Genomic DNA, 56,959 nt, shown 5'->3' with positions numbered 1-56,959 from the left:
CAATGCACTGGTCGGCGCCGGTTTCGGTGCGGCCGGGCAACGCTGCATGGCCACCTCGGTGGTGGTGCTGGTGGGCGCGGCCAAACAATGGCTGCCGGATCTCAAGGCGCTGGCGCAGAAACTCAAGGTCAATGCCGGCAGCGAGCCAGGCACTGATGTGGGTCCGGTGATTTCCAAGCGGGCCAAGGCACGGATTCTCGAGCTGATCGAAAGCGGGATCAAGGAAGGCGCCAAGCTGGAACTGGACGGTCGCGACATCACTGTTCCGGGCTACGAACAGGGCAACTTTGTCGGCCCGACCCTGTTCTCTGGCGTAACCCCTGAGATGCAGATCTACACCCAGGAAATTTTCGGCCCGGTGCTGGTAGTGCTGGAAGTCGACACCCTCGATGAGGCCATCGCTCTGGTCAACGCCAACCCGTTCGGCAACGGCACGGGTCTGTTCACCCAGAGCGGTGCGGCGGCGCGTAAATTCCAGTCGGAAATCGACGTTGGCCAGGTCGGCATCAACATCCCGATCCCGGTGCCGGTACCGTTCTTCAGCTTTACCGGTTCCCGTGGTTCGAAGCTCGGCGACCTCGGTCCGTATGGCAAGCAAGTGGTGCAGTTCTACACTCAAACCAAGACCGTCACTGCACGTTGGTTCGATGACGACAGCATCAACCACGGTGTGAACACCACCATCCACTTGCGCTAAGGAGCCGGACATGAAAATCGCTTTTATCGGTCTCGGCAACATGGGCGCGCCAATGGCGCGCAACCTGATCAAGGCCGGCCATTCGCTGAACCTGTTTGACCTCAATCAAACCGTGCTGGCCGAACTGGCTCAACTCGGCGGCACCATCAGCACTTCACCGAAGGAAGCGTCGAAAGACGCGCAACTGGTGATCACCATGTTGCCGGCAGCGGCCCATGTGCGCAGTGTCTGGCTGGGTGAAGACGGTGTGCTGGCGGGCATCGCCAAAGGCGTGCCAGCGGTGGATTGCAGCACCATCGATCCGCAGACGGCGCGAGATGTTGCCGCGGCGGCCGCAAAGCAGGACGTGGCCATGGCCGATGCCCCGGTTTCCGGCGGCACTGGCGGTGCAGCAGCCGGGACGCTGACCTTCATGGTCGGCGCCACGCCTGAACTGTTCGCCACTCTGCAACCGGTGCTGGCGCAGATGGGCCGCAACATCGTCCATTGCGGCGAAGTCGGCACCGGGCAAATCGCCAAGATCTGCAACAACCTGCTGCTGGGGATTTCCATGGTTGGTGTCAGCGAAGCCATGGCGCTGGGCAGCGCCCTGGGTATCGACACAACCGTGCTGGCGGGCGTCATCAACAGTTCAACCGGGCGTTGCTGGAGTTCGGAGATGTACAACCCGTGGCCGGGAATCGTCGAAACAGCGCCGGCCTCGCGCGGTTATACCGGCGGTTTCGGTGCTGAATTGATGCTCAAGGATCTGGGGCTGGCTACTGAGGCGGCGCGTCAGGCGCACCAACCGGTCGTGCTCGGCGCGGTGGCCCAGCAGTTGTATCAGGCGATGAGCCAGCGTGGGGAAGGAGGCAAGGACTTCTCGGCGATCATCAACAGCTATCGCAAACCCCAATAAGGGGATTGTGGTGAGGGAGCAAGCTCCCTCGCCACAGGATTCATGCATGCCTTTTTACCGAGAGACCACGTCGGGTGGTCTCTCGGTTTTTTGCATCAGGCAAACACGAAATACTTGCGCACGGTTTCAACCACTTCCCATGTGCCTTTCATCCCCGGTTCGATGACGAAGATGTCACCGGCGCGCAGGTGGATCGGCGCCATGCCTTCCGGGGTGATGATGCAGTAGCCTTCCTGGAAGTGGCAGTATTCCCACTTCACGTATTCCACATACCATTTGCCCGGCGTGCAGATCCAGGTGCCCATGATCTTGCTGCCATCTTCGCTGGTGTACGCGTTGAGGTTGACGGTGTGCGGATCGCCTTCGAGCTTTTCCCATTTGCAGGCGTCGAGTACGGGCAACGGGTGAGTGTCGCGAAGAACGGTAATCGGTGCGGTCATGTGGACTCCGGGCCTTGGAATATAGAAAGTGGTACTGAAGAACTGAAGTCGCACCCTATAGCGCCCATGCTCCGCTCAGTTGTCTGTATTCGACATCGAGCTGTCCAGAAACGCGCAAACGCTCAAAGATTTTCCGGCGGGCAAAAACCTGCCCCTCAGGGCAGAGTCAAGGCGCTCAGCAAGGCCTGGGCATAACGGGGCAGTACGGTGAAGTCCCGGGCGCACAGCAACAGTTTGCGGCGAGCCCACGGCTCTTCCAGTGCAACGCTTTTGAACGGCGTTTCAGCCGGCCAGCGTTCGACCGCCGCCAAGGGCACGATCGCCAGCCCCGCTCCCCGGGCGACCATGCGCATCACGCCCTCGAAACCATCGGCGCGGATGCGGACCTGCATCCGCAAGCCGCTGTGCAGGGCCTGTTCTTCCAGGTAAATGGCCAAGGCGCTGTTGGCGTTCAGACCGACGTAATCGTGGTGCAAAGTGGCGCTGAAATTTAGCGGTCCGGTGTCGGCCAAGGGGTGATCACGCGGCAGGATCAGCACCAGCGGATCGTCGCGGAAATAGCGGGTTTGCAGGCCGTCGGTATCCACGGCGTCGGATACGATCCCCAGGTCTGCTGCGCCCTGGCGCAAGGCGTGGGTGATGCGTGTGCTGGGCAGTTCCTGCAGGTCGATGTCGAGGTTCGGATGGTCGCGCAGAAAGTCCGCCAGCAATTCCGGCAGGTACTCGGTGATCGCAGTGGTATTGCACAGCAACCGCACCTGGCCTTTGACGCCTTTGGCGTATTCGACCAGGTCCTGGTGCATGCGCTCGGCCTGTTGCAACAGGACTCGGGCGTGCTGCGCCAGCGCCTTGCCGGCCGGAGTGGGGCTGACACCACGGCGACCTCGCTCCAGAAATTCGATGCCCAGTGAAGCTTCCATCGCGCGGATTCGTGCACTCGCCGCCGCCAGTGATAAATGGCTGCGGGCGGCGCCAGCAGTGATGTTGCCGGTGTCGAGGATGTTCAGGTAGAGGCGCAGGTCGGTGAGGTCGAAGTGCATACAGTGTCCCGGATCATTTGCCTCTTGTAGAGCAAGAGGCAGCCTCAGTATATGGCAGATTTTCAAGGCACCGTTCAGGGCCCACGATAGCCCCATGAATACACTTGCCGCGTTCTATCAACATCTGGGCTTGGCCCTGTCTTTATTGATTGTCGCCACCTTCCTGCTGGCCGGGATGATCAAAGGTGTGATCGGCCTTGGTCTGCCGACCATTGCCATGGGCCTGCTCGGCCTGGCTATGGCACCGTCGCAGGCTGCGGCGTTGTTGATCATTCCCGCGACGCTGACCAACGTCTGGCAACTGGCCTTCGGCGGTCATTTGCGCGGGTTGCTCAACCGGTTATGGCCGATGCTGCTGGCGATTTTCATCGGCACTGGCGCTGGCACAGTGTGGATCGGCATTGCCGGTGGACATTGGGTGGTACGGGGGCTGGGGGCGGCGCTGTTGATCTACGCCTTGAGCGGGTTGTTCCTGCCGACCTTGCGCGTCGGCGGTCGCACCGAGCGTTGGCTCGGTCCGCTCTGCGGTGTGCTGACGGGCGTCATCACCTCGGCCACCGGTGTCTTCGTGATTCCGGCGGTGCCTTATCTGCAGGCGCTGGGCTTGAACAAGGATGAACTGGTGCAGGCGCTAGGCCTGTCGTTCACTGTCTCGACTCTCGCGTTGGCCGCCGGCCTGTTATGGCGCGGCGCCCTCGGCGGTGGCGAGTTGAGCGCGTCGCTGCTGGCGCTGATCCCGGCGGTGCTCGGCATGTTGCTGGGGCAATGGCTGCGCCAGCGGATCAGCGCCGTGTTGTTCAAGCGCGTGTTCTTCATCGGCCTCGGCGTTCTCGGCGGCCACTTGCTGATCAGCGGCTAGCGGACGATGTGCTGAGCATCTCAATCGGGCGGATATCGAAATCCTGCTCCAGATACTCCATGCGCATGTCGAGGAACTGCCTCATGTGGGGCAGGTTCGAGTGCACGTCCAGATGGGCCTGGGATTGCCAGATCTCGTAGAAGATAAACAGCGTCGGGTCCTGTTTGTCTCGCAGCATGTGGTACTCGATGCAACCGGGTTCGGCGCGACTCGGTTCGACATAGGCACGGAAGAACGCTTCGAAGGCCTCGGCTTTATCCGGGCGGGTCTTGGCGTGCAGGATGAAGCCTTGCAGTTCGCTCATCAGAATCTCCTAAACAGTCAGAATCGGCGCAAGTTTATGGCAACAATCGCTTGTGGATTCGTGCGTATAGGTCAAATGAATTTTGCGGATGGAGCGCTTATTCCGCGCGAGGCTGATCGTTAGGCTGCCGCCATCGATTCCAACCTTGCGAGATTTCTCATGAAAAAAGTCCTGTTGCTCAATGGCGGCAAAAAATTTGCCCACTCCGATGGTCGCTACAACACGACGCTGCACGAAGCAGCGTTGAGCGTGCTGGATCGCGGTGGTGTGGATGTGAAAACCACGTTCATCGACGAGGGCTACGACGTCGCCGAGGAAGTCGCCAAATTCCTCTGGGCCGATGTGATCATTTATCAGATGCCCGGCTGGTGGATGGGTGCGCCCTGGACGGTCAAGAAGTACGTCGATGAAGTTTTCACTGCAGGCCACGGCAGCCTCTACGCCAGCGACGGTCGCACACGCTCCGACGCGTCGCAGAAGTACGGCAGCGGCGGCTTGTTGCACGGTAAAAAGTACATGCTGTCGGTGACCTGGAACGCCCCGCAGCAAGCCTTCGACGACTCGACCGACTTCTTCGAAGCCAAGGGCGTGGACGCGGTGTATCTGCCGTTCCACAAGGCCAATACCTTCCTCGGCATGACCGGTCTGCCGACCTTTTTGTGCGTCGATGTGATGAAGCGCCCGAATATCGAAGCGGATGTGGCGCGTTATGAGCAGCACTTGACCGAGGTGTTTGGCCTTAAGGCATGACGCTCGGCTACTATCGATATCTGAAGCAGCGCAGGACTATCGATAAGGGACACACGTGAAAGCCAGATCCGATGAGTTGCAGATTTTCGTCTGCGTGATTGAGTGCGGGTCGATTTCGGCTGCGGCTGAGCAAGTCGGGCAAACGCCGTCGGCGGTCAGCCGCACGCTGTCGCGGCTGGAGGCCAAGCTCGATACCACGTTGATCAATCGCACCACGCGGCGCATGGACCTGACCGAAGAGGGCAAATATTTCTTCGAGCACGCCAAGCTGATTCTCGATCAGATGGACGAGCTCGAAGAGCGCCTGTCCTCACGCCAGCAAACCCCGTCCGGGCGACTGCGGATCAACGCCGCGTCGCCGTTCATGCTGCACGCCATCGTGCCGTACATCGATGAGTTCCGCCGTCTCTACCCGGACATCCAGCTCGAACTCAACAGCAACGACTTGATCATCGACCTGCTCGAACAAAGCACCGACATCGCCATCCGCATCGGCACGCTGGCCGACTCGACCCTGCACGCCCGCTCCCTGGGTTGCAGCCCGCTGCACATCGTCGCAAGCACAGCTTACCTGGAACAACACGGCGTACCGAGCGCTGTCGAGGATTTGAGCGAGCACACGCTGCTGGGTTTTACCCATAACGAAGGTCTCAACCAATGGCCACTGCGCTATGTCCACGGTGACCGTTGGCCGATTCAGGCGTCAATCAGCGCGTCGAGTGGCGAGACGATCAGGCACCTGGCGCTGGCCGGCCAAGGCATTGCCTGCCTGTCGCACTTCATGACCATCGACGACATCCGCGCCGGTCGCTTGCAGGTGCTGCTGGCGGAGTTCAACAGCGGATATCGCCAACCCATCAACGCGGTGTACTACCGCAACTCGCAATTGGCCCTACGGATCCAGTGCTTTCTGGACTTTATCCAGGGCAAATTGGCGGCTTATGCGATTGCCGATTTCAGGGGCTGATTCGCAGGCCGCGTGATCGTTCATTGCGGGCAGGCCACCCATTCACTGGCCCGCCCGCTGTCAATTCCGTAACATCCGCGTCCCTCTTTTCCCGCCTGTATTTTTAGGTAAGCCATGAAACCCAAACGTCTGCGCGCCGATGTCCTGGCCGGACTCACCACCTCTTTCGCCCTGCTCCCCGAATGTATCGCTTTCGCGCTGGTGGCCCACCTCAATCCATTGATGGGGCTTTACGGCGCTTTCATCATCTGCACCCTGACTGCGCTCTTCGGCGGACGGCCGGGGATGGTGTCTGGTGCCGCCGGCTCGATGGCGGTGGTGATCGTTGCGCTGGTGGTGCAGCACGGTGTTCAGTACTTGCTGGCGACGGTGCTGCTGGGCGGACTGATCATGTTGGCGTTTGGTCTGTTGAGGCTGGGCAAGCTGGTGCGCATGGTGCCGCACCCGGTGATGCTCGGCTTCGTCAACGGTCTGGCGATTGTCATTGCGCTGGCCCAGTTGGAGCACTTCAAGAGCGGTGAGGCCTGGTTGAGTGGGGCGCCGCTGTACATGATGATCGGGCTGGTGGCGCTGACGATGGCCATCGTTTACCTGATGCCGCGCCTGACGCGGGCCGTGCCGCCGGCGCTGGTGGCGATTCTGGGCGTTGGGCTGGCGGTTTACCTGCTAGGCCTGCCGACCCGCACCCTGGGCGACATGGCGCACATTGCCGGTGGCTTGCCGGGTTTTGCGCTGCCAGACATCCCCTGGAGCCCGGAAACCCTGCGCATCATCGTCCCTTACGCGATATTGATGGCGGTGGTCGGCTTGCTGGAAACCCTGCTGACCCTGAACCTCACCGACGAGATCACCGAGAGCCGCGGTTATCCGGATCGCGAGTGCGTGGCCTTGGGCGCTGCCAACATGGTTTCTGGTGTGTTCGGCGGCATGGGTGGCTGCGCGATGATCGGGCAAACCGTGATCAACCTCAGCTCCGGCGGTCGCGGTCGGCTGTCCGGTGCGGTGGCCGGGGGGATGATCCTGCTGTTTGTGCTGTTCCTTTCGCCGCTGATCGAGCGCATTCCGCTGGCCGCATTGGTTGGGGTGATGTTCTTGGTGTCGCAGCAGACGTTCGCCTGGGCTTCATTGCGGGTACTGAACAAGGTGCCGCTGAACGATGTCTTGGTGATCATCGCGGTCACGGTGATTACCGTGTTCACCGATCTGGCCATCGCTGTGTTGTGCGGGATCATCATTGCGGCGCTCAACTTTGCCTGGCAACACGCTCGCGAGCTGTATGCCGACAGTCACGTTGAAGCCGACGGCAGCAAGCTCTACCTCCTGCACGGCACGTTGTTCTTCGCCTCGACGACGCCTTTTCTCAACCAGTTCGATCCCGCCAATGATCCATCCGTGGTCACCGTCGACTGTCGCCACTTGAGCTTCGTTGATTACTCGGCCATCGCCGCGCTGAAGACATTGCGCGAGCGCTACACCAAGGCTGGCAAGCAGCTACGCGTACTGCACCTGTCCGAGCGCTGCAAGAAACTGCTCAAGCGCGCCAGCGAACATCACGACTGAAATCGATGAGTGATGATCGTTCCCACGCTCTGCGTGGGAACGATCCGTGTCCGCGATGAAAATTCCGCTATCCGATTTTCATAACCCGCGATTTCCCATACCTCTGCACGACATCCCTTACCCCTCCACGAAAATTACTTTCACTTCGTTTGAAAGTAATCCGTCGAAATGATTTATGAGTTTCACAACCCATTCGACGTGACCCTTTCGAGGAGTACCGCATGACGCTTTCCTTCGGCTATTGGCTGTTGGTTTACGCCGCCATCGCCATCATTGCGCTGATCGTTCTGATCGCCCGTTACCGAATCAATCCCTTCATTGTGATCACCCTGGTGTCTATCGGCCTGGCGCTGTTGGCGGGGATGCCGCCGTCGGGTGTGGTGGGGGCGTATGAGGCCGGGGTTGGCAAGACGCTGGGGCACATTGCGCTGGTGGTGGCGCTGGGCACGATGCTCGGCAAGATGATGGCCGAGTCCGGCGGTGCGGAGCAGGTGGCGCGCACCTTGATCGACCGTTTCGGCGAGAAAAATGCCCACTGGGCGATGGTGTGTATCGCCTTTCTTGTAGGGTTGCCGCTGTTCTTCGAGGTCGGTTTTGTCTTGCTGGTGCCCATCGCATTCACCGTGGCGCGGCGGGTGGGCGTGTCGATTCTGATGGTCGGTTTGCCAATGGTTGCGGGGCTTTCGGTGGTCCACGCGCTGGTACCGCCACACCCGGCGGCGATGCTGGCGGTGCAGGTCTATCAGGCGTCGGTGGGGCAGACCTTGCTCTATGCGATTCTGATCGGTATTCCGACCGCGATTATCGCCGGTCCCCTGTACGCCAAATTCATCGTGCCGCGCATTCAACTGCCGGCCGATAACCCCCTGGAACGCCAGTTCCTGGAGCGTGAGCCGCGCGATAGCCTGCCGGGCTTTGGTATCACCATGGCCACCATTCTGCTGCCGGTGGTGCTGATGTTGATCGGCGGCTGGGCCAACCTGATCTCCACGCCGGGTAGCGGTTTCAATCAGTTCCTGCTGTTCATCGGCAACTCGGTGATCGCCCTGCTGCTGGCGACCTTGCTGAGTTTCTGGACCCTCGGGCTGGCCCAGGGTTTCAATCGCGAGTCGATCCTCAAGTTCACCAATGAATGCCTGGCGCCGACCGCCAGCATCACCTTGCTGGTCGGTGCTGGTGGTGGTTTGAACCGGATTCTGGTGGACGCTGGCGTCACCAATCAGATCGTCAGCCTGGCCGATGAATTCCAGTTGTCGCCGCTGTTGATGGGGTGGCTGTTCGCCGCGTTGATGCGCATCGCCACTGGTTCTGCCACCGTGGCCATGACCACCGCGTCAGGGATTGTCGCGCCGGTGGCCATTGGTCTGGGGTATCCCCACCCGGAGCTGTTGGTGCTGGCGACGGGGGCGGGGTCGGTTATCTTTTCCCACGTCAACGACGGCGGCTTCTGGTTGATCAAGGAATACTTCAACATGACCGTCACCCAGACCTTCAAGACCTGGACAGTGCTCGAGACGCTGATCTCGCTGGTCGCCTTCGGCCTGACCGTTGGCCTTTCTCACCTGCTTTAGTCGGAGCCATCCGCCATGGACATCCTCTATCAGATCCGCGCCCGTCAGGAATCCTTCAGCGCCGGTGAAGGACGCATCGCCCGGCTGATGCTCGACGACGTAGGATTTGCCGCCTCCGCCAGCCTCGATGAACTGGCGCAGCGGGCGGAAGTCAGCACTGCCACGCTGTCGCGATTCGCCCGCACAGTCGGTTGCCGCGACCTGCGGGATTTGCGCCTGCAACTGGCCCAGGCCAGTGGCGTCGGCAGCCGCTTTCTCGACCCGGCGGGCACGCCCGAACAGTCGGCGTTCTACGGGCAGATTGTCGGCGATATCGAGTCGACTTTGCGCCAGCACCTGGCGGCGTTCGATGAGTCGCGCTTCGCCGATGCGGTGAAACTGTTGGGCAAGGCACGGATGATTCACGCCTTCGGCATGGGCGGCTGCTCGACCCTGTGCAGCGATGAACTGCAAGTGCGGCTGGTGCGCCTCGGCTACCCGATTGCGGCGTGTCACGACCCGGTGATGATGCGCGTCACCGCCGCCAGCCTTGGCGCCGAACACGCGGTCATCGCCTGCTCGCTGACCGGCATCACGCCCGAACTGCTCGAAGCGGTGGAGCTGGCGCGCAGCTACGGCGCACGCATTCTCGCCATCACCCGCGCCGACTCGCCGCTGGCGCAATTGGCCGATGTGCTGTTACCGCTGCAAAGCGCCGAGACTTCCTTTATCTACAAACCCACGGCGGCGCGCTACGGCATGTTGTTGGCCATCGATGTGCTCGCCACCGAGCTGGCGTTGGCCAGTCCTGAAGACAATCAAGAACGTCTGCGGCGGATCAAACTGGCCCTGGACGACTACCGCGGCGGCGACGATCACTTGCCGCTGGGAGACTGACATGACGTACGACACGCTGATCCGCAATGCGCTGATTATCGATGGCAGCAACACCCCCGGTTACCCCGCTGACGTGGCGATTCTGAATGGCCGCATCGAGCGAATCGGCGACTTGCACGACGCTCGCGCCATCGAAGAAATCGAGGCCGCTGGCCGAGTGTTGGCGCCGGGTTTCATCGATGTGCATACCCACGACGATACGGTGGTGATTCGCCAGCCACAGATGCTGCCCAAACTCAGCCAGGGCGTGACCACGGTGATTGTCGGCAATTGCGGGATCAGCGCGTCGCCGGTGAGTTTGCGCGGTGATCCGCCGGACCCGATGAACCTGCTCGGCACCGCCGCGGCGTTTGTGTATCCGCGCTTCAGCGACTATCGCGCCGCCGTCGAAGCGGCCAATACCACGCTGAACGTAGCTGCGCTGGTGGGGCACACCGCGTTGCGCAGCAATCACCTGGATGATCTGTATCGCACCGCGACCGACGCTGAAATCAGCGCGATGCGCGAGCAACTGCGCGACAGTCTTGAGGCCGGTGCCTTGGGTTTATCCACAGGCCTGGCCTACGCCAGCGCCTTCTCGGCATCCACTGATGAGGTAATGCAGTTGACCGAAGAGTTGACGGCATTCGGCGCGGTCTACACCACCCATTTACGCAGTGAGTTCGAACCGGTGCTGGAGGCCATGGACGAGGCGTTCCGCATCGGACGCCACGCACAGTCGCCGGTGATCATTTCCCACCTCAAATGTGCCGGAGCCGGTAACTGGGGCCGTAGTCCGCAATTGCTGGCGTCCCTCGAACACGCCGCGAAAACCCACCCGGTGGCGTGCGATTGTTATCCCTACGCGGCGAGTTCTTCGACGCTGGACCTCAAGCAAGTCACCGACGCCCATCGCATCACCATCACCTGGTCCACGCCGCACCCGGAAATGGGGGGGCGGGATCTGATGGACATTGCTGCCGAGTGGGGCACTGCGCTGCTAGAAGCAGCCCGCCGACTGCAGCCGGCGGGGGCGGTGTATTACGGCATGGACGAGGCCGATGTACGAAGCATCCTCGCGCATCCGCTGTCGATGATCGGCTCCGACGGTTTGCCGGAAGACCCGTTTCCGCATCCACGCTTGTGGGGCGCCTTCCCACGAGTGCTCGGACATTTCAGTCGCGACGTCGGCCTGTTTCCGCTGCACACCGCCGTGCACAAGATGACCGGGTTGTCGGCGGCACGCTTTGGCTTGAAGGAACGTGGCGAGATTCGTGAAGGATATTGGGCGGATCTGGTGTTGTTCGATCCGGCGACGATTCGCGATGTGGCCGACTTCAACGATCCGCAACGGGCGGCGCAAGGGATTGATGGCGTATGGATCAATGGTGCCTTGAGTTATCGCGACGGGCAGGCGAACGGCAGAAGGGAAGGGCGATTTCTGGCGCGAGAGGGGGATTTGCGTAAAGGGTTTCATTGATCGCGCCTTCGTAGAAGCTGCCGAAGGTTCGGGCCGCGTTCGGACGATCTTTTGATCCAGGTCTCATGGTGGCACATTGCAGTTAAAGAAAGCCGTCGCCAAGCCGAAGCGCTGACATCCAGCCCAGCTACACTGGGCTCATTCAGTCAGGGAGTTACCCCATGAGTTTCGGCAAAACCACCCCGATCCTGCGGATTTTCGATGAAACCAAGGCTTTGGAGTTCTACGTCGAGTTCCTGGGGTTCAAGATTGATTGGCAGCACCGCTTCGAGGCGAACCTCCCGCTGTACCTGCAAATCTCCCGTGGCGAGTGCGTGCTGCACCTCTCCGAACACCATGGCGACGCGACACCGGGCTCGGCCCTGCGCATCGAGACCGATGAGCTGGAGGCGTTCCAGCAGCAATTGCTGGCCAAGGAATATAAGTTTGCGCACCCACAAATCCAGGCGATGCCGTGGGGCAGTCAGGACATGACCGTGGCCGATCCGTTTGGCAATCGGTTGGTGTTTACCAATGCGATTAGTGTCTAAGCGTTAGATAGCCTTCGCGGGCAAGCCTCGCTCCTTGTACAGGTTACTCACTGAACCTGTAGAAGCGAGGCTTGCCCGAGAAGGCGATTTATCATTCACCGCAAAGTGAATATCAAACCCGGAAGTGACTCACCATCATCTGTAACTGATTGCCCAACCGCGCCAGTTCAACACTGGACGCAGCGGTTTCGTCGCTGGCGGTGGCGGTCTGTTCGGACACGTCGCGTACGTTGATGATGCTGCGGCTGATCTCTTCGGCCACGGCGCTTTGTTGCTCGGCGGCGGCAGCGATCTGCTGGTTCATTGACTGAATGTTGGACACCGTGCGGGTGATGTTTTCCAGTGATACGCCGGCCTTGCGAGTCAGCGCCACGCTGCTGTCGGTCAGGGTACGGCTGTTGTTCATCACCGCCGCCACTTGTTGAGTGCCGTTCTGCAAGCCGGCCACCAGGCCTTCGATTTCCTCGGTGGATTTCTGTGTGCGCTGGGCCAGGCCACGAACTTCGTCAGCCACCACCGCAAAACCACGACCAGCCTCACCGGCACGGGCCGCTTCGATGGCGGCGTTGAGGGCCAGCAGGTTGGTCTGTTCGGCCACGGCTTTGATCACATCCATGACGCTGCCGATTTTGTCGCTTTCCTGCTGCAGTACGCTCATCGCTTCAGTGGAGCGCACCACTTCGCTGGCCAGGCGCTCGATCTGGGCGATGGCTTCGTTGACCACTTTGTCACCTTCGCGAGCTTCACCGTCAGCGGCGGCTGCGGCTTGGGAGGCTTCTTCGGCGTTGCGCGCGACTTCCTGCACGGTGGCCGTCATTTCGTGCATGGCGGTGGCGACCTGATCGGTTTCCACTTTTTGGCTGTTCACACCGGCGCTGGTCTGCTCGGTCACGGCCGACAGTTCTTCGGCGGCGCTGGCGATCTGAGTGACGCCGTCACGGATGCCACTGATCAAGTCCCGCAGGGTCACGCCCATGCGCGCAATGCCTTGCTGCAACACGCCGAGCTCGTCGCGGCGGGTGACTTTGATGTCTTGAGACAAGTCACCACCGGCGATGCGTTCGACCACTTTAAGGGTATCGCGCAACGGACCGGTGATCTGACGGGTGATGACCACGGCGGCGATGATGCCCACCAGCAACGCCAGCAAGGTGCTGATCAATTGCAGTGTGCGGGCCTGGGCGCTTTCGGCATCACGGCGGTCGAGCTGGAATTGATACAGCTTATCGCTCAGGGTCACGATGGCGGCGCCCTGATCGGTCATTTCCTTACGCGCCTGCACCGCATCGCTATTGGCGGCTTTATAGGCTTGCAAGGCACTGCGGTAGTTGCTCAGGGCGGCTTCCAACTGACGCAGCGCGTCTTGTTGGGTTTCGGCGAAATGTGTGTTCAGTGATTTCAGGCTGGCGATGGCCGCATCCAGTTGGGAAACGGCTTTCTGCTCGGTCTCGGCATTGGTGTTGGCGGTGTAGCCGCGCACTTCATAGCGGGCAAGAATGAACGCTTCCTTGGCGGCGGTGATGGCCAGGAACTGTTCGAAGCGCTGATCGCTCAAGGGCATTTGCTGCACACGGATATTGATCGCATCGATCAGCTTGCTAGCGGTTTCGGCGTTGGCTGCCATGGCTTCGCGGGCGCTGTTGCCGGTGCGGTAGGCGCTGCGCATTTTGTTCAGCGACGTCTGATAAGCGGCGATGGTCGCGGCCTGCTCTTTGAGCATTTTGACGTTTTCAGGGTTTTTGAAGCTGCCCAGCAGAGCGGTTTGCTGAGCAACAAAACTGTCCAGGGTGGTTTGCACATTCTGTGCGGCGGTTTCGTCGCCGTTGGTCAGCATGTATTGCAGGCGAACCACGCGCAGCTTGGTCAGGCCGGCATTGAGCTGAGTGATGTCGCTCATCCAGTTGCTGCGGTCAATCAACCCGCCCAGGCTGGTCCAGCCGGTCAGGGCGAGGATGCAGGTCAGTGCCAGGACCAGGCCGAATCCCAGGCCCAATTTCAGGTTCACGCTGATGTTGCCGAACCAGCTATTCATCAAATTCCTCCAGGAACGTTGCGCTTTTGATCGTCGGTTGGCTGGAAGATTTTTGTTTTTGGGAGCCAGCAAGGTGTGTAGCAGGTATGTATCGGCCGCAATCCCGGGAGCTGAAAGGATTTTGTCGGATGGATTCTGTAACAAGATTTTTACGCAGGTCTTAAGCTTTTTTTCACATGGGTTTCACCAGCAGCCGACGCAAGACTCTCTACTCTGGTGGCTTTGTATGATTGTGATGCATGCCGGCGAGGCGGCTAAACGTGGAATTGAGACTGAGTCTGTTCGGGATAAAACGCTCGATCGATCTGAGCCGTTTGGCCCGTTATCGAAACGCTGTGGTCATCGTGGCTTCGCTGTTGCTGGTGATCCCGCTGACCGTGTGGCTGTTGCGGCCTGCGGCTGTGCCCGATCTGGCCCATGGCAATGTGGCGGGTGCCCGTGCGCTGGCTGCGGGTTGGGCCAAGGGCGACATGATCGTGCTGGTGCGTCACGTTGAGCGTTGCGATCACTCCACCGCCGCCTGTCTGATTGGCAATGATGGCATTACGGATCGCTCGCGTAGCGTGGCGGTGGGGGTCGGTGCACAGTTTGAACATCTGGGCCTGAACAAGGCCGATATCTACAACAGTCCGATCATCCGTGCGGTACAGACCTCCAGTTATATGTTCAACAAGGTCGGCGTCGGCGAAGACTGGTTGATCAACTGCAGAGGCAGCATGTTGCGCGATGCCCTGGCGCACAAAGTAGCCGGGCGCAACCTGATTCTGGTGACTCACAGCGAGTGCATGGATCAACTGGAAAAAGATCTCAAGCTGCCGACTGTTACTCTAGGCTATGGTGCTTCTCTGTTTATCTCCGCTGAAAAACCTCAGGAACCTCGCATGCTTGGTTCCATCGAAGCCTCTGACTGGCACTCGGTAACCACCGAGTGAGCTTCTTCTTCATCCCTCTGGATCTGGACGTACGATGCTGACTTCTTCCCGTTACCGCTTTTACTGGGTGAACTTTGGTATTCCGCTGGCCTGCGCGGTCGCGGTGTTCCTGATGTTTGACATGACCAAAATCGACATCGCTTTCAGCGATCTTTTTTATGACCCGGCAACCCGGCTGTTTCCGTTGGACCATGTCCGTCTCTTCGAGAAAATCACCCATAAATGGGCGCGAATCATCCCGAACTGGACCGGTGAGGTCGCGATCATCGGCGCCTTGCTGTCGTTTCTCTGGCCGCGATTGAAGGCTGAGAAACATTCGAAGATCATCGCCTTCCTGGAAAAAATCAAAGTCGCGCCCGTGCTTCGGTTCGCCAGTAAACACCGCCGGGACTTCCTGTATGTGGTGTTCGCGTTTTCCATCAGCACCGGTGTTATCCACTACCTCAAGAGCCACACCAGTGTGTATTGCCCGGTTGAAACCACTCAGTACGCCGGGAAAATCGAGCACAAGGAGTGGTACCAGAATTTTGACCTGCTGAAAGAAGCCGGTGACGGTCGCTGCTGGCCGGGTGGGCATGCGTCGGGTGGCTTCACCATGCTCGCGCTGTACTTCGTGGCTCGCCGCTACCGCTGGCGGCACGCCAAAGCGGTGATGTACGGCTCGCTGCTGCTCGGTTTCGTCTATGGCACGACACGAGTCCTGCAAGGCTGGCACTACATGTCCCACACCTTCTGGTCCGGGATCTTCGTGTGGCTGACGTGTTTGCTGACGGCATTGGCGTTCTATGGGCGGGCGCGGCTGGAACTGCCGTTGCTGCAGAAGGCTGCGGTACCCGTCGCCGAGCCGTTTACAGGGTCACAAAGTAGTAAGCCTGACGCCCCACCTTCATTGTCTTGATCACCTTTAAGGGCGCGGCGGGTTCATTTACACCAGACATGAGTGCCACATTAGCCGGTGAGGCACTCAAAAAGTCATGCAATTGCGCCTCGGTATCCAGGCCTTTGAGTACGCGCCGGGTGTAGAACACACTGGCGCCGCCCACCCGCTCGTTGGCCTGAAACAACGCGACCTGCTGCCCGCTGTCCTGAAATGCCTGAATCTGTTCAGTCAGCGGCAGGAAGGACAGTGTGCGATCAGCGTGAGGCAATGCCCATTGAGCCGCAGCGACGTAGCTGCCGATCACCAAGGCTAGTACACCAACACCTACACCACGACGATGCCGGACAATCAGCCCCGGCAAGGTCGACGCACCGGTGTAGGCTTGAAGTCGCTCGAACAGCACGCTCGCATATTCTGCGGCAATCACCGCCGCTGCCGGCGTCATGGACATCATGTATACCGTGCGTTTGCTCGACGCCAGGGTCAGCATGACGAACTGCGCCAGCAGCCACACCGTGAAAAACAACAGGTAACGATTGGCCATCAGGCTTTTGCGAAAGTGCCACAGCCCCAGGTACACCAGAATGTTCCAGGGCGCGAAGGCCTCCGGCAGCTTGGCCAGATAGTAGTAGAACGGCTCGTAATGGCCGGCCTCGACGAAGGAGCCGCTGAAGCGCCCGACGCTATTGGTCAGCAACACTTCCCCCACGGCATGCACACCATCGCGCTGATACAGCACCGCGAGCCAGATCATCAGCGGCACCAATCCCAACAGTGTCAACAGGCCGGGGCGCAGCCAGTCCGAGGGCTTCAGGCGCTTGTCCATCAAGGTTTCGGCCAGCAGATACGCGAAGATCACCACCCCCGGCATCGCCAGCCCCAGCACGCCTTTGCTCAAGGTCGCGATAGCGATTCCTGAAGCAAACAGCAGGGCATTGCCGACGGTCGAGTGCCGTTGACCATGAAAAAACGCCAGCAGCGCCATACTCACGCCGAAGGCCAGTAATGCGTCTTCGCCGACGCTGCGCGTATTACTCCAATAACTGGCCATGGTCGCCAGCAAAATCCCCGCCGTCCAGGCAACAACCTTGGGCCGGTTGAATCGCCGCAGCATCGTGTACAACAGCATCACACTGAACAGCCCGGCAAACGCGGACGTCAGTCGCACCGCCCACGGCGTACCACCGAATGCGCGAATCGCCCCGGCGTCGAGCCACAAGCTCAAGGGCGGTTTTTCAAGAAATGGCTCGCCGAACAAATGCGGGGTCACCCAGTCGTTATCCAGGTGCATCTCCATGGCAATTCCGGCGACCCGGGCCTCCGTGGAACCTTGTAATTGGTGATTGCTTAGCGCGAAGAAAAACAGCAGGACGGCGAGCAGAAACAGTGAAGAGACGGGGCGTGACATGAGTTTCTGGCTAACCGAGCAGGGGACCGGGAACCCCAAGCATACGAGTTGAATGCTTAACGAAACATGAACGGCCAGCGAGAGGTGACGGGTGACGTTGGGGCAGCATTGACGGGGGTGATCTGAGTAGCAGCGTCCTTCCAGGCGCTGTTATTGTCTGACGTCGTGGAGTTTGTCGTTAAGGATGATGCAATGGAGCTTGCGCTGACAGTTGGCACTCACACATTGAGATTGAGCGCCCTCGACCCCGAATGGTGTAAAGCGTTGCAGCATGCGCTGAACGCCAGTTTTACAGTCCACTCCAAATTTCTGCCCTGGGCCAAACCCTACACCACCGAGGACGAGGCTCGATCGTTCCTCGCGCGGGCAGTCGATGAATTCAAAAGCGAAACCGGTGAGCGGCGGCTGTTTATCGTCGACGATACCGCGCACGCGATCATCGGTTGCATTGGCTTGAAGCCCCGGCGCCGTAACCGGTATGTGCTCGGCTACTGGGTCAATACCGAGTATTCGGGCAAAGGCTATATGCGCACGGCGCTTGAAGCGTTGATCAAAAGCATGCCCGGATTCACGTTTTACCTGACCATTGCCTCGGCCAATATGGCGAGCCAGCGGCTGGCCGAAGCGGCCGGGTTTGGCTTGATCAGACGGTGTTATCAGAGGCCTTGTTTGCAGCCGCATGAGGCGCAGGATACGTATTTGTATCGGTTGAAATGATGATGGAGCAGTCACTGGAACCGACCGCTAACCAAATCGCAGGCAAAAAAAAGCCCGCGGGAGGGCGGGCAAACCGTAGTTTCTTGAATGAGCGAGGGAAATGTACAGGTTGGAGGGAGGCGATGGGGTGAAGAAAAATTCATGTGGATAGATGGCTTCAGTCGTTCGTAGCTTCACCAAAGGTATGAAATGAAACTGCATTGTCTCGTATAAGTAACATTCAGCTTCAATTGTCACGTATACAGAACATCTCTACCCATTCAAAGCCCAAAAAAGGCACCTGCGATATTCTCGTAAGGTGCCTTTTTGTGTTGGGGGAGCGGCATTCGATCAACGAGCGCGATCACTCAGTGAAGAACGGGAGGCTCGCCCATGGCCACCGACGCGTTCGGATCAAGGTTATCCTTCGCTCGGTTGACCAAAAGCTCGGTCAGCATCGTCAACTGCTGAAGCGCCAGTGCCACATTGCGTTGTGGGCCTTCGAGTCGGTCGGCAAAGTCCAGCGTCATGACGTTGAGGGACGCCAGGGTTTCGCTGGCGTGAGCGAGCAGGGTGGGCATGTCGACGTCGGGGCGGACGCTGAAGATGTTCCTGTTCACGTTGCGCCGGCGGGCGCTGACAGCGCGCTCGGTGGTTTTGGGCTGTTGGGTTGGGTCGAGAGTTTCAGGCTGTGAAGTGGCCGTATTTTTCAGTGGGATTCGGGTGATCTTTTTCATAAGGGCGTTCCATTGGTTTGGGGATCCTTACGTAATTTCGGCTTGTTAAAACCATCCGCAGGGTCGCAGCGAAGGGTGAAGATTATCTTCCAGAAATGTTGTTCGCCAGTTCATGACAGTCGCTACGGGTTGCAGGAAAATTCCCAGGATGACGTGGTTCTAATCTGTCAGAGAAATCCTTTTTCACTACCCTGAGCAACCGCCGTGCCGTCTCAGCCGCTCAGTGTTGGTGCCTGTGATGGATATCGGGAAAGTGCGGATGACTGTGTTTGATGGGAGCGTGGTCGTGTAAATGGCTATGAGGTTCAGTGCCGTCCCACTCAAAGGCATGTTCATGTTGATGGTGTTCATCGTGAATATGCGGATGGTCATGTGTTTGCGGATCGTGTTGGTGCTCGTGAGAATGGCTTTCGGTCAGGTGTATCCAGACGCCAACCCCCATCAGGCCGGCAGCCACCCAAAACACCCACGTCACCGCTTCGCCTAACAACAGGATCGAAATAGCGGCCCCCAGGAACGGTGCAGTAGAGAAGTACGCACCTGTGCGCGCGGTGCCAAGCCCCCGCAAAGCCAAAACGAATAGCACCAGGCTAACGCCGTAGCCCAAAAAGCCTACCAGTAGCGTTGGCCCCAATAGAGACAATTCAGGGAGATGCATGCCAAGAGCTATCCCCAAAGCGCAGTTGACGACCCCGGCGACCAATCCTTTGATGCCAGCGATGAACAATGCATCCGATGCGGAAACCTTCCGGGTAAGGTTGTTATCGATGGCCCAACAGAAACAGGCAATCGCCACGGCGACCGGGCCAACCCAACCATGGATCCCTGCGGAAGTTTGAGGCCAACCCAAGAGCACGCCACCGGCAACGATTGCGATCATTCCAGCGACGATCCGCCGGTCGGCGTTCTCCTTGAACACCATCCAGGCAAGCAGGGCGGTCAACACCGCCTCAAGGTTTAGCAACAGCGAAGCAGTGGTAGCTGATGTGAGGGTAAGGCCAAACATTAAAGACACCGGCCCCAACACGCCGCCGAACGCGATAGCGCCAATGAGCCATGGCCATTCGGAAATGGTTAAACCGACAGGCTGCCAGCCGCGATCACGGATCAGCCGGGTGACCGTGAGACCCAAGCCACTTCCCAGGTAAAGCAAACCGGCGAGCAAGACGGGTGAAACGTTCAGCCCCAGGACCTTGGCAAGCGGTGTACTGGCACCAAACAGCGCTGCAGCACCCAAGGCGTATAAAACGCTTTTGTTCATCATCTGTTCCGTAGCAAAAGGCATGGTTGAGCAACACGATACTCGTCATGCATCGATAGCGCATTGAATCGAATCCACAAAAAAGGCACCTGCGATAGGCTCGTCAGGTGCCTTTTTGCGTTGGGGCGCGGCAACGATGTCCTGTGCCGGATTCGTTAAGACGCTGAAACCTGCCTCTGCAACCGCCGCCCCACCACATCCAGCAAATCGCAACCATCACGCAACGAAGTCACCAACACCCGCGCCAGCTCGCTGTAAACGCCTTCGTTCACAGCGAAACTCTCCAGCAACTGAGTCGCCGTGCGGATGCGGTAAGCCGCCGTTTCATGCAGCACATCCAGCGGCGCTTCGGTGTCGATCAGCAGCGACGCGATAGTGCAGTCGATGCCGGTGATCGGCATGTATCGATCCATGACAAAACCTCCATTCGATCAACGAGCGCGATTGCTCAGTGGCAGACGGGCTCGGCCGCCGGCAGGGGCGAGTCGAGATTATCCAGCGCTCGATTGATCAACATCTCGGCCAGCACCGCCAGTTGTTGCATCGCCAAGGCCACGTTGCGATGCGAGCCTTCGAGATGGTCAGCCAGATCGGTGGTCAGTTCATGGAAGCCGCTACGGGTTGCGGGAAATTTCCTAGGACGGTGAGTACGAATCTGTCAGGCAAAGAACTTCTCTCTATTACTTGCCCGTCAACTCACAACAATAATCTTCGAAACCAGCTCCGCGCTGTTCTTGGCCTGTAGCTTTCTCATTAGGCGTGCGCGATGGACTTCCACGGTTCTGTGGGAAATCGCCAGTTTTTTTGCCACTTCCTTGCAGGTCAGTCCATTGACGATGTGCATCGAGATTTCTCGTTCGCGGGGCGTGAGGTTTACCGTCGCGTAGTGCGGTCGGTCCATGCGTTCGAAGTGCCAGACCATCAGTTTGAACGGATCGTCCAGAGTCAGGGTATAGCCGTGGGACCTGGCCCAGAACACCTCGCCGTTTTTATGTTGCATGAAGCGTTCATCGGAGTAGGAGCCGCTCTGGCTGTTGAGCAACCAGTTCTGGCTGCGGTTGCCAATGGCCTTGTAGTCCGCCTGGGAGGGGTAGATCAGCAGGGTCAGATGACCCAGAAGCTCCTCGCGAGCGTAACCGAACAGCTCCAGAAATGCCTCGTTGCAGTCGAGCATCACGCGGTTGCCGGTGATGAGCTGCGGGGCGGGTGACACCTGGAACGCCAGACGTTCAAGGTCTTTGAGTTGCTTTGCGAAGACGGTCATTGGGCATCCTGCCTTGACTAACAATCCCTTACTAACGATACCGTGGGTCAGTGCGGTTACTTATGCGAGTACGTAGTTGTACGAACTAGCGAGTGATCCGGGCGGTAGGTCATTGTAATGAATACCTGATCCACGCACAGAAGAAAATCACCATGCCCCATTCCGTTTCCATCGTCGCTGCCGCTCACTCCCGTTTTGGTCGTCTGGACGGTTCTACGCTGGAAGACCTTATCGTGCAGGTTACCCGCGAAGCCCTGGCGGATGCCGCCATCGACGCCTCAGAAATCGACGCCCTGTTCCTCGGGCATTTCAATTCGGGGATGGTTGCGGATGGTTTTCCCGCTTCATTGATGCTGCAAGCCGACGCAGGCTTGCGCTTCAAGCCTGCCACCCGTTGTGAAAACGCCTGCGCCTCGGGCTCGGCGGCGATTCACGCGGGGATCAATGCGATCCTCTCAGGCTCTGCTGAGCTGGTGTTGATCGTGGGCGCCGAGAAGATGACTTCCAACTCTACAGCCGAGGTCACCAAGGCACTGGCCGGTGCCGGTTATCAGAACGACGCCCAAGAGGCCGGGCTCAGTTTTCCGCAGTTGTTCGGCCTGGCTGCGCAACAGTACCGTGACCGCTACCAGTGCCCGATGGCATCGATGGCCGCCATCGCCACCAAAAACCACTCCAACGCCATGGCCAATCCCTTGGCGCAGATGCACCGGGTCATGGATTTCGAACATTGCAACAATGTGTCCAAAACCAATCCGTATGTGGCGCAGGCGCTGCGTCTGACCGACTGTTCACTGATCAGCGATGGGGCTGCTGCCATTGTGCTGGCCTCGTCCAGGCGAGCCAGCCAGTTTCGCCGTGAGGTGCTGATTCGCTCGGTGGCTCAAGTCAACGATTTCCTGCCGATTGCCCAGCGTGACATCATCGCGTTTGAAGGTCCTCGGCGTGCGATCCATTCGGCTTTGCGCGGGGCTAATGTCACCTTGGGCGATCTGAGTTTTGCCGAGGTCCATGACTGTTTCACCATTGCCGAACTGCTGATCTACGAAGCCATGGGCCTGGCCCCCAAAGGCGAGGGGCACCGAGCGCTGGATGACGGTACTGTGCGGGCGGGCGGGCGTTTGCCGGTGAACCTGTCTGGCGGGCTCAAGGCCAAGGGGCATCCAGTGGGCGCCACGGGGGTATCGATGCACGCTATGGCCTTTTGGCAGTTGACGGGCGAGCCTGTCGGCCTGGCCGTGCCGAACCCCGAGTTCGGTCTGTTGTTCAATATGGGTGGCATGGCGGTCGCCAATTATGCCTCGGTGCTTCAGGCTCACAGGGCTTGAGCATGAACATTGCCAACTGGCTGAACGACGCCGGCCGACGCTGGCCAGAACGTCCTGCGTTATTTGAGGGGCAGCGGCAAGTCGCCGACTACGCCACGTTTGCCGCTCATGTCCGTAGTCGTGCCGCGCAGCTCATAGGCGAGCACGGCATTGCGCCCGGCGACCGTGTGGCACTGTTCATGAAGAACAGTTGCGAATACCTCGAATTACTCTATTGCATCTGGTGGATTGGCGCGGTCGCGGTGCCGATCAACTGCAAGCTGCACCCTGTTGAAGCTGGCTGGATCGCCAACGATGCGCAAGCCCGTCTGATCTTCACCGAGGGCGGTAAGGTGTTCCCGCCCGAGATGTTGCCGCAGGGCTGTCGTGAACTGAATGAAGCGGACAGTGTGGTGTGTGCTTCGTTCGATGCGACGACGTTGGAAGATCCTTGCTCTCGTGATGCCGATGACCTTGCCTGGCTGTTCTACACCTCCGGCACCACCGGGCGATCCAAGGGGGTGATGCTATCCCACGGCAACCTGACGGCCATGTCGCTGTGTTATCCGCTCGACGTTGATCCGGTCAGTCCGGATGATGCAGTGGTGTACGCGGCCCCGATGTCCCATGGCGCCGGCCTCTACAACTTTATCCATGTGCGTTGCGGGGCTCGCCATGTTGTCCCCGAATCCCGTGGTTTCAAGGCCGACGAGCTGTTCGAGCTGGCGAGCGGGCTGGGCGATCTCATGTTGTTCGCCGCGCCAACCATGGTCAAGCGCATGGTTGAACAGGCTCGGCGCCAAGGCTACGGCGGCGACGGGATCAAAACCATTGTCTACGGCGGCGCGCCGATGTACCTGAAGGATCTGCAAGAAGCGGTCGAGACCTTTGGCGCGCGGCTGGTGCAGATCTATGGTCAGGGGGAGAGCCCGATGACGATCAGCGCGTTGTCGCGTGAGTTGATCGCGGATCGAAACCGTCCCGACTGGGCGTCTCTGGCAGCTTCCGTGGGGCGGGCACATTCGTGTATGGAGATCAGGATTCTGAACCCTGAGCACCGGCCGTTGCCTCCCGGCCAGTCAGGGGAAATCGCCGTGCGTGGTCCCACCGTCATGCAAGGCTACTGGCGCAACGACGCGGCGACTCGCCAGACCTTGGTGGATGGCTGGCTGTTAACCGGCGACATTGGCTTTCTTGATCACGCGGGTTATCTGACGCTCACCGATCGCTCCAAGGATGTGATCATTTCCGGCGGCTGCAATGTGTACCCTCGGGAAGTAGAAGAGGTGTTGTCGCAGCACCCGGAAGTATTTGAAGTCTGTGTGGTTGGCGAGCCAGATGTGCAGTGGGGGGAAATGGTGGTAGCGTTCGTCGTTCCCCGTACAGCAGGATCGCTCGATGAATCTTTGCTCAACGCATGGTTCGTCGAACGCATGGCGTCATTCAAAAAACCGAAGAAGTACGTATTTTGCACGGAGCTGCCCAAGAACAGTTACGGCAAGATCCTCAAGACCGAGCTGCGCCTCTGGTTGAAGGAGGTCGCGAACGGCACTGCAGTTCCCTGAGTTGTGTTTCCCATGGATAAAATCAGACAGGAGTCCCTCACGTGGGCATTCAACAGAAAAACCCGGCCCGGCAACGGCGTCGGGCGTTTATCGGTGCAACGTCCGGCCACCTGATCGAGTGGTACGACTACGGCGTCTATGGTTTTCTCGCCGTCTATATCGGCAAGGCGTTCTTCGTCTCTGATGACCCGACTACCAGCCTGCTCGCCAGTTTTGCGGCTTTTGCCTTGAGCTTTTTCATCCGGCCTCTGGGAGGGCTGTTCTTCGGTCCGCTGGCGGACAAGATCGGTCGGCGCAAAACCCTGATCACCGTACTGGTGATGATGGCCGGTTCGACCTTCTTGCTGGGGTTGCTGCCGACCTATGCCTCGATAGGGATTGCAGCGCCGATCATTCTGGTGTTGATCCGCTGTGTACAGGGCTTCTCGGCCGGCGGCGAAATCGGCACCATCACCAGCTTCATCTCCGAGTACGCCGGGCCTGGGCGACGCGGCTTCGCCACATGCTGGTTGATGGTAACGGCGGTGCTCGGACTGTTACTGGGCGGTGCCGTGGCCAACGGCATGACTTGGGTCATGGGCGCTGACCTGATGCAAGCCTGGGGTTGGCGCATTCCGTTTTTGATTGCGGCGCCTCTGGGCCTGATCTCGATGTACATTCGCCTGAAGCTTGAAGACAGTCCCGAGTTCCTGGCATTGCAGCGCGCGGGGGAAACCTCCAAGGCGCCTCTGCGAGAAGTCTGGCAGTGGAAACGGGCGATTGCCCTGGTGTTCTTCATCATTACTCTGCACAGCTCGATCTTCTATCTGGTGCTGACCTTTGTCTCGACCTACATGTCGAGCATTCTCAAGTTCGACAGCGGCACGACCTTGCTCTACGTCTTCGTTGCCAGCTTATCGGCCGCAGTCGTCATGCCATTTGGCGGTGCGTTCACGGATAGAAACGGGCGTAAGCCGTTTCTGTTGGTGGTCGGCACCCTGGCCACCCTGGCGATGTACTGGCTCTTCAAATCGGCCCCCACGGCGACGCCTGCTTCGTTTATCTACCCGTTGATGTCGGTGGCCATCCTGTTCGGCCTGTATGCCTCGTCGACTTATGCATTAATGAGCGAGTTGTTGCCCACCCGAATCCGCTCCACCGGTATCGCGGTGGCGTACAACATTCCGGTGGCGGTATTCGGTGGTAGCGCACCGTTGATTTCTACCTGGCTGATCAAGGTGACCGGAGACATTACGTCGCCCTGGTACTTTTACATAGGCACGGGGGTGGTGTCGTTGATTGCGCTGGTGCTGTTACGCAAGGAGGATTTTGTCGCCTGTGCAAGTCCCGTCGAGGTGCCGGGCGTTGGGCGAGCTGATATGGCGTTGGCCCCCGCGCCTTGAGCATGCACGCGATAGACAAAACCCCAGATGCAACAAGGCCCGCGCAAGACGGGCTTTGTTAATGCTTGAGGATAGGCTCGCACAAGAGGGGCGAACCAGATTTCATTGATGGATTTCAGGCACAAAAAAAGACGTCCGTGGACGTCTTTTTTCGTTGAAGTGGTGGGCCGGGGTAATTTGAATTGGTTCTGTAAGTTGTTGATTTATAACATTTATAATTATTTTTATTTTTAGTTGGAATACCAATTGGAATACTGCACTCCAACCGTGATTGGCAGTGAACTGCTCATAGCTGCCAGTGGCGACAGGCAAAAATCGGCCACAAGCTGCCGTCCAGGCGGATCACTACCATGCGGCACGGTTTAGCTTGAGCTGCCCGCGGCTTCAGCTTTGTGATAGCAGCTCAGGGCATCGCTAGCCTGCTACATCAGAGGCTCGCCTGCTTCGATCATCCCCTGTAGGGTCCGCTTCATTGATGCTTACCTCGTGATAGTCAGGCCAGCCCAGTGAGACGGTGACTTGCCTGCACGAACCGACACTCCAACGGATAGGACACATGACAACAGCAGAGAATGGCGGCTCTATCTTCATCTCGTACGCCTGGGGCGCAGGACTCAAAAAAAAGGAGTGGGTTCAACGCGGTTACCGACTCCCCCTTAGCTTTTGCCCGCCGGCATGCCCTCTCCGAGCCCGAGCGGCTGACGTTGATGTATTGTATCGACCGCTTGGATTTTGAATTTTTCGGGATAACGCGGGTTGCTTATGGCACCTCTTAATGGGCCTCATTTAAGGGATGGAGGTGTCTAGAAACTAGGGACGATTCAGCAGAATTTTAATGCTTACTCAGCGTCTATGAGGTGTCTGATCTGATCGACCACTCTGATCAGCGAAAGCTTGTCCTCTTTTCGGATAGCTTCAGATAACAAACGATCAGCAACCATCATCGACTGATGGACTTCCTTACGTAGCTCTTCCCCCTGAAGAGTAAGGAACACTAAGGTTTGACGTCGGTTCGACGGTAGCACTTCTCGTCTGATCAGGCTGCTGCCCTCCATGCGCTTTAGCAGCCCGGACACTGCCGAGATGTCTATTTCAAGCTGATGCGCAATATCTCCCACCAGAATGCCCTTATCCGTTTGGCAAAGCTCCAGAAGGTAGCTCTGCTGTGCGGATATACCTTCAGGCAGGTACTTTCTATAGAACTCAGAAATGCCTCGCCATCCACGATAGAAGTTGAAGCAAAACAGGTTGCGTAGTACGGGTTCAGCATTGCTGTTACGTGCCACTATTCGTACCTCTGAATGCAGTGGGCGATCGAGCAAAACGCGTTCAGGCTGGCCTCATGCCCTGAAAACCATCCTGTAGTTTGTTGTTGCCACGCGTAAAGCAGGGCAGAGCTAAAAACGGGCTGCCGGTATGATCAAAACGCATAGGATAGCCCAACGGACAGGTACCTTGCTCGGTACATACCGCCGCTGTTGAGCAGCAGACTCAGTTGCTCATCAAGGCGCCGGCTGCCCTGAACTTTCAGACCCCATAAGCCACTTTGGCGATCCCTCACGGTGGATACCAGCAGGTTGGTGTCCGCGACGTCGTTGGCAATCCATCGGACTCCCAGCATCTCGCCGCATGACGCAATGATGCTGTCGCATCGGGTGTCGGTCAGGTGCTCGTACAGCAGGGATAGGTCACTGGCACCATTGAAGGCCGACACCCAGGTATATTCGAAGCCCGAGACACTGGCCCGATCAACCCCGTACTCACTGTCCTGAAGCAACGCTTCAAGCTTCAACAGCCAGGCGCCCAGGGTGACTTGAGTGTCGACGGCGAGCCTGTCCACTTCAGGGTACGCCGGGTCGAAACTGGAAGGTGAGTGCCCCGCGTAGGGGTCGCGGCTGTGACCCCGAAAGTAACTGAGGCCAATATCCGCAGGGCCGGCTACCTGAGTGGCGCGCACGGCAAAGTCGGTCTGGCCGGAGCAGCGTAGTGGCGTGAAGAGGTTCTGCTCATAGGCAGGGTCCTGCGCGCCATGTTCACCGAAGATCAGCGCGTCCGGACGCTCGCGATAGCAGGGTAGGACATACAGCGTCATGTTCTGCCCCAGGCCGCGATAGCCCACCGAGGCCATAGGTTGTGAGAGGCGAGCGTCTCCATCTGGGTCGAACCTGAGGTCAACCTGATTCACCACGTCGACCAGATGCCGGGACTCGGTGACCCCCCAAAACACCCGGCTTAGTCCGACCCCCAGTTGCCAAGGCCCCGGTCGGTAGGACAACGAAAACTCGCGCAGGTCCGCGGCGTCGTATCGGTCCAGCCCCGCCCACTGTAATTCCACCTCCATGTCCAACGACATCTGCTCGAGCAGTGGTTCATGGCGATCCCACTTGAACTGCAGACCTGCAAAAGACGTGCGCGCCGGCTCGTAGCCATTACCCTGGAATGTCAGCTTGTACTGCTCCTCTGTGCTGCTTGCGCAGGGGCTCAAGGTGATTGTCAGGCAAGCCAGCAGCAGTCCTCGGCTAAATCGCGACAGTGGATATGCCATGAGCTACGCGCCTGGTCAGAGAAGTCTTCAGGCCATTGCGAGTCCGTAGAACGAATGCCGGTTCAATTTCAGGCAAGTGTTCCGGGCGCACATTGAGCTCGTAGTTTGTCAGCACCTGCCGGAGCAGCGCCTTCAATTGCAAGTGTGCCAAGCCGATGCCAATGCACTTCATCCGTCCGCCGCCAAAGGGAAAGAAGGCGTACTTGGGACGGCTGGGCGCCGTCGCCGCAAAATGCTCGGGATGGTAGTCCAGAGGCCGCTCCCAGAAGGATGGGTCACGGTGAGTCACCCAAGGACTCATGATGATGTTGGTGCCTCCCGGCACCCGTTGGCCACCGAGTACGCATGGTTGGGCGGCTTTGCGATCGATTAGCCACAGCGGTGGCGACAGGCGCATGGATTCGTTAAAGCATTGTTCCAGCACGGGCGTGTCTTTCAGGTCGAGCCGGCTGCTGGTGGCGACTGAATTCAATTCATCGCGTACCGCCTGCTGCCAGCTCGGGTATTTGGCAAGATCGCCCAAGGTCCACATCATGGCTGAGGCGACGGTGTCGAAGCCGGCCAGGAACACGCCCATGATTTCCCGCAGGATGTGCTGATCATCGAGGGCCTGGCCTTGTTCATCGCGGTAGTCGATCAAGTCGCCAAGGAAACCGCCAGCGGCTGCGTCGGTACTGCTGCGATGCTGGGCAATGATTTCCAGCAGGACCGTGGCGATTTGCCCGGCGGCGTTGTGCAGCCGGCGGTTGTTCGGCGTCGGCAACCAATCGGGAAGCGGAACCGGCGAGGACAGACGGATATTCATGTAGCGCAGGCTCAGGGTCCAGCCGTGCGAGATGCGCGCAATAGCCTGGGCGCCGATGCGGTGTCCGAAGAGAAACTGGGTCAGCACGTCCATGGCGTACTCGACCATTTCGTGTTGCAGGTCGATGTCGCCGTTGTGGTCCACGCGATTGGACCAGTCGGCCACGCGTTCGTGAGCCAGGGCGTCGACATTCAGCGCGAGCTCACGCAGGCGCGGCAGGGCAAACGACGGGATGACCGCCTTGCGCTGCTCCTTCCACTTCTGGCCGTCGGCGATGATCATGCTGCCACCCGCCAGGGGGCCGAAGGCCGCGGCGATATCGCTGCGACCGAAGTTTTCGCCCTGGAAAATGGTATCGAGATCGGCCGGGTCGAAGGCCAGGCAGAAGGAAGCCCCAAAACCGACGGGCAATCGTACGAGGGTACCGTAGCGCTGCCGACACTCGTTCAAGAGTGCCAGCGGTTCGTTACGAAACCGCTCAGAACAGCCGAAAAGCATATGCCCGCGAGGGCCTGGCGCAAAAGCGTTCATCCTATCGTCCTTGATTGCAGCTTTAGGCGGCTTGGATCGGTGCCATGGCGAAGGCGCCACCGAATACCGCGCTGGAAGCCGCAGTCCGATTGCGGTAGTCGGGGTCTTGCATCAGTTGGCCCACGGCGTCCGCCGACGGGAATTCGATGATCTCGAAGCCGTCGAAGGACCACTGCTCACCACGTTCTGTGACAGCGCTGATCACCACGTGCCCACCGTGGCGGGTTAGGGCTGGTTCGCGGTCGGCGACATACTTGGCCAGGGCATCGGCGTTGTCTGAGGCATTAGGTGCCTGGAACTGAAAGGCCACCAGCATGGTGGGGCCCTGGACTTCGGCCCAGCGCGCGAGATCCTGTTTGACGCCTGTCACGTGAACCCCCGGTTGCCCGTCCGCCGCAGGGGAAAGTTGCAGGCGACGCACTTCCAGTTCCCCAAACATCGGTTGGGAAACCCGACCGTCCAGCACTACAGCCGATGCCGCGGTGGGCTGATTTGCTTCGCTGATTACGTTCAGCTTCATGTCTTGCTCCTTTATATGACGTCATATTTGACGTAAAAAAACTACAAGCTAAATGTTTGCACGTCAACTGTTGACGTAAAAGATGTTGTTCTATAGCTTGCGCACCGTCGATCACATGGCCCTTTTGGAACGGATGTCAAAATGATGAGAACGATAGTGTCAGGTGTAGTGCGCTTGCGATGGGGGTTCCTGCTGCTGTTTCTAGGGCTGGCATATCTGGCCAGCCTAGGGCAGAGCCGACTCGGCTTCAGTACCGATTACCGGGTGTATCTTGCCCCGGACAATCCGGAGCTGATGGCGCAGGAGCAGATGCAGGCGACCTTTGACCGGTCGGACAACCTGTTCATTGTGGTGGCGCCGGAGTCGGGCGACGTGTTCAGCCAGTCGTCCCTTGAAGCGCAGCAATGGATCACCCAGCGCGCCTGGCAGACACCTTATTCGGTGCGGGTGGATTCCCTCAGCAACTTCCAGAATATCGACGCCGACGCGGACAACATCCAGGTCGCCGATCTGGTGCGTAATGCCGCTGCCCTGAACGAACAGCAGCGTCAGCGGGTCCGCACCATCGCCTTGTCAGAGCCGCAGCTGGTGGGCCGCTTGGTGTCCAAAGCCGGCAGCGTCGCCGCGGTCAATGTGGTGTATCACCTGGCCGGGGTTTCTCCTTATGAGAATAGCGAGGTGGTGAGCTTCGCCCGTCAGCTGGCGGAGGAGGCGCAAGCCAAGTTTCCCGGGATCAAAGTGCACCTGACGGGCATGGCGATGTACAACAACGCCTTCCTAGAAGCCGCCTTGGGTGACGCCGCCAACCTGACCCCTTGGGTCTATCTGGTGATCCTGATCGCCGCGCTGATCATGCTGCGCAGCGTGCTGGCCACGGTGGCAGCGGTGGCGGTGGTGTATCTGGCCATGACCAGCGCCGAGGGCATCGCGGGCTGGCTGGGCATGAGCCTGACGTCGCTCTCGGCGTCTGCGCCGCTGGTGATTCTGATGATCGCCGTGGCGGACTCGGTGCATGTGCTGTCGGTCACCCTGATGCATCTGCGTAAGGGTGCTACCCGGTTGGATGCATTGCGTGAAGCGCTGCACGAAACCCTTGTGCCGGTCACCGTGACCAGTCTGACCACCGCGGTGGCTTTCCTGTCCCTGAACTTCAGCGAGATCCCGCCTTTCCGTGACCTGGGCAACATCGTCTCGATCGGCATCGCCCTGGCCTGGTTGTTCACCCTGTTTCTGCTGCCGGGCCTGGTTGCGCTGCTGCCACTCAAGCCCAGCGCCAAAGGTGATCCGCTTGAACATGCAATGACCCGCTTCGGCACTTGGGTACAATCACGCTCGCGGATGTTGATGTGGCTAAGCATCCCTGTAGTAGTGGTGCTGGCCTCGTTGGCCGGGCGCAATGAGCTCAATGACCAGTATCTGCGCTGGTTCAGCCCGGAGACTGCTTTCCGGCAGGCCAATGACTACACCGAGCAGAACCTCACCGGTCTTTACACCATCGAGTATGCGCTCAAGTCCAAATCAAGCAGCGGCGTGAATGACCCGGTCTTTCTGGCTCAGGTGGAAGCCTATACCACTTGGTTGCGCCAACAGTCGGAAGTCGCCCATGTCAGTTCGCTCTCGGACGTGGTCAAGCGAGTCAACCGTAGCCTGACCACTGGCACCGAGGATGCTTATCGGCTGCCGGAAAGCACCGAAGTGGCGGCGCAGAGCCTGCTGCTGTACGAGCAGTCCTTACCTTATGGCCTTGACCTGAACAACCAGATCGATGTCAGCCGCACGGTCACCCGGAGCGTGGTGGCCCTGCACGAACTGAGTACCCGGCAGATGCTCGACTTCGAGCGTCGCTCGATGTCGTGGCTGGCCAGCAACGCGCCGGGAATCGAAGCCAAGGCCGCCAGCACCACATTGATCTTCGCCCACATCGGCCAGCGCAATATCGAGAGCATGATGTGGGGGATCATCGCCTCGGCGGCGGTGGTTGCGTTCTTGCTGATGCTGCTGTTCCGCTCCTGGAAACTGGGCCTGCTGTCCATGGTGCCGAACGTAATTCCGGCAGCCATGGCCCTGGGTATCTGGTGGCTCTGCGTTGGGCAGGTTGGGTTCTCGGTGGCCATCGTCGCCTCCATGACCCTGGGGGTGGTGGTCGATGACACCATCCACTTTATGTACGCGGTGTTGCAGCGGGTCAAGTCCCACGGCCAGACGGTGGGTGAAGCGGTTGTCGAGGCTTTCACCAGCACGGCCCCGGCCTTGTTGGTGACCTCGCTGACCTTGACGGCCGGGTTCCTGGTCCAGGCAACATCCGAGTTCGCCTTGAACCAGGAAATGGGGCTGATGACCGCCCTGACATTAGTGATTGCTCTGCTGGCGGATTTTTTCCTGCTGCCAGGGTTGCTTGAACTGACATTGGAGAAGAAGCGTGAAAGGACTGAAGAGCGTGAAGTACCTGGCGATGCTGTTCTGCCTCGTTGAGATGAGCGTGGCCGTGGCGGATGAGAAAGGTCAGGAGATCGCCAGGCAGGCGGACCAGCACAACATCGGCTGGAAGGACATGTCGGCGGATCTGCAAATGGAATTGCGTAATGCCTACGGCGCGATAAGTACCCGTGAGTTGGCGGTGCAGTTTTTTGAAGTGCATGCCGATGGCGACAAGAGCCTGGTGCGTTTTCTGAGTCCGGCGGACGTGCGTGGCACTACTTTACTGACCCACGCCCATAGCCTGACCTCGGATGATCAGTGGCAGTTTTTCCCGTCGCTGCGTCGGGTCAAACGGATTGCTTCGGAGAACAAGTCAGGCCCATTTATGGGCAGTGAGTTCGCCTACGAGGACATGGCCAGTTGGGAACTCGATAAGTATCAGTACCAGTATCTGGGGGACGAGGTAGTCGATGGGTTGGACGCGTACAAGCTGGAAATGACCCCAGCTTACCCGCGTTCCGGCTACACCCGTCAGGTCACCTGGCTCGACAAACAGTATTACCGGCCGCTCAAGGTCGAATACTACGACCGCAAGAATGCGCTGCTCAAAACCCAGACCTACAGCGGTTATGGTGTTTACCTGGACCGCTACTGGCGGGCCAGCGAGATGCGAATGGTCAACCACCAGACCGGCAAACAGACCTGGATGCGCTGGAGCAACTACCGCTTTGGCAATGGCTACAACGAGCTGACATTTGATAAGAGCAGCCTCGACGCTCAGCGTTGACTCAAGGGAGATGTCATGGACTTCAAGGATTACTTCGATCATCCGCTCGGCGTCGAGTTGGGCGGTCGCGCTGCCGCGCTGCTAGCGAGCTTCGATCAGCAGCGCTACAGCGCGTCGTTGCCTGCGGACCTGCGACCGCTGGAGATGAAGGCCCGGGTCAAGGCCATGGCCAACGCCCTCTGGGATGGTTTGGGCCTGGAGTTTGTGCCGGCGGCCCAGGTACTGGTTAGCATGCTTGACCCGATCCCCGGGACCCGCTTTGGTCGCATGACCGGGTTCCCGGTGTGGGTGATCGCCGATATTTTCGAAACCCGCGGTCTTGAGCACTTTGAGCCCGCCATGCAGGCGATCAAGAAGGTGACTCAGCACTTCACCGGCGAGTTCGCCATCCGGCCTTATCTGGATGCCTACCTGGAGCCTACATTGCAGGTGCTGGCCGGCTGGGTCAGCGATGACAGCCCCGACGTGCGCAGGTTGGTTTCGGAGGGCACGCGTCCGCGCCTGCCGTGGGCCTCCCGGGTCCCGAGCCTGTTGGTTGACCCAGCACCGGTCCTGGCCCTACTGGAGCGTCTGCGCAATGATCGCAGCGAGTATGTACGCCGCTCGGTGGCCAACAACCTCAATGACATCAGCAAGGACCATCCCAGCGCCGTGCTCGATGTGCTGGAGCGTTGGCAGGTCGAGGAGCGTGGGCCGCACACCGATTGGGTCATCCGCCATTCGCTGCGTACCCTGGCGCGGCGCGGTGACAGCCGTGCGCTGGAGCTGCTTGGGTATTCCACGGCCGCGCCGGTGCAGGTCAAGCGCTTCCAGGTCGGACCTTCGCAGATCAAGCCTGGGGAGCGTATTTCCCTGGATTGCGATATCCAGATCGACAGCACCTGCGAGCATGGGCTGATGGTCGACTACGCGATTCTCGCACCGGGTGCCCGAGGCCAGATCAACCGCCGGGTGTTCAAGTGGAGCAAGCGCCAGAAGCTGGTCAAGGGTTCGGTGAAGCTGCAGCGCGATCACAGTATCGAAAGCAGTTCGCTGAGAAGTTACTACCCTGGCGCACACGAGGTGCATCTGATCATCAACGGGCAAGTCGTGGCCCAAGGCTCTTTCGAGCTGGGCGTTTAATCACTACATCAGTTGGACAGGGAGGTTGATATGGCAGTACCACCAATGGCCGGGAAGGTCCTGGATCCCGTGAGCCTGGCGCTCTATGGCTTCATGGGCAGCGCAATTCTACTGCAGGGGCATCGACTAGGGGTTTTCCAGGCCCTTGCCAGCGCTGACGTGGGCCCCGGGGCAGACGCTCTGGCACAAACCCTGGCGCTGGATGGCTCCACACTGGAGCGGTTTTTGCGCGGCGCGGTTGCTTGGGGGCTGGTCGAGGAGCAAGCGGGTGGCTATCGACTGTCGGCGTCCGCCCGTGGCGCGCTGGATCCTCAGTCGTCGCGGTATCTGGGGCCTTTGCTCGAACACTTCGACAGCAACACTCTGCCGCTGTTTCGCCACCTTGGCGATGCCGTGGGCAGCGGCCAGGCACAATGGTCGAAACTGGCGCAAGACGCGTCGGCACCCTTCGATTACCTGCTGGCCGAGGACCGTGGCGCGGCGTTCCATGATGCGATGTGGAACCTCAGCCGCGAGCCTTCAGCAGAGTTGGTGAAGCTGGGGGTGCTGGGCGACGCGTCGAGCCTGGTCGACTTGGGGGGCGGCATTGGTACCTTCGCCATCGCCGCTGCACAACAGCATGCCGAGCTCAGGGCGGTGGTGTTCGACCTGCCCGCCGTGGAGCCCCATTGCCTGGCGCGGATCAGCGGGGTGGGGCTGGCCTCAAGGGTCAGCTTTGCGCCGGGTGACTTCTGGTCCGGTGAGCTGCCCCACGCGGATGCCTACTCACTGGGGTTCATTCTCTCTGACTGGAATGACGAGCAATCTCTGCAGCTGCTGCGCCGGGTTCGCCAGACGCTGAATCCCGGAGGGCGAGTTCTGGTACTCGATCGCTTGTTGGAAGCGTCAGGTGCCGAGCCGTTTGCCGCGGTCATGCAGGACCTGGCGATGCTCCTGGAAACCGGCGGGCAACATCGCACGGCGGCTCAGTTTCAGGCGCTGTTGCATGAAGCTGGTTTTACTCGCACCCAAGTGATCAGATCCAACGGTGAGAAACATGCGGTCATTGGATATCTATAACTCCAAGCCGGTTTAACTTTGATGTAAGTCCGTGGCTATCAGGCCAGTTTTACTGTTGATCTGCCCAACTCATTAATTCCGCACCGTAACAGCGTGGACGTCTACGTGCGCGCTGTTCTGGTCAATAAGTGAAACATAAGGAGAGCTTCAAATGTCCGCTGAGAAGACGTATGGATACTTGGTTGTTGGCGCTGGCCCGGGAGGGCTGCAGGCCGGTTATTGCTTACAGCAACAAGGGCGTGATTATCTGATTGTTGAGAGCGGTGGTCGCGCGGGCACATCATTTGAGCGATTTCCGCGGCATAGAAAGTTGATCTCAATAAATAAAGTTCATACCGGTTATTCTGATCCTGAAATTAACTTGCGTTGGGATTGGAACTCGCTGTTAAGCAGCGAAAGCACCGCGGCACGGTTCACCGACTACAGCCAGCGCTATTTTCCCGATGCCGATGACATGCCGCGTTATTTGGACGGTTTTGCCAAAGAGCATCAGCTTAATGTGCGTACCGATAGCTCAGTAGTGAACGTACGTCGTGACCAGGACTTTATCGTCACCTTGTCCACGGGCGAGGAGCTGCGGGCCCGTGTGCTGATCGTCGCCACCGGCGTGCAACTGCCTTGGCTGCCGGACATCGAGGGGATCGAGCACGTCGAGCACTATGTCGATATGGACATCGACCCGGTGCCGTTGACCAACAAGAAAGTGCTGATCCTGGGCAAGGGCAACTCGGGCTTCGAGACCGCCGACGCACTGATCGAGCATGCGGCGATGATCCATGTGGCGAGCCCAAATCCATTGCGTATGGCCTGGTCGACTCACTACGTCGGGCATGTGCGGGCGGTCAACAACAACCTGCTCGACACGTACCAGCTTAAATCGCAGAACGCGATTCTCGACGCTAAACTGCATCGCATCGAGCGTGAGGGTGACAAGTTCAAGGCCTACTTCAGCTACGAGCACGCCGAGGGTGAGCAGGAAGTCATCGAATACGATCGCGTTATTGCCTGTACCGGCTTTCGCTTTGATGATTCGATGTTCGACGAGTCTTGCCGCCCTGAGCTGTGCTCCATGGGCCGATTGCCCGCGCAGCAGGTGGATTGGCAGTCAAAGAATATTCCAGACCTTTACTTTGCCGGCACCTTGATGCAGTACCTCGACTACAAGAAGTACATGTCGGGGTTCATTCACGGTTTCCGTTACAACGTGCGCACTCTGTGCCAGTTGCTGTTGGAGCGCTACGACGGAGTCGCCCTGCCGCAGGCTACCCATGAGTTGCAGGTGGCGCCGGCATGCGAGCGCATCATCGAGCGGGTCAATCAGTCCTCGGCCCTCTGGCAGCAACCAGGCTTCCTGCAAGATGTGATGCTGATAGACCGGCAACAACAGCGCTTGAAATGGCATCTTGAATTGCCCCAGGACTACGTCGCACAACGCTTTGCCGCTGATGAGTACATGACACTGACCTTGGAGTTTGGTCAGCGCAAGTTTGACAACCCTTTCAATGTTTCGCGTATTGCCAGAGAGAACGTCAAACGCGCCGAAGATTCAAACTTTCTACACCCGATTATCCGGCATTACCACGGCGGAGAGTTGCTGGCGGAACATCACATTATTGAAGACTTGGCCGCTGAGTGGCGCGAAGCGGAACACATCGAACCACTATCGGAGTTCCTGCGGCAGCAATTGCTAGTAGAGCAAATCGCTCCAGTTTTTGAAGCTCCGAAACTGTGGAACGTGATTTCGACATTTTAAAAGGATTTAATAATGAACTTCGTAGACTTTCATATTCATGCTGGAAGATTCTCGCTGCTGCGTGACGACATTCAAGGGCTATTGACCAAATTTCCTTTTGAGGAAGGGGTCGATGTTCGTGAGATATTTTCCAATCCATTGGCGTTGAAGGCTTATCTTCAAGAGCGCGGGATGGCACGTGCGGTGATCCTCGCAGAGTGCGGGCCGGGGACCAACTTTTCCATCGACAGCCAGTTGATTCTGGACTTCTGCGGCAGCGATCCTTTCTTTGTACCGTTCGGCAATATCAATCCGCTGCACCACGCTGATCCACTCCAAGAGTGGCACAAGGATTTCGAGCGGGGGATCAAGGGCTACAAGTTCTACCCCGCCGACCATGGGTTTGATCCGTACCTCGACTCGATGATGGCGGTCTATGAAATGTGTGCTGAAGTCGGCCAGCCCATCATGTTCCACACCGGCCTGACTGCGCAGCGCGACACCGAGCAGAAGTTCATCCGGCCTGGGGATTTTCGCCGCCTGGTAGAAACCTTCCCACGGCTCAAGGTGATCTTTGCACACGGCGGCAAGCCGACCTGGTACGACGAGGCGCTTGAGATGGCCTGTCGTTATCCGGGGGTGTACCTGGATACCGCCCTGGTCCCGCCTGAGGTGCTGGTGGACTGGCTGCACGAGCGTCCGGCGGTGCACAGCAAAGTACTTTTCGGCTCCGATCTGCCGGTGTGCGGTAGCTACTCGGCGGTGTGCCAGAAGATTCTCGGCGCCGGCCTTGATCGCGAACTGCTGCAAGCGGTGCTCAGTGGAAACGCCAATCAAGTGTTGGCCGGATAAGGGGAACTCCATGTACGAGGCCTATTATCCGCTGACCTATTACTTCTACCCACTGCTGGGGGACGCTGTACATCAGCGTCTGCCCCAGGTCTTCGAGCGTCCGGTGGCCGCAGGGGTGGAAACCCTGCTCTATGTGCATATTCCGTACTGCCAGGACATGTGTAGGTTCTGCCCGTTTCATGTGCGGGTCGACAAGGACACCGCTGTCTATGAGCGCTACACCAACGCCCTGTGCCAGGACATCCGCACTGAGGCGGCCAGCGTGCGTGGCCGCTCCAGCGAACTGCGGGCTGTGTATTTCGGTGGCGGCTCGCCTTCGGTGCTGTCGCCCGAGCAACTGCAGCGAATTTTCAACACTATCAGAGAGAGTTTCAGCCTCAGCGCCGATGCCGAGATTTCCTTTGAAGGCGAGCCCAAGACCTTGGGCGATCCCTACCGGCTCGAGGTACTCAAGAACGAAGGCGTGCAGCGCATCAGCTTCGGCCTGCAGACTTACGATCCGAAGTTGCGCAAGCACTTCAACATCGCCGCCACCCTAGACGATGTGGCCAATGTCCGCGAGCAGGGACGGCGTTTCGGCTTCGACGAAATCAATGTCGACATGATGTACAACCTGCCGGGCCAGACCTTGGCCTCCCTAGACCGTGATCTGACACGGCTGATCGACGACGGTTTTGACAGCGTCGATTACTACAATCTGCACTACTTCGCGTTCCCGCCGAAGTTCAAGCGCCAGATGGACGAGGGCAGCATTCCAGCCAAGCCTTCGGAGAAAATTATGCTCGCGCTGTTCGAGCAGTTGCGCCACCGCTTGGCCGAGGCTGGCTATGCCAATGTCGCCGATCAGATTTACACCCGTAAGGCGAAGGTCTGTGAGTACTTCCGCCTGCTGTGGGGCGGTGGCAATGGTGAGCATCGTGCCGAGACACTGGCCGTAGGCTCCTCGGCTCGAGGTTATGTGGACGGCTTCAGCTACATGAAGCACAGCAACGTCAACAAGTATATGGACGCCATCGAACAGGGGCTGCCGAGCATCGAGAAAAGCTCGGTGGCGCTGGACCGTCCGGAGAACCGTGGTGCGGTGATGTTTCCCAAGTTCCTACGCCTGGACAAGTCCAGCGAGCGTGCGTTGGCCACGGTCAATCCCGAGCTTATCGCCAGCTGGATCGAACATGGCCTGCTCTCGGAGACCGCGGATGCGTTCGAGGTGTCCCAACGTGGTCGTCTGTGGACCAACAACATGACCACCGACTTGTTCGAAGCCACCCAGCGGCAGGTTGGCGGGCAGGTGCTGACGGTACTGGAGCACAAGCCGGGTGCTCGGACGGGCTCATTCTAAGGAGGGATATTATGTCAGCACATCGTATTGGCGTTATTCATGCCTATCCCAGCCGGAGACTGCTGGATTGTCTGGGCTCCGCGGGTTATCGGGTGGTGTTGATCGGCAACGGACGGTCTCTGGCTGAGCACCCTGCGGTCGAGGCCGTACTGCAGGTGCCCCTGTGGCCGACTGATGCTCTGTTTAGTGCCGTGGCCGAGTACCACGCGGCGCATCCTTTCAGTGCCCTGCTGCCTGTCAATGAGGGCGCGGTAGTGGCAACCGCGCAGTTGTCCGAATGTCTGGGCCTGCCGGGCATGTCGGTGGCCACTGCTGTCTGCAGTCGCAATAAGTACTTGGCCACGCTGTTGTGGGAAGCACAGGGCGTACCGGTGCCGGCGACGCTGCCGTTGACCCTGGAAACCCCGTGGGAGCAGGTCTGCCAGCGGTTAGGGTCACGGGTGGTGGTCAAGCTTAGCGACTCGATGAACAGCCAGGGAGTGATTGCGGTCAGTGATGCATATCAGTACCGGCAAGCCCTTGCGGCACTGCATGAGCTGATCCAGCAGACCACCGATGTCGATCCCCTCAAGGACCGCAATCGCTTTGCCTACGGTCACAGCAGCCTTCAATTGATTGCCCAGAGCTTTTGCGAAGGGCGGGAGGTCAGCGTCGATCTGTTGCTGCGGCCCGACGGCACGGATCAGGTCCTGGCGGTGCTGGAGAAAGAAGGCGGGCAAGGGCCTTACTTTGCTGAATCGGCTTCTGTCTGGCCCACCTCGCTGGAGGCCGAACAGGAGCATTCGATTGGTCAGCTTGCGCTGCGCGCTGCGCGGGCGCTAGGTCTGACCCAGGGCGCCGCACACGTCGAAATCCGCTATCAGCATGGCGTGCCCCGGGTACTTGAAGCGGGGTTGCGTCCTGGCGGCGGCTTCACCGCGCAGACCATCGAGCTGTTGAGCGGGGTCGACGTTTATGCCGCTCAGGTCCGCCTACTTCTGGAACAGGTGCCATTGCCCACGGCGGTGGGTAAGTGTGGTGCGGTGCTGTTTGGTGGTGTGGTGATCGAAGCCAGCGGGACCTTGCTCGCTGTCGAAGGCATGCAGGTCTTTGAGCAACTGGCGGAGTTGCGCGAGCTGGTAGTGCTCGCCCGTCCCGGTGATTGGGTGCAGTCCATGCCCGACTCTGCTCAGCCCCATTACTGTTACTACCTTCTGACGGGAGAGAGTCGTGAGGCATTGCTGGAGATTCACCAAGGTATTCAGCAGCAGGTTCGGTTGCAGGTTGCGGTGCAGGAGGTGACTCATGATTGCTGAGCCGCGCGAGTGGGGCGCCAACCCGCAGATCCTCGCCGCGGGCCAGCGGGTGTTGGAGTTGTTTGCCAGCGTCCAGGGCACGCCCGAGCAATTCCCCCTGTGGTACGCGAGCGATTCGATCGCCGCCCGAACCCAAGACCCAGCCTCGATGCCCGAACACGGTCAGTCGCTGGACGATACCCTGGCCCAGGCCGTGGAGTTGATGCAGCAGGGCCTGTGCAACGTCAGCCACCCGTTGTACTTCGGCTATATTTCGCCGCGGCCTCACCCTGCTGCGGTGCTGGGGGACTTCCTCGGCAGTGCGCTGAATCAGACCCCCGGTGCCTGGCGTGCGGGGCCATCGGCGACCATGGTAGAGGTCGAGGTGCTGCACGCCCTGCGTTCGCTGTTTGGTCTCGACCCGGTTGTCGGGCGTTTGCCCGGCGGGGTATTCACCGGGGGCGGTACGCTGGCCAACCTGATCGGGCTCAAGCTGGCCCGCGAGCAGCTGCACCGCCAGCATCCGGAAATGCTTCGGGCCGGCGGCTTGGGGCCACGGATTTACATGTCCCGAGAGGGGCACTTTTCCATCGCCAAGGCCCTGGACGTGCTAGGTTTTGCCGCGGATGCGCTGGTGGAGATCGACACCGATGAGCAGGGCGCCTTGCTCCCGGAGCAACTGGAGCAGCGACTGGCGCACGACGTTGCGCTCGGCTACACGCCGATGTGCCTGATCGGCGTACTGGGCACCACCGCGACCGGGGCGATTGATCCGTTGCGGCGCATCGGCGAGCTAGCCCGCCGTTACAACGCCTGGTTCCACATTGACGGTGCTGCCGGGCTGGCGCTGGCGGCGTTGCCGGAGGCCCGGCGTCACATGCAGGGATTGAGCGACGCGGACTCCATCACCTTCGACCCCTGCAAGTGGATGTTCGCCTCCTTCGGTGTCGGTTGCCTGCTGGTGCGCAACGGCGAGGTGCTTGGCAGCAGTTTCTGGGCTGGCGGACCTTACTGGGAAGAGCGCGGTGAACTCGACACCTTCAAGATGAACCTCTATGGCACTCGCCAATTTCGTTCGCTGGGCGTGTGGTGCCTGCTGCAGCATCTGGGGCTGGAGGGCTATCGGCAACTGCTGAGGAATATGACCGGCGCGACGGCGCACTTGCGGGCGCTGCTGAGCGCCGATCCAGCTTATCGCTTGATACCCGATCAGCAAATCATGCCGGTGGTTGCCTTTCGGCCTGTGACCGCCAGTGCCGAGTGTGTGACTCGTCTGGTCGAGCTCTGTCAGCAGCGAAACCTAGCTTACCCCAGCGTGCTGGAATGGAAAGGCGAGCGTTATATCCGCGTTGCCATCAGTAACTATCAAACCTCCACGCTGGACGTGGAACGGTTCAAGCAGGCCCTTGACGGGCTGTTGCACGAACTTAGCTTCTCGCCACTCCCTAGGATTTTGTAATGAACAATCCCCACGAAAATCTATTAGTCATTGTGTTGGCGGCTTTGGTCGTCATCATCCTTTGCAGCCAGGTTGCCGGTAAAATCGCTCAGCGTTTTGGGCAACCCATCGCGGTGGGTGAAATCACTGGTGGCATTGTTCTCGGTGCGCTCCTAGGTGGCCTGTGGCCGCAGGGCGGTGCGTATCTGCATGCTAACGCCGGACAGGTGCTGACGGTCATGTCCCAGTTGGGCATAGTGCTGATGATGTTCCAGATCGGCATGGAGTTCGATTTCGGACTGCTGCGCGAGCGTCGTCTCAAGCGTGCCCTGGGCTGGATCACCTTGCTGGGCATTCCGATCCCTTACCTGACCGGGATGTTCTGCGCCTTCATTTATGCTCGCTACTACCCGGTTCCTGATCTGCTCGGGCTGATGCTGGTCTGCGGTATCTCGTTCTCCATCACCGCGCTGCCCATCCTTGGCCGAATCCTCCTAGAACGGAACATGGAAAACAGCGAGACTGGGGTGACCGCGATTGCCGCCGCGGGGATCAACGACCTGATCGGCTGGATTGCCCTGGGCGCAGTGGTGGTGTTCACCAGCGGTCAAGGCGCGGCGCAGACGCTGCTGAAACTGGCGGCTATTGCGCTGTTCTTGGTGGTGTTCTTCCGCTGTGTACGTCCTTGGCTGGTCAAACGCTTGCAAGCTGATACTCAGCATGCTGCCGTACTGAGCGATGCGCATTTTGGCGCGATCATCGGCGGGGTGTTCGTGACCGCGGTCATCACCGCGTGGTTGGGTGTGTTCGCCATTGTTGGTGGCTTTCTGGTGGGCACCGCGTTGTATCAATGCAAAGCCTTGCTTGAGCAATGGAACCTGCGGATGCGCCCTTTCGTTAACATCGTTTTGGTACCAATTTTCTTCTTCTACACAGGTATGAAAGTTGAACTTGGATCCATGGTGACTGCTCAGGACATTCTTTGGTGCCTCGCGTGGGTCTTATGCGCCTGTCTAAGCAAAGGGCTGAGTTGCACCCTGGCCGCCAGGCTGGCGGGATTCTCAATGACTGACTCCTTGAGAATCGGCACGTTGTTGAATACGCGTGCCCTTATGGAGTTAGTGGTTCTGAATATCGCCCACAGCCTTGGCTTGATGCCGCCCCAGCTGTTTTCCATTTTGGTCATTATGGCCTTGGTTTCAACGCTGATCACCTCGCCGCTGCTGAATGCCATCCAGAAGTACAGTGGTCGCTCCGTTTCAGCCCAGCCAGTTGGTCAGTATTCCTAGATAATTTAGCGTCGAGGACGATGTCTTGCAGCGCCTCAAGTTCGGCTTCGATTGCGGTGACTTCGGTGTCGATCAAGTCATAGAGTAAGCTGAATTGAGGAGGATTTAGTTTGAGCTTGTGTTGTCATAATATTTTGTCAAAAGTCGATGCTGGATTTGGGGCGACCTCCTTCTAGGTGTCAAAATATTTTGGTTGGCACCATTTCTGGTCTCAGACTATTAAGTCTGTCTGTGATGATGGGGTTCCAGGGAACAAAAACTGTCGCAGCTTGGAAGCCCTTCTTGGGCTTCCAAGACCCATGCGCGCATCTGAGCGATCAGCATTGAGCTGGCTGTAGAGCTGCTGGATGATGCCGCAGTGTTGTTCGACAAAGCGTTTCGATATCTGACCGGCATCCCAGTTCAGCGCGTTCATCAGCAGATAGGTGAGTACTTTTCTGTCCCCTCCGCTGAAGGTTGTCCTGGTATCCGGACCCCATGGGGCAATGAATTCGGCCCAATGATTGAGGACGGCGTTCGTTGTGCGGAGACTTGGCTTGACGGCTCATCACTGCCGTTATGGTGGGCACTGGCGCAGAGCCGAAAGCGTCATCGCCCAGGGGATTCTCAGGAAGCGTTTGAGGCCGGTTTTCTGCTGCGCTTGCAGCAGACACTGATCATGCGGCGTGAAGCCGCCACCTCTCAATCAGCCAACTTTGATGCTTGAGGCTGTACTTGACGTTTGAGATTTTCTTTTCCCGCCAAACCCTCCGATCCAGCGATCTTTGATCGCGCCGATCGGAGGGTTCGCTCGCTTTTTCTCGAAGCCACCTCGTTCCACCCTCCTATTTCAAATTTGATTAGCGCCACATCTTCTTTTACCCGAGAAATTGCCCACGATATCTATCGAGCGCAACGCAGTTTCAACGTCAGAGCAGAGCTTGTCGTAGGGCTATGGCTAGAGGTGTGGCGACACCGGCGACAACGGCGACAACGGCGACAACCCATACAGAACGGGGCCTGGAGCATGGCGACAAAAGTGGCGACAGTCGCCACTTTTTGCACGCTTTGGCCGTGACGCTTGACCGTCTTTTCGAGTGGGTATAAAAATTGGCACACGGACCGCTGTCGTTGACAGCACCAGCCCAGGTAGCCAGAACCTTCAAGGCTACGCCACTTGCGTGGTGGTTCTCCAGAAGTGCGATTAGCGTCCGGCAGCTCGCACGGTCACTCCCCAGGAGTGATGGATGCCTATTCGACTTATCTGCCCACTGCGGCAGACGATGGAACCTACCTCGCTGCGCTGCAGCAACCTCACCTCTCGGCACACTTCGCTGCGCCAGACCACGCCCGTCTCTTTCTGCTGGAAAGAGACGGGCGCTCGTACTACTGCTGCAAGTCACGTCGTACAGGGCATTGCCGCAACTTTCCTCGTGACAATCGGCCTGACAAACCCGATTCGTCGCCATCCGCAACGACACAGGCACCGGTGCCGCAGCCTATGGAAAGGCTGTACCTGGCTGACAGTCAGGCATGCCCCAGGTGTCCAGGTCTTTGCCCTCTCCCACTCAGGATCTCTAGGTGCCGAACTCGTCAGTCGGCATAGCCTCCACCCGCCCGTATCTTCGGATACATCAAGGAGGTCAGGTTCATGGGCTCATGCCCTCGCTCCCGGTCGTAAGGAGCCGTTCGTTCCGCGTCAGTGAGCACCTCACAGGCCGCAGGGGCCTTGATCCCTGATAACACTCAACAGCCGTGGCGGGAGTACGTGAGGACAACCAGCAATCACCGAGGAGAGGGCCCATGCAGCAGTTAGATCCGAAGCTTGAACTACCACGATCCCCTCGACCGTTAATCGAGTCGAATTCCGTGGCCGAGCCTTATCCGGTCCACGCGCTGGGCGACATTCTTGGGCCTGCGGTGGAACGCATGGCTGAGGTCATCGGCGTGCCCCAGGCATTGGCCGCACAATCGGTGTTGGCCGCCTCGGCCCTGGCCACCCAAGGTCATGCGGGCTTACAGCTCGATGGAAGAAATTATCCCCTGTCGCTGTACCTGATCACGGTAGCCGCGTCAGGGGATCGTAAAACGGCGGCAGATCGATTTGCATTGCTGCCAGCACGGCAATGGGAGCGTGAGCAGTGGCAGCGCTACCGTGAACAACTCGCCCGGTTCCGTGCCGCGCAGCGACAAGCGCAGCGTATCAACCCTACCGATCCCAAGTCCGCAAACGGCGTGCCGTTCGAAGCGGAACCCTCGGCCCCCCGGCTGATCACCACGGACCCGACTATCGAGGCTCTGATCAAAGGGCTCTGCCATGACTTGCCCAGCATGGGTCTGTTCTGTGATGAGGGCGGACAATTCCTCGGCAGCAGTACCATGAGTCGGGATCACCGTTTGAAAGCGGTCACGACCTTGTCGTCACTCTGGGACGGTAGCCCGATTGATCGTGCTCGCTCGATGGCAGGCGAGAGCCTGCGAGCCTATGACCGGCGCGTGAGCCTGCACCTGATGCTGCAACCATACCTTGCCATGCAGTTACTCAGTGACCCGTTGCTGCAGGGGCAAGGTATCCTCGGTCGCTGCCTGATGACCTGGCCTACCAGCTTGGCCGGGCAGCGCAGTTACCAGGCTGTCGATCTGTCCAAAGACGCCGCTCTAAAGCGATATCACTACCGCCTTTCGGCCCTGTTTCATCAGCCTTGGTCACTTTCCGTTGACGGTGCTCTGCAACTATCACCGCTGAGTCTCAGCCCGTTGGCCCGCCGTCGCTGGATTGATCTGCATGATGCCATCGAAGCCCAGTTGGGTGAGTTTGGCGAGCTGGCCAGCGTACGGCCTAGCGGATCGAAGGCCGCCGATAACCTGCTCCGCGTCGCCAGTATCCTAGCCGTCGTGGAGGAGAGCAGTGTCGTGGAGGTCGACCATATCCAACGGGCCTCCGCTTTAGTCGGCTACTACCTCACGGAGATCCAGCGCCTGACCGAACAGGAGCCGGTGTGTCGAGTAAAGGAAGAGGCGGACCGGCTGCTGCGCTGGCTGCAGGTCAAGGATTGGAAGCGCTTCAGTATTCGTGATCTGAATCGCAACGGCCCGCGCTTTGCCCGCAAGAGCAGCCGTCATGCCGCCAAGCTGTTGGTCGAGTTGCTTGATCATCATTGGCTGATCACTGACGGCCAGACGTTCGAGGTGCGCCATGTTCAATCTTGATGAAGCGCTGCGCAACCATCTGGCTCAGCGCCAAAAGGAGCCGAAAGCGCGGTTTGTCGCCGCGACTGTCGCCACTTTGTCGCCACGCTCAAAGCCAGGCAGGACGAGGGTTGTCGCCACTGTCGCCGGTGTCGCCACCACCCATAAAATTATTGCTTCGACGACAGCCATTATTCAATGGTTGAAAGAGCAGGGCGCGCATCTCTACGTCGCCGACAACACGCTGTGTTTTCGCCCGACTGATTGGACTCAGCTCTCTATCGTGAGTGCGCACTGGCAAGCCCTTTTGCATGATCTCGCTGCAGTCGATCAGGAGCAGAAAAATGGCTCGGGTCGGTGAGCTATCTGGGCGCAATTTTGGCTTCGGTCGCCAGCTCAGCTATGCCGGACCGCAAGCCCTGAGAGACCTGTTTGGCGACGGCCATTTTGCTACCGTGAAAGCCCATAGCGATCGCTGGCAGGCCTTCGTGCAGTGGTGTCGATCAGAGGAGGGACCCGGACTCAACGACGCGCGACAGATCGACCGTGAGATCCTCATGCGGTACGCCTTCCATGTGCGCGAGCAGCTTAATCAGGGCAACGTCGGCATCGCCACCGCGCAGAACCGCCTATCCAGTGTCAACCGAACGATGGCCGCGCTGCGCGGTGATCAGTACGTCAAAATCCCCAGTCCGAGCAAGGCGCTGGGTTTGCAGCGCTCAAGCGTGCGTAGTGAGGCCCCAGAAGGCCAAGACCGTGTGCAGGTTAGGCTGATTGTGCAAGCGCTGTCAGAGCGACAGCAATCGAGGGTGAGTGCCATTGTGGTCCTCGCCCGGGAGACTGGTATGCGCCTGCGTGAGGCGATCCTGGCGGACTTGCCGCGGCTGCAACGTGAGGCTCGGCAACTGGGCAAGATCAACATTCAGGATGGCACCAAGGGCGGTCGGTCAGGCGCATCTGCTCCGCGTTGGATTACGGTCACGGATCAAGTCCGTGGCGCCCTCGACAGGGCTAGCGAGGCCTCACCCAAGGGCAGTCGGAATCTGTTAGCACCTGATGAAAGCTACAAAAAATTCTTACAAACAATCGTGCGACCGGCACGGGACATCCTGCATGAGCATGGATTGAAAGGCTTTCATGAACTGCGGGCGGCTTACGCCTGTGAGCGCTATGAGCAACTGACCGGCCTCTCTGCACCCATCAATGGCGGTCGTGGTCATCGAGAAGATCGGTCACTCGATCAACATGCACGACAGCAGATCAGCCATGAGTTGGGACATAACCGCATCGATGTGGTGAGTGCCTACATTGGAGGTCGGCGATGACGTCCGAGTTCGATATGGCGTTGTTTCTCAGCCCTGTACTCAAAGGTGCGCATGCCACGCGGAAGCGACACATCAGGCAGGCAGAAAGAATGCACGCGGCGATTCGTGAGCGCTGGGGAAGCGCGTCGCCTTGGTCGTGGAAGGAAAAGCACACCAGATGGTTTTTAGAGCACTATCTGCGTTGCTCAGCACCAGCGACCGTCTATTACTATGAATTAACAGTAGGATTGATCTGCCGCAGAAAGGCGCAACTCGTGGTTGTCTGATAGACCTTTTAAGCGTGAGCCCCTGAGTATGGGAATGCGGAGCCTTCCCATACTCAGGGGCTTGGCCGAAGAGGCGCAGGCATACCAGCGATTTAGCGACAGTCGTCACGCCTGTCGCCCTTCTGCACGACACGGATTGTAGCCGGAGTCGCGTACCTACCTTTGGATGCTCAGCGAATCGGTACGACGTTGCGGTCCCTGGTTTGATTGAAGGCCGATGCCGACAGGCTGCCGGTGGCCGCCTTCTGGATATGTTCACTCCACCAGGCCATCATCGGACGCCGGCGTTCGATGTAATCCGCCCGGTTGTAGGCGCTACGAACTTCGTCCTTGTCGACATGCGCCAGCGCGACCTCGATCAGCTCCGGATCCCAGCCATGCTCATTCAGGATGGTGCTGGCCATGGAGCGCATGCCATGGCTGACCAAGCGGTCCTGGAAACCCATACGTTTCAACGCCATGTTGGCAGTCTGGCTGTTGGCGTGGGTACGTGGATTTCTGTCTGCCGGAAACACGTACTCCCTGTGGCCGCTGTGGGACTTGAGTGCCTCCAGCAGCGCGAGTGCCTGTTCAGACAACGGGATGGTATGCGGGCGACGCTTTTTCATGCGCTCCGGTGGGATGGTCCAGATATGTCTGTCGAAGTCGATGTCTGCCCATCGGGTGGTTGCCGCTTCGGCAGGACGGGTCATGGTGTGCAGCTGCCATTCGATCAGGCAGCGGGTCGTTCTTTTGATGGCGGCGTTGGCGATTTCCAGCATGAGCTCCGGAAGCTCATCAGGTGATAGCGCGGCCATGTTCTCTTTCTTGGGCTTTTTGAAGACCGCTCGAATACCGCTGAGGGGGTTGGCAAAGATCAGTCCCGAGTTTACCCCGTAGGTCATGATCTCGTTGAGCCGTTGGCTCAACCGTTTCACGGTCTCGAGGCTGCCTTTCGCCTCGATTGGCCGAAGCAGTGCGATGATCATCGGTGCGGTAATTTTTGAAATCGGCGTTGTTTTCAGGTCCGGAAATACATGCAGCGTGAGCGACCGCCAGATGTCCTCGGCGTACGCTGGGGTGACGGAGTCCTTCTTCAGCTCAAACCAAGCGGTAGCGACGTTCTCGAACGTGTGTTCTGTCTCCGCTCGTTTGGCTTCGTTCTGAATGTTGCGTTGCACCTTGGGATCTATGCCTTGTGCAAGTAGCTCACGTGCTTCAACGACTTTCTTTCGAGCGTTCGCCAACGAGAGCTCTGGATAAGTGCCCAGCCCCATGTTGATACGGTTCTTGGTTATCGGATCACGGTAGTTGAAGTTCCACAGCATTGAGCCGTTGCTCCTGACCCGGAGCTGGAGGCCGTCACCATCGCTGAGGACGTAATCTTTGTCTTTCGCCTTGACTGCCTTGAGCTGGCGGTCGGAAAGGCGGAGGGCTGGAGCAGGCATGAGAGCTACCTCTGACACCGTTTTGGTATTCCAAAAAATAGCACCGGATGCCTTGGAATACCATTTGGAATACAAAAAACGCTGGAACTCAAAAAACCTCGAAAGACCCTGGCTGAGCTGAAACCCCTGTATTTACTGGGTTTCAGGCACAAAAAAAGACGTCCGTGGACGTCTTTAGATGATGAAGTGGTGGAGCCGGGGGGAATTGAACCCCCGTCCGCCAGTACTCCGCTGTCGGTACTACATGCGTAGCCGTGTCTATTAAGTTAACCCTCAGCGACCCGACGGGCAGGGTGCTTTGGGCGAGTTGTGTAAGTTTTAGCCGCTTCGTCCACAACGTACTGCACGGCGATTCTGTTCTATATGACAATCACTTTGGGTTTACAGACATCCCCTGATGATTGCTGGACCCGAAGGTACCAGGAGGGAAGGGCTAAGGCTGCTTACGCAGCGAGAGCGTATTCCCCGTAGGTTTCGTCATTGGCAACTATAGGAAGTTGCAACAGTGGATTTACGACTTCTGTTACCAAGTCGGCATGCACCTAAAGTTTCGCAACCGGCGTCGAATCCAAAGCGGCCCCGAACCTGCTGTGTGTAACCAGCAGGTAAGCGAAGTGTACGCCAATACGCGCGGCGAGTCGACCTTCTGTCCTAACCTGCATGTTATCTGGCCTGGCCCTAATGGCTATTCATGTGGCTTTGAATGTCCTGAAGCGCTTGCTGCGCCAGGGAAACACACTCTCTGTCATTGTTGGAGGCGTGGGCGGCCTTGGCTTGTTCGGCTTTGGTGACGACGACACCTTTGGTGGCGGCGTCCAGCGTGGCTGCGCTGGACAGCTTGCTGTTGACCTCCTGGAGCTTCATTACGCATTGATCGCTATCGTTTGAGGCGTATGCGGAGGAGGCCAGCATTGTTGCAGCGATGAGCAGTCCAGCCAGGGCGGAACGCTTCATGGGTATCTCCTGGAACGGGGGTGGGGATTGGGCCGCGCTGATTGGGGCTTAACAAATGGACTGTGATGGCGTGCAAGGGTTCTGTTTTCGCTTGCGAGGGAGTGAAAGATTTTCCGGGAGGAGGGTGCGAAACAGGGGCAATGACGCCGAATGCACAATCCCTGTGGGAGCGGGTTTGTGCATTAGGCGTTAATGCCCCTTCTTTTTGTGCTTCGGTGTCAGACCGCTCTAGCCCGGGTCACTCGATCCACCAGATAAACCAGCCCGTGGTAGTCAATTCCACCGTGTCGTGTCAGACCAATCTCACAGGTGCGGCTGGTGGAGATCCCTTCGCTGCATTGCTGTACCGCGTCCTTCAGCGTGCGTAACGAATGGGCGTTCAATTCCGGCGTGGTGAAGCCTTTGTCGCCAGCAAAACCACAGCAGTGAATGCCTTCCGGAATGACCACGTTTTTACTGCATTTGCGCGCCAGATCGATCAACGCCTGGCTCTCGCCTAGATGCTGCGTGCTGCACGTGACGTGCACCGCGATCGGCGCTTCCTGCGGGGTGAAGTCCAGTCGATCCATCAAGTGAGTGCGGATGAAACGCACCGGGTCGTACAGGTCCAGTCGTACGTCGCCCAGATCCTGAACCAGCCGCAGCGTGCAGGGGCTGGTGTCGCAGTAGATCGGGTCGAGCCCGCCACGACTGGCGTGCAGTAGTGCGCCGATCAGCTCCTGACGTTTGTGTTCGGCCTGTTCGGCATAGCCCTTGGACGCGAATGGCTGGCCACAGCAGAGGTTGTCCTGATTGTCTGGGAAGACGACCTGGTAGCCGGCTTTTTCCAGCAGGCCACGGGTTTTGTCGTACAGCGACATTTGCTCTTTATCACCCGCCGCCGGGCCCATGACCCGCGACACGCAGGCCGCGAGGTACACCACCCGAGGGCGTTTGTCCGACACGCTCGGGCTGAAGCGAATGGCCTTTTCCGGTTGTGGCATGGCGTTGGTCCATTGTGGAACCTGGCCTTTGGACAAGCGGGTCAATGTTGCCGAAAGCTTCGCCAAACGTGGTGCCCCCAGCAGCATTCGTGCTCCGTTGGCGACGTGCAGGGTGAAGCGCGCGCCTTGTAACGCAGTGGCGAAATTGCCTTCAATCCAGTTGGCGGTTTTCGTATGGCTCGCGTTACGGCTACGGAGCTTTTTCACCAGCTCGCCGGTGTTGATGCCTACAGGGCAACGTTGTGCACACAGGCCCGTGGCGGCGCAGGTATCGATGCCCTGATATTCGTAGGCTTGTTCCAGTTCGGCGGTGTCCATGCCGGCGCGTTTCTTCGCCTGGATGTCACGCCAGATCACGATGCGCTGGCGTGGGCTCAGCGTCAGGCCTTTCGACGGGCACACTGGTTCGCAGAAACCGCATTCGATGCACTTATCCACAATCTCATCGGCGGCGGGCAGCGGCTTCAGGTGTTTGAGGTGGATCTGTGGATCGTCGCTGAGCACCACGTCCGGGTTGAGAATGCCGTTGGGGTCGAGCAGGTTTTTAAGCTGCCACATCAACTGGTAGGCATCGCTGCCCCATTCCAGTTCGACGAAGGGCGCCATGTTGCGCCCCGTGCCGTGTTCGGCTTTCAGCGAACCACCGAATTCCACGGCCACCAACTGCGCTACGTCGTCCATGAACGCCTGGTAACGTGCGATTTCTTCCGCGCTGTTGAAGCCTTGGGTGAAGACGAAGTGCAGATTGCCTTCCAGAGCGTGTCCGAAAAGGATCGCTTCGTCGTAGTGATGTGTGTCGAACAGCTCGATCAAGCGGTTCACGCCGATGGCCAGTTGTTCCACCGGGAAGGTCACGTCTTCGATGATCACCGTGGTGCCGGTTTTGCGCACCGCGCCGACGGCGGGGAAGGTGTCCTTGCGGATCGCCCAGAGCCGGGCGTTTTCCACAGGGTCTTCGGTGAAGTCGACTTGTTTCTCTACCGGAAAGCCGGTCAACGACGCCATGATCTGCGCCAGTTGTTCCTGCAGCAACGTGGAAGAGGCGGCGCGGGATTCGATCAGCAGAGCGCAGGCATTAGACGACAGTTGTTGTACGAAAGCCGGCATGCCGGGTTTGTCCTGCACTGAGCGCAGGCTGCGACGGTCCAGCAGTTCCACGGCCGACACCGGTTGGCTTTTCAGGACGGTGACGGCGTTGCAGCAGGTTTCCACGTCCGGGAACACAATCAGCGCCGACGCCTTGTTCGGGTGGTCGATCACCGTGTCGTAGGTCACCGCGCTGATGAACCCCAGCGTACCTTCGGAACCCACCAGCAAGTGGCTCAAGATATCCACAGGCTCGTCGAAGTCCACCAGGGCATTGAGTGACAGCCCGGTGGTATTTTTCAGACGGTATTTGTGGCGAATTTTCGCAGCCAGTTCGGCATTGGCGCGGGTCTCGCGGCCCAGCGTCGCCAGGCGCGCCAGCAATTCGGCGTGACTCTTTCGGAACGCCGCAACACTGCTGGGGTCTTCGGTATCGAGTCGGCTGCCATCGGCCAGCACCAGACGAATGCCGGCCAGGGTGTGATAGGTATTTTGCGCTGTGCCGCAGCACATGCCGCTGGCATTGTTGGCGACGATGCCGCCGATTTTGCAGGCATTGATCGACGCCGGATCCGGGCCGATCTTGCGTCCGAACGGTGCCAGCCACGCATTGGCCTGCGCGCCGATCACGCCGGGTTGCAGGCGGATTTGCGTGCCCTGGCCACGGATCTCGCGACCGTTCCAGTTATCCCCCAGCACGATCAGCACCGAGTCGCTGATGGCCTGGCCAGACAGGCTGGTGCCGGCGGCGCGGAAGGTCACCGGGACGTGGTCCCGTTGTGCCAGTTTGAGCAGCGCCACTACTTCGTCTTCGGACTCGACGCGGATCACCAGTTTTGGAATCAGCCGATAGAAACTGGCGTCGGTGCCGAAGGCCAGGGTCGACAGCGGATCGTCGAAACGTCGTACTTCAGGAATCAGTTGCTGCGCATCGCGCAGAAAAGCCGCCGGTAGACTCATTGGTCCTCCAGGATCAACACCACCAAGTCTTTCGGGCCGTGGGCACCGTAAGCCAGCACTTGCTCGATGTCGGCAGTCTTCGACGGGCCGGACACCAGCAAGGCGTTGGTCGGCATGCCTTGGGCCCATTCGAATTCCTGCTGCACCTGATAGAAGTTGTCGCGGATTTCACTGGCCTTGAGCAGGGCGAAATGCACCGGCGGCACCAGGCTCATCAAGCGCGGTTCTTCCCGCGTCGGCCAGAGAATCAGGCTACCGGTCGCGGCGATCGCACCGAGGGTGGTGGTCAGGCTGGCCGGGGTGTCGTTGAACAACTCGGCTTTCCATTCCTCGACCGGGCGGTTGTAGGCTTTGAGCGCTGGCAGGCCAGGGTTTTTCGCCCAATGCTCGGTGATGCGTTGCCCGTGGGGCGTCGTCGGCGCAATCAGCAGGCTCGGCAGCTGGCGAGTCTGCAGCAGTTGCGCCAGCAGTTCGGGCCAGCCTTCTTTGGACGTCAGATGGATTTCGGTGTGCACCGCTTCCATCAGTTTGCGCAGTTGCGAAATGCGTTGTTCCGGCGTGTAGGTGTAGGGCTCGGTCACCAGTTCGACATCGAAGTTGTCAGCCACCGGCGTGGTGCCCGTCAGACTGTTGCGCAACTTGGCGAGGATATTTTGCTTGGCGCTCATCAATGGTCCCCTTGTTTGGCCAGATGCTCGCGGGCCATGTCATGCAGTGAGCGGGCCGCGGGTTTCGGTGCGCTGTGGTTCTGGGTCCATGGGCCGACGTTGCTCGGTGTCAGCGCTCGCAGGCGAGTGGCGAAGAAGCCGAACAGGCGATAAAGCGTTGGCGAACTGTTGAGCCTGGCCCAGGCGTTCCAGATAAATCGTTCTTTGCGCGAATACTTGCTGCCCTGACCGCGCATCACTTGATGCGGGCTGTCCGGCGCTTTGACGTTTTCTTCCCGCAGGCGACGCAGCAATGCAGGGATCGGAATTTTTACCGGACAGACTTCACCGCAGGCGCCGCATAACGACGAGGCACTCGGGTGGTCGGGGACTTTCGCCAGACCGACCATGTGCGGGGTGATGATTTTTCCGATAGGCCCAGGGTAAACCTCGCCGTAGGCATGACCGCCGATTCGGGTGTAGACCGGGCAATGATTCATACAAGCGCCGCAGCGGATGCAGTTCAGGGTCTGGCGTAATTCGCTGTCGGCAAATGCCTGGCTGCGACCGTTGTCCAGCAGCACCAGGTGCACTTCCTGTGGGCCGTCGAGTTCATGTTCCTTGCGCGGGCCGGAGATCATGTTGACGTAAGTGGTGATCGGGATGCCCAGGGCCGAGCGGGTCAGCAGCGACAGGAGTGGGACCACGTCGCGCAGGTTTTCCACGACTTTTTCGATGCCGGTGACGGCGATGTGTACTGGCGGCACCGTGGTGGTCATCCGACCGTTGCCTTCGTTTTCCACCAGCAGCAAGGTGCCGGTTTCGGCCACGGCGAAGTTGACACCGGAGACGCCGATGTCGGCTTCGAAGAATTTCTGCCGCAAGACTTTGCGACCGATCTGAATGAGTTGGTCAACGTCCTTGGTGTACTCCACGCCAAGTTTGTCGTGGAACAAGGACGCGACCTGACCGGCATTCTTGTGGATCGCCGGCATAATGATGTGTGAAGGCTTCTCGTGGTCGAGCTGGACGATGTATTCCCCCATGTCCGACTCCAGGCATTCAATGCCTTGAGCTTCGAGGAAATGGTTCATCTCCATCTCTTCGCTGACCATCGATTTGCCCTTGATCACTTGCCGCCCCTCGTGAGCGCGGATGATCGACAAGACGATGCCATTGGCTTCGTCCACCGTTTCCGCCCAGTGCACTGTCACACCGTTGCGGGTCAGGTTCTGTTCAAGCTGCTCGAGCAGGTCGGGCAACTTGGATAACGCACGGGCGCGGACGGCATTGCCCAGCGCTCGCAAATGTTCTCTTTCATGGGCATCGCTGAAGGACGCTGCCCGTTTGTTCATCAGTGAATCCATCGCGCTGCGAAAGTTGTTTCGCAATTGCGTGTCAGCCAAAGCCTTGTGAGCCCGGCTGCGAAAATCTTCTTCTACGGCGACCGTAGGAATAATCGTGGAGCTGCTCATCGGGCACCTCCGGTTCGCTGCCAAAGGAAGCTGGCCAGATGCTGACCGCGCAACGCCTCCTGCTGTTTCTCCAACGAGCCGTTGATGTTCATCAGGCAGCCGCAGTCGGCACTGAGTACCTTGTGCGCGCCGGATTCCTTCAACGCACGGGTCTTGTCAGCCACCATCGCGCCGGAAATATCCGGCATACGGACGCTGAAAGTCCCACCAAAGCCACAGCATTCACTTTCGTGGCTGTGGTCGACGCGCTCCACGTTGCTCAGCTGCGCCAACAACTCACGGCCATGCAAGTGGGTGTTCATTTCACGGCGTGCCGAGCACGACGTGTGCAACGCCACTTTCACCGGTTCGCCGCTGTCCTTGAGCTGCACCTTGCAGACAAACAGCAGGAACTCGGCAAGTTCGTAAGTCCGTGCCGCGAGGGCCTGAACCTGTTTCAACGTTTGCGGCTCGTCCTTGAACAGGTCGGCATAGTGTTCGCGCAACATGCCCGCGCAAGAACCCGACGGCACCACCACCGGATAATCCCCGGCAAACAACGCCAGTTGCGAGCGCGCCACGGTCCGGGCCTGTTCGGTGTAACCCGAGGTGTAGGCCGGTTGCCCGCAGCAGCTTTGCCCTTGCGGGTATTCGACACGAATGCCCTCGCGTTCCAGCAGGTGGATCGCGTCCATCCCGGCTTCGGGGTAGAACAGATCCACCACGCAGGTCCCGAACAGGTACACCCGTGACGGTTTTTCGCTGGGGTATTGCCGAGGTTCAGGCAGTGGCGGGGCGACGCGGGTCGCGTTCGGCACAGCGTTGTAAAAAAGCTCGCTCATCAGGCGTGTCTCCGGGTGGTCCCGGTTATCCGTCCGCTGAGGCTGCTGAATATAGAGAGAGAAGCTTTCAGCAGCCTTGCAGACCCGGTTGTGAATAGCTGACACCGGAGCGTAACCCGGTGTCGGTTTTTTCCGTGTGGTGTGTAGTGCTTAGTGCACCAGCATGCCGGTGAACCAGTAAGCCTGAGCCAAGGTGATCAGGCCGACGATCGTTGCAAAGAATAGGCTGTGCTTGAGGGTGAAGCGGAACAGATCCGATTCTTTACCCACCAGCCCGGTCGCGGCGCAGGCCACGGCGATCGATTGCGGCGAGATCATTTTGCCGGTCACCCCACCGCTGGTGTTCGCCGCCACCAACAGGGTGTCGTTGACGCCGATCTGGTGCGCGGTGGTGGCTTGCAGCGAACTGAACAGCGCGTTAGACGAGGTATCGGAACCGGTCAGGAACACACCGAGCCAGCCGAGGAATGGCGAGAAGAACGGGAACGCCGCACCGGTGCCTGCCAATACCAGAGCCATGGTCGACGACATGCCCGAGTAGTTGGTAACGAAGGCGAAGGCCAGCACCATGCCGATGGACAAAATCGGCCAGCGCAGTTCGTAGAACGTTTCTTTTAAAGTGGTCAGACCAGTTTTAATATTGACCTTCAGCACCAGCATCGAGATCAGCGCGGAGAAGAAAATCGCCGTGCCGGTCGCGGAAACCGGATCGAGTTTGAAC

Annotated in this window: 51 protein-coding genes, 1 other RNA gene and 2 pseudogenes (2 of these 54 cut by a window edge); 31 read left to right on the top strand and 23 right to left on the bottom strand. The window is 59.0% G+C overall.

Translation table 11 applies throughout. The features are described 5' to 3' along the window. Together AC1RL4_RS14815 and mmsB are read left to right on the top strand one after the other, a co-directional pair. Nucleotides 1-697 carry the 3' portion of a CoA-acylating methylmalonate-semialdehyde dehydrogenase gene (locus AC1RL4_RS14815; protein WP_019582620.1) on the top strand. Its footprint begins 821 nt before the window's first position, so 697 of the gene's 1,518 nt are visible here — the last part of the coding sequence; the start codon falls outside the window, past its left edge; it ends in the stop codon at nt 695-697. A 10-nt stretch (nt 698-707) separates the two neighbouring features. Continuing rightward, a complete protein-coding gene (gene mmsB / locus AC1RL4_RS14810) occupies nt 708-1,595 on the top strand; it encodes a 3-hydroxyisobutyrate dehydrogenase (RefSeq protein ID WP_230173777.1) in 888 nt (295 codons plus the stop codon). A 95-nt stretch (nt 1,596-1,690) separates the two neighbouring features. Here mmsB and AC1RL4_RS14805 read toward each other — a convergent pair whose 3' ends face one another. Further along, entirely contained in the window at nt 1,691-2,035 is a 345-nt protein-coding gene (locus AC1RL4_RS14805; RefSeq protein ID WP_007900627.1) for a cupin domain-containing protein, read from the bottom strand. 155 nt (nt 2,036-2,190) lie between these two features. Next, the gene (locus tag AC1RL4_RS14800) at nt 2,191-3,075 is read right to left on the bottom strand and encodes a LysR family transcriptional regulator (RefSeq protein WP_028939935.1); all 885 of its coding nucleotides are present in this window, start codon (nt 3,073-3,075) and stop codon (nt 2,191-2,193) included. A gap of 94 nt (nt 3,076-3,169) precedes the next feature. On the opposite strand from AC1RL4_RS14800, the gene AC1RL4_RS14795 reads away from it, so the two are divergent. After that, the gene (locus AC1RL4_RS14795; RefSeq protein WP_096481190.1) at nt 3,170-3,934 is read left to right on the top strand and encodes a sulfite exporter TauE/SafE family protein; all 765 of its coding nucleotides are present in this window, start codon (nt 3,170-3,172) and stop codon (nt 3,932-3,934) included. On the opposite strand, the gene AC1RL4_RS14790 is transcribed toward AC1RL4_RS14795, so the two are convergent. Then, on the bottom strand, nt 3,924-4,238 hold the full coding sequence (locus AC1RL4_RS14790) for a putative quinol monooxygenase (protein WP_019582624.1): 315 nt from the start codon (nt 4,236-4,238) through the stop codon (nt 3,924-3,926). The genes AC1RL4_RS14795 and AC1RL4_RS14790 overlap by 11 nt on opposite strands. A gap of 159 nt (nt 4,239-4,397) precedes the next feature. Here AC1RL4_RS14790 and mdaB point away from each other — a divergent pair, with 159 nt between their 5' ends. From mdaB to AC1RL4_RS14755, 7 genes are all read left to right on the top strand, one after another. Beyond that, nucleotides 4,398-4,988 carry an NADPH:quinone oxidoreductase MdaB gene (gene mdaB / locus AC1RL4_RS14785; RefSeq protein ID WP_018929424.1) on the top strand — a complete coding sequence of 197 codons (591 nt, stop codon included), beginning with the start codon at nt 4,398-4,400 and terminating at the stop codon, nt 4,986-4,988. 55 nt (nt 4,989-5,043) lie between these two features. Further along, nucleotides 5,044-5,955, top strand: coding sequence for a LysR family transcriptional regulator (locus AC1RL4_RS14780; protein WP_018929425.1), 912 nt, complete (start codon nt 5,044-5,046; stop codon nt 5,953-5,955). A 114-nt stretch (nt 5,956-6,069) separates the two neighbouring features. Further along, nucleotides 6,070-7,515 (top strand): SulP family inorganic anion transporter, encoded by a 1,446-nt coding sequence (locus tag AC1RL4_RS14775; protein ID WP_493119626.1) that lies wholly within the window; start codon nt 6,070-6,072, stop codon nt 7,513-7,515. Between the two features lie 221 nt (nt 7,516-7,736). Beyond that, nucleotides 7,737-9,086 carry a GntT/GntP/DsdX family permease gene (locus tag AC1RL4_RS14770; protein WP_230173788.1) on the top strand — a complete coding sequence of 450 codons (1,350 nt, stop codon included), beginning with the start codon at nt 7,737-7,739 and terminating at the stop codon, nt 9,084-9,086. A gap of 15 nt (nt 9,087-9,101) precedes the next feature. Then, complete coding sequence (locus AC1RL4_RS14765) at nt 9,102-9,962, top strand: MurR/RpiR family transcriptional regulator (protein ID WP_230173790.1); 861 nt, start codon at nt 9,102-9,104, stop codon at nt 9,960-9,962. A gap of 1 nt (nt 9,963) precedes the next feature. After that, nucleotides 9,964-11,421 (top strand): N-acyl-D-amino-acid deacylase family protein, encoded by a 1,458-nt coding sequence (locus AC1RL4_RS14760; RefSeq protein ID WP_019582628.1) that lies wholly within the window; start codon nt 9,964-9,966, stop codon nt 11,419-11,421. Between the two features lie 161 nt (nt 11,422-11,582). Then, entirely contained in the window at nt 11,583-11,951 is a 369-nt protein-coding gene (locus AC1RL4_RS14755) for a glyoxalase superfamily protein (protein WP_018929431.1), read from the top strand. A 112-nt stretch (nt 11,952-12,063) separates the two neighbouring features. Here the strand turns inward: AC1RL4_RS14755 and AC1RL4_RS14750 are convergent, their stop codons facing one another. Continuing rightward, the gene (locus tag AC1RL4_RS14750; protein ID WP_404942391.1) at nt 12,064-12,768 is read right to left on the bottom strand and encodes a methyl-accepting chemotaxis protein; all 705 of its coding nucleotides are present in this window, start codon (nt 12,766-12,768) and stop codon (nt 12,064-12,066) included. Nucleotides 12,769-12,969: 201 nt separating this feature from the next. Then, nucleotides 12,970-13,848: pseudogene (locus AC1RL4_RS14745) on the bottom strand (methyl-accepting chemotaxis protein); the annotation flags it as partial. Between the two features lie 395 nt (nt 13,849-14,243). Between AC1RL4_RS14745 and pmrG the strand changes: the two are divergent. Further along, nucleotides 14,244-14,915: a lipopolysaccharide core heptose(II)-phosphate phosphatase PmrG gene (gene pmrG / locus AC1RL4_RS14740; protein WP_096481182.1), complete on the top strand. Its 672-nt coding sequence runs from the start codon at nt 14,244-14,246 to the stop codon at nt 14,913-14,915. A 34-nt stretch (nt 14,916-14,949) separates the two neighbouring features. After that, complete coding sequence (locus AC1RL4_RS14735; protein ID WP_019582631.1) at nt 14,950-15,813, top strand: phosphatase PAP2 family protein; 864 nt, start codon at nt 14,950-14,952, stop codon at nt 15,811-15,813. Here the strand turns inward: AC1RL4_RS14735 and AC1RL4_RS14730 are convergent. After that, nucleotides 15,764-17,203 carry an ArnT family glycosyltransferase gene (locus tag AC1RL4_RS14730; RefSeq protein ID WP_204125286.1) on the bottom strand — a complete coding sequence of 480 codons (1,440 nt, stop codon included), beginning with the start codon at nt 17,201-17,203 and terminating at the stop codon, nt 15,764-15,766. The genes AC1RL4_RS14735 and AC1RL4_RS14730 overlap by 50 nt on opposite strands. Before the next feature lie 192 nt (nt 17,204-17,395). On the opposite strand from AC1RL4_RS14730, the gene AC1RL4_RS14725 reads away from it, so the two are divergent. After that, nucleotides 17,396-17,920, top strand: a complete 525-nt coding sequence (locus AC1RL4_RS14725; RefSeq protein ID WP_096481178.1) for a GNAT family N-acetyltransferase — start codon at nt 17,396-17,398, stop codon at nt 17,918-17,920. Nucleotides 17,921-18,267: 347 nt separating this feature from the next. Here the strand turns inward: AC1RL4_RS14725 and AC1RL4_RS14720 are convergent, their stop codons facing one another. From AC1RL4_RS14720 to AC1RL4_RS14700, 5 genes and pseudogenes are all read right to left on the bottom strand, one after another. After that, nucleotides 18,268-18,636: a DUF6124 family protein gene (locus tag AC1RL4_RS14720; RefSeq protein ID WP_230173792.1), complete on the bottom strand. Its 369-nt coding sequence runs from the start codon at nt 18,634-18,636 to the stop codon at nt 18,268-18,270. 220 nt (nt 18,637-18,856) lie between these two features. Next, nucleotides 18,857-19,897, bottom strand: a complete 1,041-nt coding sequence (locus AC1RL4_RS14715) for a DMT family transporter (RefSeq protein WP_290371283.1) — start codon at nt 19,895-19,897, stop codon at nt 18,857-18,859. Between the two features lie 155 nt (nt 19,898-20,052). Beyond that, complete coding sequence (locus AC1RL4_RS14710) at nt 20,053-20,310, bottom strand: hypothetical protein (protein ID WP_230173794.1); 258 nt, start codon at nt 20,308-20,310, stop codon at nt 20,053-20,055. 35 nt (nt 20,311-20,345) lie between these two features. Beyond that, a pseudogene (locus tag AC1RL4_RS14705) lies at nt 20,346-20,498 on the bottom strand (DUF6124 family protein); the annotation flags it as partial. A 90-nt stretch (nt 20,499-20,588) separates the two neighbouring features. Then, the gene (locus AC1RL4_RS14700; RefSeq protein ID WP_019582637.1) at nt 20,589-21,161 is read right to left on the bottom strand and encodes a LuxR C-terminal-related transcriptional regulator; all 573 of its coding nucleotides are present in this window, start codon (nt 21,159-21,161) and stop codon (nt 20,589-20,591) included. 152 nt (nt 21,162-21,313) lie between these two features. On the opposite strand from AC1RL4_RS14700, the gene AC1RL4_RS14695 reads away from it, so the two are divergent. Genes AC1RL4_RS14695 through AC1RL4_RS14685 form a run of 3 tightly spaced genes read left to right on the top strand, consistent with a single transcriptional unit; the run spans nt 21,314 to nt 25,415 of the window. Further along, complete coding sequence (locus AC1RL4_RS14695) at nt 21,314-22,489, top strand: acetyl-CoA acetyltransferase (RefSeq protein WP_026331957.1); 1,176 nt, start codon at nt 21,314-21,316, stop codon at nt 22,487-22,489. A 2-nt stretch (nt 22,490-22,491) separates the two neighbouring features. Next, nucleotides 22,492-24,033 carry a class I adenylate-forming enzyme family protein gene (locus AC1RL4_RS14690; RefSeq protein WP_019582639.1) on the top strand — a complete coding sequence of 514 codons (1,542 nt, stop codon included), beginning with the start codon at nt 22,492-22,494 and terminating at the stop codon, nt 24,031-24,033. Between the two features lie 41 nt (nt 24,034-24,074). Next, on the top strand, nt 24,075-25,415 hold the full coding sequence (locus AC1RL4_RS14685) for an MFS transporter (RefSeq protein WP_028939921.1): 1,341 nt from the start codon (nt 24,075-24,077) through the stop codon (nt 25,413-25,415). Nucleotides 25,416-26,254: 839 nt separating this feature from the next. Here the strand turns inward: AC1RL4_RS14685 and AC1RL4_RS14680 are convergent. The 4 genes from AC1RL4_RS14680 to AC1RL4_RS14665 form a co-directional block, all read right to left on the bottom strand. Further along, entirely contained in the window at nt 26,255-26,701 is a 447-nt protein-coding gene (locus AC1RL4_RS14680; protein WP_158245522.1) for a MarR family winged helix-turn-helix transcriptional regulator, read from the bottom strand. A 134-nt stretch (nt 26,702-26,835) separates the two neighbouring features. Next, complete coding sequence (locus AC1RL4_RS14675; RefSeq protein ID WP_493119625.1) at nt 26,836-27,960, bottom strand: hypothetical protein; 1,125 nt, start codon at nt 27,958-27,960, stop codon at nt 26,836-26,838. Then, on the bottom strand, nt 27,935-29,296 hold the full coding sequence (locus AC1RL4_RS14670; protein WP_493119624.1) for a cytochrome P450: 1,362 nt from the start codon (nt 29,294-29,296) through the stop codon (nt 27,935-27,937). Before AC1RL4_RS14670 ends, AC1RL4_RS14675 begins: the two co-directional genes overlap by 26 nt. Nucleotides 29,297-29,318: 22 nt before the next feature. Continuing rightward, nucleotides 29,319-29,816 carry a DUF1330 domain-containing protein gene (locus tag AC1RL4_RS14665; RefSeq protein WP_086945965.1) on the bottom strand — a complete coding sequence of 166 codons (498 nt, stop codon included), beginning with the start codon at nt 29,814-29,816 and terminating at the stop codon, nt 29,319-29,321. A 141-nt stretch (nt 29,817-29,957) separates the two neighbouring features. Here AC1RL4_RS14665 and AC1RL4_RS14660 point away from each other — a divergent pair, with 141 nt between their 5' ends. The 15 genes from AC1RL4_RS14660 (at nt 29,958) to AC1RL4_RS14590 (ending at nt 47,885) form a co-directional block, all read left to right on the top strand. After that, nucleotides 29,958-32,288: an efflux RND transporter permease subunit gene (locus AC1RL4_RS14660; RefSeq protein WP_493119623.1), complete on the top strand. Its 2,331-nt coding sequence runs from the start codon at nt 29,958-29,960 to the stop codon at nt 32,286-32,288. Then, nucleotides 32,236-33,021: an outer membrane lipoprotein-sorting protein gene (locus AC1RL4_RS14655; RefSeq protein WP_493119622.1), complete on the top strand. Its 786-nt coding sequence runs from the start codon at nt 32,236-32,238 to the stop codon at nt 33,019-33,021. The genes AC1RL4_RS14660 and AC1RL4_RS14655 overlap by 53 nt, the downstream gene beginning before the upstream one ends. Nucleotides 33,022-33,036: 15 nt before the next feature. Further along, complete coding sequence (locus AC1RL4_RS14650; RefSeq protein WP_493119621.1) at nt 33,037-34,143, top strand: DNA alkylation repair protein; 1,107 nt, start codon at nt 33,037-33,039, stop codon at nt 34,141-34,143. 30 nt (nt 34,144-34,173) lie between these two features. After that, nucleotides 34,174-35,202, top strand: coding sequence for a methyltransferase (locus AC1RL4_RS14645; RefSeq protein WP_493119620.1), 1,029 nt, complete (start codon nt 34,174-34,176; stop codon nt 35,200-35,202). A 151-nt stretch (nt 35,203-35,353) separates the two neighbouring features. Next, a complete protein-coding gene (locus AC1RL4_RS14640; protein WP_258698311.1) occupies nt 35,354-36,955 on the top strand; it encodes an NAD(P)-binding domain-containing protein in 1,602 nt (533 codons plus the stop codon). Nucleotides 36,956-36,967: 12 nt separating this feature from the next. Then, nucleotides 36,968-37,786, top strand: a complete 819-nt coding sequence (locus AC1RL4_RS14635; protein WP_493119619.1) for an amidohydrolase family protein — start codon at nt 36,968-36,970, stop codon at nt 37,784-37,786. 10 nt (nt 37,787-37,796) lie between these two features. Continuing rightward, a complete protein-coding gene (locus tag AC1RL4_RS14630) occupies nt 37,797-39,125 on the top strand; it encodes a coproporphyrinogen-III oxidase family protein (RefSeq protein WP_090180048.1) in 1,329 nt (442 codons plus the stop codon). Nucleotides 39,126-39,136: 11 nt separating this feature from the next. Further along, nucleotides 39,137-40,420, top strand: coding sequence for an ATP-grasp domain-containing protein (locus AC1RL4_RS14625; RefSeq protein ID WP_493119618.1), 1,284 nt, complete (start codon nt 39,137-39,139; stop codon nt 40,418-40,420). Further along, nucleotides 40,410-41,858 (top strand): pyridoxal phosphate-dependent decarboxylase family protein, encoded by a 1,449-nt coding sequence (locus AC1RL4_RS14620; RefSeq protein WP_493119617.1) that lies wholly within the window; start codon nt 40,410-40,412, stop codon nt 41,856-41,858. Before AC1RL4_RS14625 ends, AC1RL4_RS14620 begins: the two co-directional genes overlap by 11 nt. Beyond that, a complete protein-coding gene (locus AC1RL4_RS14615; protein ID WP_493119616.1) occupies nt 41,858-43,126 on the top strand; it encodes a cation:proton antiporter in 1,269 nt (422 codons plus the stop codon). Before AC1RL4_RS14620 ends, AC1RL4_RS14615 begins: the two co-directional genes overlap by 1 nt. Nucleotides 43,127-43,484: 358 nt before the next feature. Further along, on the top strand, nt 43,485-43,832 hold the full coding sequence (locus tag AC1RL4_RS14610; RefSeq protein WP_493119615.1) for a LasR-specific antiactivator QslA: 348 nt from the start codon (nt 43,485-43,487) through the stop codon (nt 43,830-43,832). Between the two features lie 1,076 nt (nt 43,833-44,908). Beyond that, nucleotides 44,909-46,315, top strand: coding sequence for a YfjI family protein (locus tag AC1RL4_RS14605; RefSeq protein WP_493119614.1), 1,407 nt, complete (start codon nt 44,909-44,911; stop codon nt 46,313-46,315). Continuing rightward, the gene (locus tag AC1RL4_RS14600; RefSeq protein ID WP_493119613.1) at nt 46,302-46,655 is read left to right on the top strand and encodes a hypothetical protein; all 354 of its coding nucleotides are present in this window, start codon (nt 46,302-46,304) and stop codon (nt 46,653-46,655) included. Before AC1RL4_RS14605 ends, AC1RL4_RS14600 begins: the two co-directional genes overlap by 14 nt. Then, the gene (locus tag AC1RL4_RS14595; RefSeq protein WP_493119612.1) at nt 46,639-47,619 is read left to right on the top strand and encodes an integrase domain-containing protein; all 981 of its coding nucleotides are present in this window, start codon (nt 46,639-46,641) and stop codon (nt 47,617-47,619) included. Before AC1RL4_RS14600 ends, AC1RL4_RS14595 begins: the two co-directional genes overlap by 17 nt. Beyond that, nucleotides 47,616-47,885, top strand: coding sequence for a hypothetical protein (locus tag AC1RL4_RS14590; RefSeq protein ID WP_493119611.1), 270 nt, complete (start codon nt 47,616-47,618; stop codon nt 47,883-47,885). The genes AC1RL4_RS14595 and AC1RL4_RS14590 overlap by 4 nt, the downstream gene beginning before the upstream one ends. Before the next feature lie 170 nt (nt 47,886-48,055). On the opposite strand, the gene AC1RL4_RS14585 is transcribed toward AC1RL4_RS14590, so the two are convergent. The 8 genes from AC1RL4_RS14585 to AC1RL4_RS14550 all read right to left on the bottom strand — a co-directional run. Further along, nucleotides 48,056-49,312 (bottom strand): integrase domain-containing protein, encoded by a 1,257-nt coding sequence (locus tag AC1RL4_RS14585; RefSeq protein ID WP_493119610.1) that lies wholly within the window; start codon nt 49,310-49,312, stop codon nt 48,056-48,058. A 187-nt stretch (nt 49,313-49,499) separates the two neighbouring features. Next, nucleotides 49,500-49,893: a transfer-messenger RNA gene (gene ssrA / locus AC1RL4_RS14580) on the bottom strand. Between the two features lie 97 nt (nt 49,894-49,990). After that, nucleotides 49,991-50,266, bottom strand: coding sequence for a PA2433 domain-containing protein (locus tag AC1RL4_RS14575; RefSeq protein ID WP_019582464.1), 276 nt, complete (start codon nt 50,264-50,266; stop codon nt 49,991-49,993). Nucleotides 50,267-50,484: 218 nt separating this feature from the next. Next, complete coding sequence (locus AC1RL4_RS14570; RefSeq protein WP_230173830.1) at nt 50,485-53,295, bottom strand: FAD-binding and (Fe-S)-binding domain-containing protein; 2,811 nt, start codon at nt 53,293-53,295, stop codon at nt 50,485-50,487. Continuing rightward, entirely contained in the window at nt 53,292-53,963 is a 672-nt protein-coding gene (locus AC1RL4_RS14565) for a LutC/YkgG family protein (protein ID WP_019582462.1), read from the bottom strand. The genes AC1RL4_RS14570 and AC1RL4_RS14565 overlap by 4 nt, the downstream gene beginning before the upstream one ends. Continuing rightward, on the bottom strand, nt 53,963-55,417 hold the full coding sequence (locus AC1RL4_RS14560; RefSeq protein WP_230173845.1) for a LutB/LldF family L-lactate oxidation iron-sulfur protein: 1,455 nt from the start codon (nt 55,415-55,417) through the stop codon (nt 53,963-53,965). The genes AC1RL4_RS14565 and AC1RL4_RS14560 overlap by 1 nt, the downstream gene beginning before the upstream one ends. Continuing rightward, nucleotides 55,414-56,238: a (Fe-S)-binding protein gene (locus AC1RL4_RS14555; RefSeq protein WP_018929467.1), complete on the bottom strand. Its 825-nt coding sequence runs from the start codon at nt 56,236-56,238 to the stop codon at nt 55,414-55,416. The genes AC1RL4_RS14560 and AC1RL4_RS14555 overlap by 4 nt, the downstream gene beginning before the upstream one ends. Before the next feature lie 150 nt (nt 56,239-56,388). Further along, nucleotides 56,389-56,959, bottom strand: the 3' portion of a protein-coding gene (locus tag AC1RL4_RS14550; RefSeq protein WP_007933491.1) for a lactate permease LctP family transporter. The gene runs 1,121 nt beyond the window's last position; the window shows 571 of its 1,692 coding nt (coding positions 1,122-1,692); the start codon falls outside the window, past its right edge — the gene reads right to left on this strand; its stop codon occupies nt 56,389-56,391.

The organism is Pseudomonas sp. GW822-FHT07A10 (genome assembly GCF_058798795.1).
Note: the sequence above shows the minus strand (reverse complement) of the source record. Positions and strands in the feature narration are given on the sequence as shown.

Bases quoted from the DNA above. Each gene is read 5' to 3' on its own strand.
- AC1RL4_RS14555 (WP_018929467.1), bottom strand. From the start codon at position 56,238: ATGAGCGAGCTTTTTTACAACGCTGTGCCGAACGCGACCCGCGTCGCC.
- AC1RL4_RS14630 (WP_090180048.1), top strand. From the start codon at position 37,797: ATGTACGAGGCCTATTATCCGCTGACCTATTACTTCTACCCACTGCTG.
- AC1RL4_RS14765 (WP_230173790.1), top strand. From the start codon at position 9,102: ATGGACATCCTCTATCAGATCCGCGCCCGTCAGGAATCCTTCAGCGCC.
- AC1RL4_RS14640 (WP_258698311.1), top strand. From the start codon at position 35,354: ATGTCCGCTGAGAAGACGTATGGATACTTGGTTGTTGGCGCTGGCCCG.
- AC1RL4_RS14595 (WP_493119612.1), top strand. From the start codon at position 46,639: ATGGCTCGGGTCGGTGAGCTATCTGGGCGCAATTTTGGCTTCGGTCGC.
- AC1RL4_RS14805 (WP_007900627.1), bottom strand. From the start codon at position 2,035: ATGACCGCACCGATTACCGTTCTTCGCGACACTCACCCGTTGCCCGTA.
- AC1RL4_RS14725 (WP_096481178.1), top strand. From the start codon at position 17,396: ATGGAGCTTGCGCTGACAGTTGGCACTCACACATTGAGATTGAGCGCC.
- AC1RL4_RS14565 (WP_019582462.1), bottom strand. From the start codon at position 53,963: ATGAGCGCCAAGCAAAATATCCTCGCCAAGTTGCGCAACAGTCTGACG.
- AC1RL4_RS14690 (WP_019582639.1), top strand. From the start codon at position 22,492: ATGAACATTGCCAACTGGCTGAACGACGCCGGCCGACGCTGGCCAGAA.
- AC1RL4_RS14675 (WP_493119625.1), bottom strand. From the start codon at position 27,960: ATGGCATATCCACTGTCGCGATTTAGCCGAGGACTGCTGCTGGCTTGC.
- AC1RL4_RS14770 (WP_230173788.1), top strand. From the start codon at position 7,737: ATGACGCTTTCCTTCGGCTATTGGCTGTTGGTTTACGCCGCCATCGCC.
- AC1RL4_RS14775 (WP_493119626.1), top strand. From the start codon at position 6,070: ATGAAACCCAAACGTCTGCGCGCCGATGTCCTGGCCGGACTCACCACC.
- AC1RL4_RS14575 (WP_019582464.1), bottom strand. From the start codon at position 50,266: ATGAAGCGTTCCGCCCTGGCTGGACTGCTCATCGCTGCAACAATGCTG.
- AC1RL4_RS14755 (WP_018929431.1), top strand. From the start codon at position 11,583: ATGAGTTTCGGCAAAACCACCCCGATCCTGCGGATTTTCGATGAAACC.
- AC1RL4_RS14590 (WP_493119611.1), top strand. From the start codon at position 47,616: ATGACGTCCGAGTTCGATATGGCGTTGTTTCTCAGCCCTGTACTCAAA.
- AC1RL4_RS14600 (WP_493119613.1), top strand. From the start codon at position 46,302: ATGTTCAATCTTGATGAAGCGCTGCGCAACCATCTGGCTCAGCGCCAA.
- AC1RL4_RS14665 (WP_086945965.1), bottom strand. From the start codon at position 29,816: ATGAAGCTGAACGTAATCAGCGAAGCAAATCAGCCCACCGCGGCATCG.
- AC1RL4_RS14625 (WP_493119618.1), top strand. From the start codon at position 39,137: ATGTCAGCACATCGTATTGGCGTTATTCATGCCTATCCCAGCCGGAGA.
- AC1RL4_RS14585 (WP_493119610.1), bottom strand. From the start codon at position 49,312: ATGCCTGCTCCAGCCCTCCGCCTTTCCGACCGCCAGCTCAAGGCAGTC.
- AC1RL4_RS14635 (WP_493119619.1), top strand. From the start codon at position 36,968: ATGAACTTCGTAGACTTTCATATTCATGCTGGAAGATTCTCGCTGCTG.
- AC1RL4_RS14700 (WP_019582637.1), bottom strand. From the start codon at position 21,161: ATGACCGTCTTCGCAAAGCAACTCAAAGACCTTGAACGTCTGGCGTTC.
- AC1RL4_RS14660 (WP_493119623.1), top strand. From the start codon at position 29,958: ATGATGAGAACGATAGTGTCAGGTGTAGTGCGCTTGCGATGGGGGTTC.
- AC1RL4_RS14760 (WP_019582628.1), top strand. From the start codon at position 9,964: ATGACGTACGACACGCTGATCCGCAATGCGCTGATTATCGATGGCAGC.
- AC1RL4_RS14695 (WP_026331957.1), top strand. From the start codon at position 21,314: ATGCCCCATTCCGTTTCCATCGTCGCTGCCGCTCACTCCCGTTTTGGT.
- AC1RL4_RS14645 (WP_493119620.1), top strand. From the start codon at position 34,174: ATGGCAGTACCACCAATGGCCGGGAAGGTCCTGGATCCCGTGAGCCTG.
- AC1RL4_RS14715 (WP_290371283.1), bottom strand. From the start codon at position 19,897: ATGAACAAAAGCGTTTTATACGCCTTGGGTGCTGCAGCGCTGTTTGGT.
- AC1RL4_RS14730 (WP_204125286.1), bottom strand. From the start codon at position 17,203: ATGTCACGCCCCGTCTCTTCACTGTTTCTGCTCGCCGTCCTGCTGTTT.
- mmsB (WP_230173777.1), top strand. From the start codon at position 708: ATGAAAATCGCTTTTATCGGTCTCGGCAACATGGGCGCGCCAATGGCG.
- AC1RL4_RS14670 (WP_493119624.1), bottom strand. From the start codon at position 29,296: ATGAACGCTTTTGCGCCAGGCCCTCGCGGGCATATGCTTTTCGGCTGT.
- AC1RL4_RS14605 (WP_493119614.1), top strand. From the start codon at position 44,909: ATGCAGCAGTTAGATCCGAAGCTTGAACTACCACGATCCCCTCGACCG.
- AC1RL4_RS14795 (WP_096481190.1), top strand. From the start codon at position 3,170: ATGAATACACTTGCCGCGTTCTATCAACATCTGGGCTTGGCCCTGTCT.
- AC1RL4_RS14710 (WP_230173794.1), bottom strand. From the start codon at position 20,310: ATGGATCGATACATGCCGATCACCGGCATCGACTGCACTATCGCGTCG.
- AC1RL4_RS14750 (WP_404942391.1), bottom strand. From the start codon at position 12,768: ATGACGGCCACCGTGCAGGAAGTCGCGCGCAACGCCGAAGAAGCCTCC.
- AC1RL4_RS14800 (WP_028939935.1), bottom strand. From the start codon at position 3,075: ATGCACTTCGACCTCACCGACCTGCGCCTCTACCTGAACATCCTCGAC.
- AC1RL4_RS14560 (WP_230173845.1), bottom strand. From the start codon at position 55,417: ATGAGCAGCTCCACGATTATTCCTACGGTCGCCGTAGAAGAAGATTTT.
- AC1RL4_RS14620 (WP_493119617.1), top strand. From the start codon at position 40,410: ATGATTGCTGAGCCGCGCGAGTGGGGCGCCAACCCGCAGATCCTCGCC.
- AC1RL4_RS14650 (WP_493119621.1), top strand. From the start codon at position 33,037: ATGGACTTCAAGGATTACTTCGATCATCCGCTCGGCGTCGAGTTGGGC.
- mdaB (WP_018929424.1), top strand. From the start codon at position 4,398: ATGAAAAAAGTCCTGTTGCTCAATGGCGGCAAAAAATTTGCCCACTCC.
- AC1RL4_RS14720 (WP_230173792.1), bottom strand. From the start codon at position 18,636: ATGAAAAAGATCACCCGAATCCCACTGAAAAATACGGCCACTTCACAG.
- AC1RL4_RS14790 (WP_019582624.1), bottom strand. From the start codon at position 4,238: ATGAGCGAACTGCAAGGCTTCATCCTGCACGCCAAGACCCGCCCGGAT.
- AC1RL4_RS14735 (WP_019582631.1), top strand. From the start codon at position 14,950: ATGCTGACTTCTTCCCGTTACCGCTTTTACTGGGTGAACTTTGGTATT.
- AC1RL4_RS14570 (WP_230173830.1), bottom strand. From the start codon at position 53,295: ATGAGTCTACCGGCGGCTTTTCTGCGCGATGCGCAGCAACTGATTCCT.
- AC1RL4_RS14615 (WP_493119616.1), top strand. From the start codon at position 41,858: ATGAACAATCCCCACGAAAATCTATTAGTCATTGTGTTGGCGGCTTTG.